The following is a 57,671-nucleotide window of genomic DNA, read 5'->3' as shown; positions in this document are numbered from 1 at the left end:
CGCCGAGGTCGGCGTGCCGGAAGTCGGCATAGGTCAGATCTGCGCCGGTGAAGTCGGCGCCGCGCAGCTTCGCGCCAGCGAAATGCGTCTGGTGCAGATCGCAGTCGGAAAAACGGGCGCCCGGCAACGCAGCGCCGGTAAAGAGCGCCTGTCGCAGACGTGCGCCGGAGAAGTCGACGCCTTCACCGACGGCATGGCAGAAGATCGTCGACGGCGCCACCGCCTTGGTGAATTTCGCGCCGTCGAGGGTGGCGCCCTGAAAGTTGCACTGTCGCAAGACGATGCCGCTGAAGTCCGCACCAGAAAGATCGGAGCCGGTGAACTGGCAGCCCTCGAGTTCGAGCCCGGCGAACGACTTGCCCTTCAGCGATGTCTTGAAGAACACGTTGCGCAGCATCCGGGCACCATGCCAGGTCAGATGCGTCAGGTCGCAGGCCTCCATGGTGGTGTAAGGCCAATGGGTGTCGTCCGCGCACACGTCCAGAAGGCTCGAACCGGTGATCACCGCGGAACCGAAATGCGCCCCACGCAGCCCCGCGTGATCCAGCTTGCAGCGCGACACCGTGGCCATCGACAGCGAAGCATCGGTGAGCTGGGCATGTGCCATGTCGCACTCGCTGAACACCGCACCATGCAGGTTGCATCCGCGCAGGTCCGCGTGGTCCAGCAGACACTGGTTGAAGACGGCCTTGCGCAGGTTCGCACCCGAAGCGATCACACCGCGCAGGTCGCATCGCTCGAACACGGTCTCGCGCAGATCGGCACCGCGAAGGTCGGCTTCGGCCAGACGCGTGTTCGAGAAGATGCCGCCGCCCAGCGTGAGGCCGGCATACCTGCCCTTGGCGAGATCGCGCCCTTCGACTGTCTCGCCCATGCACACTGCCAATGCCAGCAGCCTGGGCGTCATGCGGCCGCCTGCTGTTCTGGGCTCAGGCGCGGCCAGGTGCGCGCGCGCTGGAGCAGGGCGCCGTCAAAGCTGGTCGATCCGTCCAGCCGCACGCGGCTGAGATCGGCGCCGAACAGGTTGCTGCGGCGAAGGTCGGCGCCGCGCAGGTCGGCCGACTGGAAGATGGCGTCGCTGAAGTTCACGCCCGACAGCAAGGCGCGGGCACAGCTGGCCTTGCGCAGCAGGGCGCCCTTGGCGCTCGCGAGCCGCAGATCGACCTCGTCGAGCCGGGCTTCGCAGAGATTGGCGCCATCCAGCAATGCGCGCACCAGCTTTGCACCGCGCAGGTCGCCGGCCCCGATGTTGAAGTTGCGCAGGTCGGCCTGGCTCATGTCTGCCCCCGCAAGGCTCGATCCCTTGACGAAGACGGCCCCCGTGCAGTGCGCGCCCATCAGCCTGGCGCCCTCCAGGTTGCAGGTCACGAAGGTTGCGCTCGCCAGCGTGGCGCCTTGCATGTCGACGCCCGGGAGCTGCGACTCCAGGAAGCAGCATGCCGACAGGTCGGCCTCGGGCCACCGCATGCCGCTCAGGTCGAGCTTGTGAAAGACCTGGCCCGAGAGCTTCGCCGCACTCCAGTCGGCGTTTCCCCAAGTCGTCTCGAGCAGATTGGCCTTGGCGAAGTTGGCCCGCCGCATCTGGGTATCCGCGAAGGCGCAATGCATCAGCATCGTCTCGGAGAAATCGGATTCGTCGAACACGCCGCCCGCGAACCGGGCTCTGCCCAGATTGGCCCTAGCGAACTTCGTGCCTATCGCGATGACTCCCTCGAGATTGGCATGTGCCAGCACCGCCCTCGAGAAGTCGGCGCCCGAGAGATTGGAGCCCGCGAGGTTCGCGCTCTCGAGCCATGCGCCTTCGAAGTTCATGTCGCGCAGATCGAGCCCCGACAGGTCGGCGCCCGTCAGGTCGATCTCCGCGAAGAACAGGATGCCGAGAGAACGCGCGCGTCCGATTTCCGCACGCAGGCGCTGCGCCTCTTCCTGCGGCATCGCAAACGCCGGCGGCTGCGTGTGCGCGGACTGCAGATAGCCCACGCGGTGCGCCTCCTCGATGCGGCACAGCTTCGGATAGAAGGACCCGAGGTCGATCGCCTTGCTCGTTGCGTTGGCCCGCGCCTGCATCTCGGCCAGCTGGCGCTCGGCGTTGTACAGGGGCGGCCCGCGGTGCTGCAGCGCGGCCACGTCTACCTTCTTCTCGTCTGCCATGGCCAGTGCTTTCTCGATCGCGGTGACCGCCACCTCGACCGCCGCCCACTGCTGCGCCTTGGCTTCCTTCATCTGCTTGGCCAGGTAGGCCGGCAATGCGTCGCCGGTAGGCACGGTTTCGCGCGCCGGCATGCGGATGCCCAGCGCGTCGGGGTCCTGGCCCATGGCAATGGCCTTCTCACGCGCGATCTCCACGTCGAGCTCTGCCCTGTACCGCTGCGTCTCGGCCTGCAGGCCGTCGATGGCGAAAGGCTCCTTCGCGGCCTCCACATCGGGATCCGCGGTGTCGATGCCCTCGGGCAGAAGATCGCTGTCGATGATCGAGTAGACCGCGCCCATCTCCGGGTCCGCACGTTTCGCCCTGGCCTCCAGGTAGTGCGCATCGGATCGCGGCTCGCCCACGCGCTCGACCGCGCCCAGGAGGCTGACCACGTCGGAGCCGTCGTCGGTGCCGACCTCGGCCAGGCCCTGGAAGATCGCGATGCAGCGCTCCGCATGCGGAAAGAACCACACCGTCGTAAGGCGCAGCGGCACTTCGCGTACCTTGGGCTCGCCGGCGGCCATCGCGTAGCCGACGAAGACCCGCGCCTTCAGGCCCGGCAGGCGACCCTCGATCGACCGCTTCTGCGGATGCATGTTCTCGAACGAGAACGGCTCGTCACCGGCAAGCGGCGCATCCATCCACTGGTCGGGCGGCGCCAGGTTGAAGTAGCGCCAGTCGGCGTCCGGCGCGAACCCCGGCGCGTGCAGCTTCAGGTAGTCGGCATCGTAGGTTCCGCGATACTGCACGCGCTGCGGATGCATCACGTCCAGCGCGCCCATGCCCGCCGGCGTGATGGCCTGGTCGGGCCGCAGCAGGCGGTCATGCGGCAGTTCGATGTTGGGCAGCCAGGCCATGCCTTCGACTCTCTCCCGGCCGCGTCCGCCGGGGTTGAGAGGAAAGTCCGCTCCGCCATAGGCCCTGGACCAGTCGACAGGCATTTCCTCGAAGGGCCGGGCCTCGCTCGGGTTGGCGCCATCCCAGTAGCGGTCTCCCAGCACCAGGAGTGTCTTCTCTCGCGTGCCGAATCGCGCCCGCACGGCACAGCCGGCAGGTTGGCCCGGAGGCGGAAACGCCTTGCCATGCACCAGGAACTCCGGCGTGAGCTTGGCCACGCCTTCGTCGATCAGCGGCTGGGCCATTTCCTTGGCCAGGAAGGACCACATCGATTGCTCGGCCCAGACCGTACCGCGCTCCGCCTGGGCGAACGGCAGGTGCAGGCAGGCGCTGATGCTCAGGCCGAAGCGCTTGCGAAATTCGATGGGGCGCGTCGACAGGCCGAGCGCCTGGGGTTTGAGGATCTGCATGACCGTGTGCTGCTTTCGTGCCTACGAACCGCTGCCGGAGCCACCACCGGAGCCCGAACCGGTGGGCGGTGTCCAGGGCGTTCCCCTCTCGCGGTAGCTGCTGGTACTCGTTCCGTCCGCGTTGGTGGGGCTTCTCTCGCCCAGCGCTTCGGCACCGTGGTCGTCGGTGGCGGCGGCGGCCGCTCCCAGCGCGCCCATGGCCAGTGTCAACGGCAAGGTGATCGGAATGAACGCCCCGGCCGCACCTGTGTACGCCGCCGCCGCGCCCTGCGAGCGCCTGTCGCGCGTGATCCTCGCCAGCTGCGAGAGCCGGCCTGCCAGCCCCGGCAAGTCCGCCTGTTCCGCCTCGGCTGCAGCGTCCTCCAGCTTGCCGGCCGCCTGCTCATACTGCGTCAGCGTGTCGCCGATGCCCTTGATCCCGGTGCCTACGCCGGCTACCAGGCCTATGACGCCAGCCACCGCGGCGGCATAGGCGGGTCCGCCGGCGCCGCCCGGGCTGATGACCTTCAGCGGCGTCAGGTTCACGTCGGCGGTGGAGATGGCCTTGATCTCCGGTGCCGCGCAGTTGATGAGCTTGACGGCCAGCGCGTTCTCGATCGACACGCCGATGAAGTTGCTCATCGCCAACGACACCGCGTTCTCGATGCTCAGCCCCATGAAGGTGGAGCTCGTGATGCCCAGGTTCGCCTCGGAGTTGTTGCCGATGTAGCCGCTGGTATTGGGCCCGAGAACGGTGGTGTTGGAGCCCACGGACGTCTGGTCGATGCTCCCCACCGCCATCAACTCGATGCCGGTGTTGCTCATCAGCTTGATCTTGTTGGCCATCAGGGCCAGCGGGCCGGTGGGCACGGTGATGTACTTGGAGCTGGAGCCGGTAACCATCCAGTCGATGTGGCCGGCCTCGAAGCTCATCTTCGCGGCCTTGTAGGTCACGTTGCCGCTCACGTTGATCGTCTGGTCGCCGGTCACGGTGCGCGTCTCGCCGGCGCGCGAGATATCGCTGCGCGCGCCGACCACCTCGTGGGTGCCGGTGCCCGTCACCTTCAGCATGTCGTTGCTGTCGATGAAGGTGTCGCGGTTGCCCACCACCTGGTTGTTCTGGTTGCCCTTGACCGTGTTCTTCTGGTCCACCACCACCATGGTGGTCTCGTTGCGCGTCACCGTGCTCTTGCGGTCGCGGTCGACGTGCAGGGTCTGGTCGCGCTTGACGGTCACCGACTGATCCCTGTCCACCGTCGTCGAGTCGTCGCGCTCCACACTGCGGCTCATGTCCAGCTCGGCGTGGATGTTGATGTTCTCCTCCCCCTTCTTGTCCTCGAACATGATCTCGTTGTAGTTCGCGGGACCACCGCCTGGCGTGGAGCGGGTCTTGAAGCCGCTCTGCGTGGGCGACTTGTAGGGAATGGGCTGATCGTCGTTGTAGACGCGGCCCACGATGATCGGGCGGTCAGGGTCGCCGTTCAGGAAGTCGACGATCACCTCCTGGCCGATGCGTGGAATGAAATACCCGCCCCAGCCCTTGCCGCCCCAGGGCTGCGACACGCGCACCCAGCAGGTCGACTTCTCGTTGCTCTCGTCGTAGCGGTCCCAGTGGAAGTGCACCTTGACGCGGCCATGGTCGTCCACGTGCAGCTCGTCGCCCGCGGGGCCGACCACGATGGCCGTCTGCGGCCCGGGCATGGTCACGCGCGGCGTGAGGCGCGGCGGACGATAGGCGCGCTCCATCGGGATCGCGGTGATCAGGAAGGCGCTGGTGCCCGGCTGCGAGGTGCTGAGCATCGGCGTGCTGGCGATCAGGTCTTCCAGAACCTGCAGCGTGTCGGCGTTCACCGCATCGTCGCGCAGCACGCCGGCCAACGCCGTGCGCAGGTCCTGCGGAACGGCTGTGCCGGCGCCCACGCTTTCATAGCCGGGGTGGCTGGCCATGAAGGTGCAGGCCGCGATGACGTAGTCGCCGTCGCGCGTGCCGTCGGGATCGCCCTCGAACTTGAAGCTGCGCCCGGCCGTCACGTCGGGCCAGGTGGTCAGCGCCCAGTGGCGGTCGCGGCGGGCGTTGAGCTCGTCGCCGCGCAGCTTGGTGCGATTGTCTCCATCCTCTCCGGTGAAGTAGCCGCCGGGAAACTCGAACTCCTCGAAGTCGGCCAGCTCGTGGTCGTCCTTCGCATCGATGACGGCACCCAGCTTCTTCTTGATCGCCTTGAAGTCGCTGTCGCGCGAGGCCTGCTTGCCGGTGTCGAACTGGCGCGAACTCACCCAGCGCGAGATCTCGTTGTAGCGCGCCTCGCTCGCATCGCTGGCCGCATAGCGCAGCGTGCCTTCCACCGGCAGCTTGTCGTGCGCCAGGTCGCTGGCGTCCGACAGGTGCATGGTGCCGGGCGCATCGTGCGAATCGAACCAGTAGTAGATGCCTTCGTCCTCGAGCAGGCGCGAGAGAAACTGGTAGTCGTTCTCCTGATGCTGCACGCAGTAGCGCCGGGGCGTATGGGTGCCGATGACGTTGCCGGCCTTGGTCTTCTTGAAGCGCTTGATCGGGCTGTCTTCGAACACCGCATCGAGCACTTCGAGCACCTTCTTGTCCTGCAGGATGCGCGAGTTGGTGCGCTTGGTGAGCAGCCAGAACCAGGAGCGCAGCGTGATGCGGTATTCGAAGTGCCGGCCCACATGCCCCGCGCGCACGAAGCGCACCGCGTGGCCCTGGCAGTGGCGCTCGTGCATGCCGCCGTCCTTGTCCTGGAACTGGATGACCACGTCGAAGGCACGGCCGAGAATGTCCTTGGCATCGAGCGCCTTGTTCTTCGACAGCACCGTGAGCTCGTAGGCCGACGGGCGCGCCAGCGCCTCGTGGCCCACGATGCGCCAGAACATCAGGTCGTCCTTGGCGGGTGAATCTGTCTCTATGCGGAACTCGTGATCGGCCATTTTTTTACTCTTGATGCGCAGTTGCTCAGTCGAATGCGTAGGTGAAGTCGGCATCCTTCACATCCAGCGCGACGCGGCGGATCTCGCCGCCCGAGGCCAGCCGCTGCAGGTACTCGACAGAAATCGTTGGCAGCACCGTGTTGGTCAGGATCGCGTCGATCACGCGCCCGCCCGACTCCGGATCCTGGCAGCGCGCAACCACCTGGTCGACCACCGCGTCGCTGTACTCGAAGGGCACGCCGTGGTTGGTCTCCACGCGCTTCTTGATGCGGCCCAGCTGCAGCCGCACGATCTTCTTCATCATGTCCGGCGAGAGCGGGTAGTAGGGAATGGTGACGATGCGGCCCAGCAGCGCAGGTGGGAACACTTTCATGAGCGGCGCCTTCAGCGCATCGGCCAGTGCGTTCGAATCGGGCAGCAGCTCGGGGTCGCGGCACATGCTCATCACGAGCTCGCTGCCGGCGTTGGTGGTGAGCAGGATGATCGTGTTCTTGAAATCGATCATGCGGCCCTCGCCGTCTTCCATCCAGCCCTTGTCGAACACCTGGAAGAAGATCTCGTGCACGTCGGGGTGGGCTTTCTCGACCTCGTCGAGCAGCACCACGCTGTAGGGCCGGCGGCGCACGGCCTCGGTCAGGATGCCGCCTTCGCCGTAGCCCACGTAGCCTGGCGGCGCGCCCTTGAGCGTGGAGACGGTATGCGCCTCCTGGAATTCGCTCATGTTGATGGTGATGATGTTCTGCTCGCCGCCGTACAGGGCCTCGGCCAGTGCCAGTGCGGTCTCGGTCTTGCCCACGCCCGAGGTGCCGCACAGCATGAACACGCCGATCGGCTTTTGCGGGTTGTCCAGCCGCGCGCGAGACGTTTGAATGCGCCGCGCGATCATCTCCAGGCCGTGCTTCTGGCCGATGACGCGCTGGTTGAGCGTGTCGGCGAGCTTGAGCACCGCCTCGACTTCGTTCTTGACCATGCGGCCGACGGGAATGCCGGTCCAGTCGGCCACCACCGAGGCCACGGCCTGCTCGTCGACCGAAGGCAGGATCAGCGGCGATTCGCCCTGCACCGCATGGATCTTGGCCTGCAGCGCATGCAGCTCTTCGAGCAGCGCGGCCCGGTCTTCGCTCCCTCCCCCGCCGGGAGAGGGTTGGGGTGGGGGCACGTCGGCCTTCGCCTCACCCTCGGTGGACGCCGCATCCACCGGCTTGTTCCCCGCCCGCAGCTTCGCACGCAATTCGAGCAACCGATCGACCAGCCCCTTCTCTTCCTTCCAGCGGGCGTTGAGCGTTTCCAGCTGCCCATTCGATTCCAGCAGCAGCGCCGCCACCTGCACCGCGCGCTTGGTCACGTCGATGCCGATGGCTTCCTCGCGGCCGATGATCTCCTGCTCGACCGTGAGCCCCTCGATGCGGCGCATGCAGTCCTCCACCTCGGGCGGCGTGGCGTGCTGCGACACGGCCACGCGCGCGCACGCCGTGTCGAGCAGGCTCACGGCCTTGTCGGGCAATTGGCGCGCGGGAATGTAGCGGTGGCTCAGCTTCACGGCCGCCTCGATGGCCTCGTCGAGCAGCTGCACGCGGTGGTGCTTCTCGAGCACGCTGGCCACGCCGCGCAGCATCAGGATGGCCTTCACCTCGTCGGGCTCGGGCACCTGCACGACCTGGAAGCGCCTTGTCAGCGCCGGGTCTTTCTCGATGTACTTCTTGTACTCGGCCCAGGTGGTGGCGCCGATGGTGCGCAGGTTGCCGCGCGCCAGCGCCGGCTTCAGCAGGTTGGCCGCATCGCCGGTGCCGGCCGCGCCGCCCGCACCCACGAGCGTGTGGATCTCGTCGATGAAGAGAATGATGGGCGTCGGCGAGCTCTGCACCTCGTCGATCACCTGGCGCAGGCGCTGCTCGAACTCGCCCTTCATGCTGGCGCCGGCCTGCAGCAGGCCGATGTCGAGCGTGAGCAGCTTCACGTCCTTCAGCTGCGGCGGCACGTCGCCGCGTGCGAGCCGCTGCGCGAAACCTTCGACCACGGCCGTCTTGCCGACGCCGGCCTCGCCCGTCAGCAGCGGATTGTTCTGGCGGCGGCGCATCAGGATGTCGACGATCTGGCGGATCTCCTCGTCGCGCCCGGTGATCGGGTCCATCTCGCCCTTCCTGGCCTTCTCGGTGAGGTCGACCGCGAACTTCTTGAGCGCATCGCCCTTGCCCATGGCGGCGGGTGCCATGGCGCCCGAGTCTTCGCCCGGTGCGCCGCTGCCCATGCCGGTGCCGTCCTGCGCGCGCATCTGCGATTCGGGCGAGGCGTCGCAAATCTTCACGAAGTTGTCGGCCAGGTCCTCGACCTTGATCTTCTCGAACTGCCTGGACAGGCCGAACAGCGGATTGCGCAGGCTCTGCGTCTTCAGCATGCCCACCAGGATGTAGCCGGTGCGCACCTGCGCCTCGCCGAACTGCAGCGTGGCATAGGTCCAGGCGCGTTCGATGGCGTTCTCGATGTGCGGGGAGAAGTCGCTGATGGCGGTGGCGCCGCGTGGCAGGCGGTCGAGTGCGGCCGTCATGTCCTTGGCGATCACGGAGACGTCGAGGCCGTAGTGCTGGATCACGCGATGCAGGTCGGAGTCTTGCGCCTGCAGCAGCTGGGCGAACCAGTGCTCCAGTTCCACGTACGGATTGCCCCGCATCTTGCAGAACACCGTGGCGCCTTCGATGGCCTTGTAGGCCAGCGAGTTGAGCTTGCCGAAAAGGGCGGTGCGACTGATTTCACTCATGGAAGACTCCGTATCTGTTGAAGACGATTCATGCCGGAAAATTCGAAGTTCTGCGACCCGTGCCGGGCGTCAATGCGCAGAAAGCCTTGCGCTGGCCAGCCAACCCTGCACGTCCTGCCCCGCTTCGCGGCGCGGAACGATCGGCTCGATGCGCACGGCACCGAAACCGGCAGCCGCAAGACGGGCCTCGACATGCGCAGCCGCATGGCGGTAGCGGCCGCTGCCTTCGAGCCTGAAGTCGTCCTGGCCCCCGGGCATGGCCTCGACCGTGAACACCACCCCGCCTTCGGGACGCAGCGCGCGCGCGGCGGCCGCCAGCACCTCGCGCAGGTCGCCGAAGTAGCACAGCGTGTCAGCCGATATCACCAGGTCGAACCGGCCGGGCTGGGTATGCAGGTAGTGGGTGAGCTCGGCCTTGTGCAGCACGTCGTAGCCGCCGCGCTGCTGCGCGCGCTGCAGCATGCCGACCGACAGGTCGCAGCCGGCCAGGTGCGCGGCCCAAGGCCGCAGCAGCGGGGCGCAGAGTCCGGTGCCGCAGCCGGCATCGACCACGGCCAGACTCTCGGCCGGCGCGCCATGCATTTCCTGCACCGCGTGCGCCACCAGCTCGGGCGCGCGGTAGTGCAGCTTCTCCAGACTCGCGTCGAAGCTTCCGGCGTAGCTGTCGAACACGGTTTCCACATAGCCGTCGCTGGCGCGCGCGGGCGCATGTCCCTCGCAGGCGGCCAGCAGATGCGTGACCACGGGATTGCCTGGATCTTCTGCCAGCCACTCCCGGTACATGCCGACGGCCTGCTCGCTCTCGCCGAGCAGTTCCAGCGCGCGAATCACCTGCGAGCGGGCGCTCAGGTTGCGCGGCTGCAGCAACACCGCACGGCTGTTGGCGATGACGCTCTCATGGATGCGCCCCTGCTCCATCAGTGCGATCGACAGGTTGTACCAGGCCTCGCTGAATTCCGGCCGCAGTTCGATCGCCCGGCGGCTGACGCGCTCGGCGGCTTGCCAGTGGCCCTTGCGGCGTTCGAGCGACGCGATGTTGCTCAAGGCATCGGCGCCTTCGTCGCCTCCTTTCGCGAAGGAGACGCTGTTGCCGTAGGCGCGCATTGCGTCGTCGATGCGGCCGGTCTCGACCAGCAGGTTGCCCAGGTTGTTCCAGGCACCGCTCTGCGCGGGTTGCAGCGTGAGCGACCGTCCGATCAACGCGATGCTCTCGTTGCTGCGGCCTTGCGCATGGCGCAGCAGGCCCTGGTAGTGCAGCGCGTCGGGGTCGGCCGGCGCGACCTCCAGAATGCGGACGAGCAATTCACCCGCCGCGTCCAGCTTCTGCGCCTTGATCAGGGCCGCGGCTTGCGCCAGCGCGGCCGCGTGCGTCAACGTGTCCGGGTACGCGGGCGTCGTGGTCATGCGGCGGCTCCCACAGTGGCCTGGGCGGTACGGGCGGTCATCGAGCTGTTGCCGATGCGCACGTCCGCCGCGTCCTTCGCGCGCGTGCGCTGGCCGAGCCAGGAGACCCAGCCCAGGCGCGGCGCGTTGCCCTTCGCCTTGCCGAGGCGCGTAACGGGCACCTGCGTCGTCTCGAGCACCAGCTCGGCGTCCCATTCGAGTTCGTCCCCGAGCAACTGCTGCATCCAGCGCTGCAGCACCGGCCTCGCGTTGCCGATCGGCAGGAACATGCGGTACTGCGCGAGCGTGAGCGGGCCGATGTGCAGGCGCACGCGGTGCTGCCGGTCCCACGCACGCGTGCCGAGCATCGCGCCCATGCCCATCGAGCGCGAACTCTCGCCCTGCCCCAGCCGCGTGAGCTCGCCGGCGGGCAGGCTCATCCAGTGGCCGACCCAGCGCTCCAGCGCCACCGGCACGCCGAAGTAACTGCACAGCACCGACTCCACGCTCTCGGCGTTGTGCACGCGGCGCGCGAGCCAGCCCGAGAAATGAAGGCGGGCATCGTCGTGCACCTCGTCGCGCTCGATGCGCCCCGGCGTGCCGATGCCCACGAACGCGCCGACCTGCAGGCGGAAGCGGTCCTCGCCCGGCCGGTCGAGCGCCACTGCGGGCCGCGCCTGCGCCCACGCGCGATAGAAGTGCAGCGAGAAGCGGTGCAGAAAGCTGTCGAGAAAGGCCAGCCAGGTCGGGTCGCCATGGTTCAGGCTGCGCTCGCGGATGAAGTCGCTCAGGTGAACCGGCAGAGGACCGTTGGGCCCGACGTAGCTGAAGAAATGCTGGCGCAGGCGCGGCGGCGAGTGGGCGCTTGCCGGTTCGAAGCGGCTGAAGCTGGCCGGCGCGAACGACAGCGACGGCTCCTGCCCCACGCGCACCGGCTCCGCGCTCGGCAGCAATGCGCGGCCCCAGCGCGGCGTGGTCGCGGCCACCGATTCCAGCCGGCGCAGCACCGCGAAATAGTCGTAGGACCACGGCTCCGCCGACCACCCGCGCAGCGCGTTGTCGACACGCGTGTTGACTGACTCCCCCGGGCTCGCCGCTTCGCGGACTTCGCCTCCCCCCTCGCGAGCGAGGGGGCGAGCGCCTTCGGGCGGCCGGGCGGCGCTCACAGAATCTGCCGGGTCCCGCATAGCGGCCTCCATCGCATGGTCTCGCCCTTGCCCGCCACGCGCAGCACGGTCTCGACGAAATGGTTGACCTCCACGTGGCGCGCGAGAAAGCGCGCCATCACCGCGCCGAACAGGAACACGCTGTGGCCGTGGAATGCGTCCTTGTCGACCTCGAGCGTCACTTCGAGCCCGCGCCCGAAGGCGATCGGTCCCTTGAGCGGCAGGCGGCGCGCCACGGGCTTGGCTCTCACCGAGAGCAGCCCGCGCACCTGGCCCTGGCGCATCTCGTCGGCATGCGTGGCGTAGAGCATCAGCGTTTCGCGCAATGCGGCAGCGCCCTGCTCCGGCGTGCTGTCGGAGATCGACAGGTAGTTGAGCGCAAGGTGATCGACCACCCGCCAGCCCAGCCCCTGGCTCACCACCGGCGACACCGGCCGCGAAGGACCGCGAACCATGCGCACCCGCTGCACGGGGAAGGAGTCGACGCAATCGAAGTCGTTGTCGCGCCCCAGCGGCATCAGGAGCGGCAGGTCGCGGTTGGTGCACAGCGCGGCCACCGCGAGCTGCCGCAGCGTGGCGGCGTACGGCGCCTGCTGCGGATCGACGATCTGCATGTAGACCTCGGAGCCGATGTGGCTGCTGCGATGGCCCTCGGTGCGCTGGCGCACCGACAGCATCCGCGGCTCGCGGGTGGTCGTGAAGTAGGCCGGGTGGCTGTGCCGCGTGCCATGGAAGGCCGAATAGAAAGGGCGAAACACCTGTTCGGCCGCCGATGCATCGACGCCGGGCGCGCCGTGGCCGATGACCTCGGTAACGGTGTGCACCTCGAAATCCTGCGGCCGCGTGCGGTCGGGCACCAGGTGGAACTGGCTCACGCCTTCGGTCAGCGGCACACGGTCGAGCCGCTTGTTGAACAGATTGACCACCGGCACGCAGTGCAGCTGCACGTTGTCGGCGCTCACCAGTTTTTCGAGTGCCGCATCGCCGCGCGAGAACAGCAGCACGAGCTCGACCTCGGCGACCGGCATCGCCGCGAGCACCGATTGCAGCCCCGCGATACGCAGGAACTGGAAGCGCTGTGGAAACGCGAAGTACTCCTGCAGCAGGCGGAAGCCCGAGAAGCCGGTGGCCGTGACCGGCAGCAGCGCTTCATCGTCCTCGAAGCCGACGGGCTGGATCGCCGTGGCCGGCAGGCTCTGCGCCGCGCCCTGCAGCGCGCCGGTGGGCGACAGCGGCCGCACCATCACGCCGATGGGCTGGCCCAGCGCGCACTCCTGCAACTGCCATGCCACGTCTTCGGCGCCGCCGAGATGCAGCACCAGGTCGTCGAGCGCGATCTGGCTGAAGTTGAGCCCCGCCGTCGCATGCAGCGCAATGCGCAGGCCGCCGCGGATGGCACGGGACTGGGGGTGCGTTCCGAGCGGCAGGTCGGGCGCATAGGTGAAGTACTGGGCGCGCTGGATCTCGATCGGCCAGATGCGCAGCGCGCTCGAGGTGCGGAACTCGCAATGCGTGTTCTGCCCCACGGCCTGCCGCGCGCGCAGCCCGGCGCCGCGCGGCAGCCTGGGACCGGTCGCGAGGTTGGCGTCGTCGAGATCGGGCGAGAAGGAGACGACCGCCATCGCCGGCGTGGGCGCGAGGAAATTCGGATAGACGATGTCGAGCAGGTGGCCCGTGAAACGCGGGTATTCGGCATCGAGCTTGAGGTTGACGCGCGCCGACAGGAAGGCCGTGGCCTCGATCAGCCGCTCGACGTACGGATCGGCGACCTCCTGGCCTTCGATGCCCAGGCGGTGCGCGATCTTCGGAAAGGCGCGCGCGAACTCCGAGGAGCTCTCGCGGAAATAGCGCAGTTCCTGTTCATACAGGTTCAGCAGCCGAGGGTCCATGTCGGACTTACCTTGGGTTTTGCGCCATGTCCACGATCTCGATGCGTCCTTCTTCCAGGTCTACACGGCTTCGCATCAGGAACTCGAGCGGCACGGGCTGCGCCCACAGCATGCCGCGGATCTGCAGGCCGATGCTGTTGTGCGAGTCGAGTGCCGAGCCTTCCATGACGAGTTCAACTTCGAGAGTGCGGGACAAAATGCGCGGCTCGAACTGCAGGATTGCGTTCTTCAAAGCCTGTTCCATGCTGACACGCTGCACCGACGAGGTGAACTGGCCAGACAGCATAGGCAATCCGTAGTTGATGACCGAGCGTGCGGCGTTCGGGTATTGCTTGTCGTCCATGGCAAGCCCGAAGCCGGTGGCGTTGAAGAGCCAGCTCAGGTCGCGCAGCACGGCCGAGCGCAGCGCCTGCTTGGTGAGCGTGCGCCTCTCGTCGCTCTCGCGCTTTTCGCTGGGCGCGTCGTCGACCAGGCGGTCGAGCAGCGACGGCTGCAGGCGTTCCTGGGCGGTGAGTTCGGCCATGGCTATGCGCCCTGGCTTTCGAAGAGGATCTCGCGCACGTCCATGAGCGCGTACTCGCCGGCGTCGCTGCCGAGCACGCGCTGGCCGCAGCCGGCCCAGACCTCGGGCCGCAGTTCGCGCCACTCGGTCTTGCGCGCGAGAAGCAGCTCGCCGTCTTCGCTCTTCTCGGTGCCTTCGTAGCGGGTGGGAATGAGCGCCAGCGTTTCGCCGCCGTTCTCGAACTGCAGGTGCGCGGGCATCCAGACGCAGTCGCGCAGGTCCTCGGGCGGATCGATCTTGATGTGCGCGAGCCGGGCGTAGGGAATCCAGTAGTACTTGCCGTTGACGAAGGCTTCGAGCACGGGGCCCAGGCGCATGTCGGCATCGGCCAGCCATTCGAAGGGCGCGCCGTCGATGGTGCCGGCGATGGCGGGTGCACCGTCGAAGGCCCGCTGGCGAAGGTCCTCGGCCAGCTCGCTCTCGCCGCGGCCCTGGCGCAGCAGCGATTCGATGAGCAGCGCCAGCCATTCGTCGGGCTGGCCGAAGACCATGGGCGTGCGCGTGCCGGCAAACACCTCGGCGCGCAGGCCTTCGCAGCGCACGGCGTCGCCGTACACCTGCTTCATGGGAACGGCGAGCGCATCGAGCTCGGCCGCGACGGTGAGCTGGTTGAGCGCGCGTTCCCATTGACCCAGCACGCACAGCAGCTGCGCCATGAAGACGCGGTGCTTGCTGTCGGCGGGCTTGGCGCGGACCTCGTCGCTGAGGGCCTTGAGCGCGGCGACGGGGTCGGCGGACTTGAGGAGTTCGGCAGAGGTGGCCATGTCAGTTCCCCGCAAAGGTGCAGGTGCGAACGGCACCTCGCGCGCCCGTCTGCTGCTGCGGCGCCGAACGGATCTCCAGCTTCGTGTAGTCGAAGAAGATCAGGTCGCAGGGGCGCTTGGGCGTGCCGCCCGTGACGATGGCGTGGCAGTTCACGCGCGCACCTTCGAGCACGAATTCGAGGTGCGACTGCTGGTCCTTGGAACTGTCGCCGCCGGCCTTGAAGACCGAGATGGTCACCTTCAGGTCGCTGTCCTGGCTCTTCAGCAGGCTGGCGATGGAGGCCGTGGCCGCATCGCAGTCGCGGATCACTATGAAGGAGTAGTTGCGCAGCTTGCCCTTGCTGGAGCCGGGCGGAATGACGACGTCCGACTTGTACGAATAGCCGCCGATGTCCATGCGCTGCTTGCCGTCTTCGTACGTGCGCTTGGACTCCCCTTCGATCGGCGAGCCCTTGCTCTCGATCATCATCGCGAAGTCGTTGCCCGATTCGCCCGACAGGTAGTCGAGCAGGCGCAGGGCCTCGTCGGGGTCCAGTTTTCCATCGTATGTCCAGCTCATGTCGATCTCCTGAGAAAAATCCGGTTGTCTGTCGTTACCTGGCGGACGAAGCTTCGCCCGCCCAATGAACCATCGCGGCAAAGGTCTGCCGCTCGCTGTCTTGTTGCAGGGCGCCGCGCACCCGCACTTGCGCCACCGCATCGACCGCGCCCGCACCGAACAGGCGCGGCGCGCTGTAGGGCGCCGCCGGCGCCGCCAGCACCAGCAGCCGGCCGCCTTCGGCGTTGAACCAGGGCAATTCGAAGCGCTTGACGGCGGGCGCGTCGCGCGTGCCGCGCTTGAAGCGGTTGGTCTCGCCCGGGTCCTCGGGGTAGACCTGGCGCGTGCCGCCCTGCGGGTCGATGCCGACGACGACGAGGTCCACCGAGCGCCCGGTGGCGTTGCGCACGTTGAGCACGGCGCGCTCGCCGCTGCGCAGCGGCAGCAGCCTGGCGCCGGCCTGCTGGGCCGGGCCGCTGCGCACCAGGCGATCGCCGTTCCACACTTCGAACACTGCGTCGAAGCCGTCGAACTGCGCATCCCTGGCGATGGTGTAGAGCTGGTTGAGCCACTTGAGCCGGGCCAGCATTTCGAGATGCCGGCGGGGCGCTGCGGAATCGGCCGGCAAAGGCCTTGCGCCCGCACCGAGCGAGGGCGAGAGCACTTCGAGCCGGGTGCCGGTCCAGCGCACGTCGGCACCGTCCGTCTCGCCCACGGCGATGATGGAGGCGGGGTATTCGAGACTCAGCCCGGGCGGCAGGCCCTGCTCCGCGCGCACGCGCAGCGCGACCGGCGCCGGTTCGCCGAGCGGCGTGATGTTCCAGAGCGCGGCGCCGGACAGCTCGCGCAGCGCGGGCGGCACGGCCATGCGCGCCTTGTCGGTGTACGCCTGCGAGAGCTGGCCCTCGGCGCTGCGCACCGTGCCGTCTTCCATCGTGGCCAGCACGCGCAGCGGCTGCTGCGCCACCAGGCCGTCGAGCTGGCCGGCCTGCAGGACCAGCGTGTCGCCGGAGCGCTGCGCGCGCCAGACCGGCCGCGTCGAAACGGCCTGCGCGCGGTTGGCGAAGATCGGCGCATCGAGATTGCCCTCGGCCACCGGCGATGGCAGCTCGCGCGTGGGGAAGCGTTGCGCGAGTTCGTCGATCACCGGCGGGTAGATGGCCAGCACGCCGTCGAACAGGTCGCGCCAGGTGGCGGGCTTGCGCGCGAGCGCCTCGACCACGGCCCAGGTCAGCAGGCCCTGCGGGCGTGCATTGCGGCTCTTGCGCGGCAGGCGCAGCTCGGGCGTGATCTGATGGCTCTCGGAGGCGAAGAGCGCGACATAGCGCGCGCGCGGCACCGGCTCGGCCGCGGCAGGCCGCGCCATGGCGACGCGCGCGGCGGGACCGGGCGCACCGACCAGCTGGCCGGTGCGCAGGCCGCGCCAGCGCACCTCGTCGTCGGCCGGCCCTTCGGCAATGAGTGGGCTGTCGGCCGTGCTGCTGCGGGTCATCGAGTTCGCCGAGCAGGTGTCGAAGACGGAGGCGACGAACACGTTGCGTGCCAGGAAGGCCTGGATCCAGGCATCGAAATCGGCATCGCGCAGGTCGCCCGTGAGCACGTTGTCGCTGCCGAGCGTGCCGCGCACATCGCGTGCGAGGAAGTTTTCCGAAAGGCCGTCGGGCTCCTGGTAGCGCTTGCTGCTGTCGCGCAGGCGGGTGCCGTGGCCGGAAAAGTAGAGGAACACGAAATCGCCGCTTCTCGATTGCGCGAGCAACCGGCCGAGCGCATCGTGGATGGCCTGCGATTCGGGCAGCACCGAGCCGCTCACGCCGTCGGCGAGCACGGTGATGTCGGCGGCTGCGAAGCCCTGCTTCTGCAGTGCGTCGCGCATCAGCATCACGTCGTTGCGAGGCGCCTGCAGCCACAGGGCCTGCGGCTGGTTGACGAGTTCGGAGACGCCAACGAGCAGGGCACGCTGGGCGGCGAAGGCGGCGTTGCCGAAGACCAGCAGCACCAGCCACAGCAGCAGCCGCAAACAACGCGATCGCATGGCTCCTTCTCCTTCCGGGGGAAGGCTGGGATGGGGGCAGGCAGAGCGCCCGGTGGATACGCCGCCTGCCCCCACCCCTGCCCTCCCCCTGCGGGGGAGGGAGAAAGACAGGCGCGCCGCGCACGTCATGGGCGCTCCGAAGCCGGTCCGGCCGACTCGACCAGTGGCGATGCCGCGAGCACCGCGAGGCCGCCGACCGGATCGGCCGCGCGCAGCCGCCAGACGCCGTTCGCCCCCGGCCCGCCGACCACCTCGGCCGGCATCGAGCGCAGCAGGCGGTCGGCCTCGTCGATGCGCACGTCGTCCTTCCAGCGCACGACCAGGTTGGCCTGCGCTGCAACGGGCGCCGCGGGCACGGTGCGAAAGCGCACATCGTCTTCTTCCGCGCCGCGGCCGCCGAGCAGGCCGACGTTCTGCACCACCGCGAACAGCGCCAGCACCGCGAACGCGGGACGCATCCATCCGCCGGAACCGAACCAGCGCCGGATGCTGCCCCACCAGCCGCCCTCGGGCCGCTCCTGCGGCCGGGCGCGCGGGGATGCGGGTGCGGCGGCTGGCGTTGCGCCGGGGGCCTGCACCCGCGCCGAGCCCAGCTGCAGGCCGGCGGCGCGGTACAGCGCCTGATAGTCGGCGCGCGGATCCTGCGCACCGAGCGGCGTGCCGGACAGCACCGAGAACACGCCGCCCACGGTGCGCAGCGCGATGCGTCCCGGCTCGGGCGCGATGGGCAGCACCTTCTGCGCGGCCCACTCGTCGTGCACCGCGCGGATCGCGGCCAGCCGGGTGGCCGAAATCTCGCCGAGCACGCGGGCGCACAGCTGCGGGCTGGGTTCGAGGGTGAGCACGTTCCAGGCCTGGATCAGGCCGAACGCCGGCTCGAAGGGTTCGTCGTCGGGCTCGAGCAGCACGTCGAAAGGCCCGGCCCAGTCGGCCTCGCCGGCGGCCATCCAGCCCTGCCACAGATCGCCGTGGATGCAGCGGTCGAGCAGCACGCCGAGCAACCGGCCTTCGTGCACCACGCTCACGAGGCGGCCCGGCGCCCAGCGCGCCGTGAAGGCGCGCTGGGCAACAGCCTCTCGGCGCCGGGCCAATTCGGTCAGCGGAAGCAGCAGATCGGGCACCGCGCGCGGCTGCGCCGCATGAGGTGCCGCGCCCGGCATCGCCATGACGGCCACGCCGGCTTCCTGGCCGGGCACGCCGGGCGCCGCAGGTGCGGCGCCCGCGGCCTGGAACGCGCTTCGGATCACGCTGAGGGGAGGCCAGAGTTCGGTATTCATGGCGGTCTGTTCCTGAATGGCTATGTCTTCAGGCATAAGACGCTTCAGCACCGAGGATTTTGAAAACCTGCAGGATCGCCGCCATGTTCTCGGGCTCGATCGCAATGCCCAGCGTCTGCTGGATCCAGCCGCCCAGGCGGGTCTTGGCGTAGTCGGCGGTGAGGCCCTCGCGCTTGTGCACCAGGCCCAGCCGGCCTGCGCGGTAGTGGTAGGAGGCGATGGCGTGGCGCGAGGCAATGCCCGAGAGGCCGCCCTCGGCCTCCCTGCCGAAGCCCTCGCACAGCAGGATGCGCTCGGGCTCGGGCAGCTCGGCGATGAAGGCGCGCGCGGCCAGCTGCACCGCGCCGGCGCTCAGCCCGTGCTCCGCGAGGCAGCCCTCGAGGTCTTCGCCGGCGCCCAGCGCATCTTCGATCTGCGCTTCGCTGACCTGGTCGCCGATCGAAAGCTTGCGCCGGAACGCGCTCGCGCGCGTGCAGTCGATCAGGTAACGGCGGAAGTACGCGCACAGCGCAAAGGCGCTGGAGGGCGCGCTGTGGCCCGCGCGCTCGTCGGCCTCGTCGGGATCGGCATCGAGCCGCAGCACCTTCACGTAGATGAACTGCGCCACCAGCTCCTGCCGGCCTTCGCCCAGCACCTGGAGCTCGGGCGGGTTGCAGGCCACGAGCGCATCGCCCACGATGCGGTACATGGTGCCCATGTCGCCGGGGGACAGCGTCTGCCGGCGCCGCCAGAGGCGGACGAGCTCGACGCTTTCCGCGGACGAAAGCGTTTCTTGCATGGGTCAGCGGCCGCCGCCGGGCCGCCCCAAGGCGGGCCGCGCCTCCCCCTCGGGGGGTGAAGTTACAGGAGCGCAGCGAGTGAAAAGCCGGGGGGCAGACATGACTAGTCGTCCACGCACACGCCTTCGGTCGGCACCAGGCATTGCGGCAGGCCGGCGCCCACCGGGCCGCCGCGCGTGCGGATGGCCGAGGACACCGCCGCCGTGGCCACGGCCAGGCCGCGCGGCAGCAGGATCCAGAGCTGGCCGCGCTCCTTCATGCGGCGCGCGTTGGTCGCGGCCTGCTGGCCGTTGCCGAAGAAATAGTCGGCCCGCACCGCGCCGCGGATTGCGCCGCCGGTGTCCTGCGCGATGGTCAGCCGCTGCATCGGCGCACCGGTGCCGGGCGCGCGGGTCGACACGAACACCGGGTAGCCCAGCGGCGTGCTGCGCGGGTCCACCGCGATCGAGCGGCCCGCCGACAGCGGCACGCCGAACGCGCCCACCGGCCCGCCCGAGGGCGAAGGCGACTCCTTGAAGAACACGTAGCTCGGGTCCTTGATGCCGGAACCGATGACCGGCCCGGCCGTGCGCCGCCCCGGCACCAGCACCGCGCCGCTGGCCGTGGGCCGCGCGAGCGTGAAGCCGCGGGTGCGGATGGTGCCGGTCGAGGAGTTGCCGGCATCGTCGTCTTCGTCGTCGCCATCGTCGAGTTCCAGTTCGATGGACGAGCCGCGCACCTTGACCGGACTGCGGGGCTTGCCATTGGCCGCCCGTGCCAGCGTGGGGCGGAAGGGCTGGCCGTTCTGCTCGGCGTAGGCCACGCGGATGATGTCGCCGCTGGCCAGCTTGATGCGGCCCGAACCCTGGATCTGCATTTCGTAGAGCGCGGTGGCGCTGCTCACGAAAGCCAGCACCTTGGCATTGGGCGCACCCTTGGTTTCGATTTCTTCGCGTGTGTAGTAGGGCAGCAGCTGCTTGCCTTCGATGCGCAGGCGGACCTTGCGGTCGAGCGTGTCGCGCGTGAGGGCCGAGAGATCGAGCGCGTAGAGTCCCGGCGCGCCCATGTCGCGCGTACTGAGGCCGGTCTGCACCACCACGTTGCGGCCTTCGACCCGCGCCGCCACCGTGCCGTTGCCGGCCGGCAGCTTGCGCGCATCGGCAAACAACATGTCCTCGGGCTGGCCGTAGACCGGATAGATGAACGGCGCCGCGTACTGCCGGCTGCCCGGGATCTCGGGTTCGAAATAGCCGGTGACCACGCCATCGGGCTTGCGGTCGTCGTCGCGGATCTGGTAGGCCGAGAACTCCTGCTCGAAGAAGGCGCGGATGGCGGTGTTGTTCCTGCTGTCGATCCTGAGGGCCCGCGCGCACACCTCCTTCCACTCGGCGCCGCGGCCGGTCAGCACCTTGCAGCTGCCAAGGAAGGCCGGCCAGCTCTCGGAGAAATCGTCGCGCGCCCATCCGGGCACGGCATCGAAGCTGACCGAGGTGTAGGTGGCCAGCTGGGTCGAGAAGGTGCGCGCCTGGCCGGCCGTGCTCGAGCCGGCGGTGGATGGACGCGGCGGCGTCGTGGCGGCTGCCGCTGCACTGGCCGCCGTGCCGGCAGTGGCGCTGCTACCCGCTTCGGCGCCGGCGGTGGCTGCCGGTGGCGTGTTGGCGCAGCCCGCTGCAAGCACGGCCGCTGCGGCAGCAGCAGCCCAGCGCAGGGCGGAAATGAAAATCGGCGACGGTGTGTACATGAAAGCCTCCTTGTCCGGAAAGACGGCCCATCGGGCCAACGCTCTGCAGACGATTACTTCTCGACGATTTTGAAATTCGCGACGCCGTAGACGTCGTTGCATGGGGTGTTGGGCGCGCAGACCGGTTTGCCCAGCAAAGGCGACGGACCTGTGCCGCGGCTGGCTTCGAGCGCCGCCAGCACGGGCAGCGGAAATTGCGGGAACACACCGTCGTTCTGGACCCCCGAGGCGCTGAAGTCGCGCTCGTGCTGGCTCACGAGCACCGCGAACTGGTTGGTGCCGGCCGGTCCGCCCGCATCCATCGGCCACGAGGCGCGCGGCAGCGAGAGCGGGCTGCCGGCGGTGATCTTGTTGTACTTGTCGAGCAGGTTCGGGAACAGCAGGAACATCTCGCCGCCGCTGGACAGCAGGAACACGTAGACGAAACCCTCGCGCTTGCTGCGGACCTCGAAGGCGAGCTTGTCCTTGCCGACCGACACCTCGGCCTTCTTGGGCGCGGCCGTCACGTCGAAGCCCGGCGCCGCGCCCGCCGCCAGCGACTGCAGCGATTCGAGCGGCGTGCGGGGCGCCGGCGGGGGAGGAGGTGGTGGCGGCGGTGACGCCTGGACCACGCGCGGTTCGGGCGGCGGCGGCGGTGCGACGGCGACCTGCTTGCCGCCGTTGTCGCCTTCCGCGCCCGCGGTGCGGCCCTGGTACCACCACCAGCCGCCACCGGCAGCGGCGGCCAGCACGGCCACCGAGGCCATCGCGGCCACGGTCTTGCCGTTCTTTCTGCCAGCACCCGTGCCCGGAGCGGGTGCTGGCGCGGGTGATGCCTTGCCCCGGCCGATCATCGTCGGCAAGTCGGCGTTGCTGCTGTTGTTCCGCGCGCCGGATGTCGGCGGCGTGGTGCGCGGCGTCGGCGCGATGCTGTGGCCCACCTCCAGGTCGAGCGCGGCGCGGAACTCGGCCATCGACTGCGGCCGCGACTCGGGCCGCACGCCCAGGCCCGCGTCGATCGCCTGCAAGAGCCGCAGGCTGTAGCGCTGGCGCAGGATCTCGTTGCCCGCGAGCGGCACGTAGCTGTCGGACAGGAGCCGCGCCACCGAAGGCGGCGGCGCGCGTCCGCACACGGCCACGTGCATCACCGCCGCGAGCGCGTAGACGTCGGTCCACGCGCCCTGCGACATGTCGGGCATCTCGGCGTACTGCTCGATGGGCGCGTAGCCCGGCTTCAGGATGACGGTGATCGCCTGCGTCTTGTCGGTGATCACGCGGCGCGCGGCGCCGAAGTCGAGCACCACCGGCCGGCCAGAGCCTTCGAGCAGGATGATGTTGTCGGGTGCGATGTCGCGGTGGTAGCAGTTGGCGCTGTGCATCACCGCCAGCGCCTGCGTCACGCCGTCCATGATGCGGATCAGCCAGGCCTCGTCCACGCCTGCGGGAATGGAGACCAGCGCCTGGCGCAGCGTGTCGCCGCGGTAGAACGGCATCACCATGTAGGTGGTGCCGCGCTCCTGCCAGAAACGGTAGACCTTCAACAGCGAGGGATGGTCGAACTGCGCGAGCAGGCGGGCTTCGTTGATGAAGCTGCGCATGCCGAGGTCGAAGGTTTCGCGGTGGCGCTCGGACAGCGGGACCACCGTGCCGTCGTGCTGCCGGGTCGACAGCGAAGTCGGCAGGTATTCCTTGATCGCTACCACACGTTCCAGCGTGTGGTCCCAGGCTTCATAGACGACGCCGAAGCCGCCCTGGCCGACGACCCGGGTGATTTCGAATTCTGCGAGGCGGCTGCCTACGGGGAGGAGGCCGGCCTCGCTGGTTTCCGTGGCGGGGCTGGTGACCGGGACGTTGGAGAGGCTTGTCGAGCCGGATGTGATGACGGTGGCGGAGGTGTCGTCGAGTTGCTGCGCAGGCCTCGACATGACGCGGGTGCGGTCGTCTTCTGGGGGCATGCTGGTGTTTGGAGCTTCGGTCATTGACTGGCTCCTTTGTCTGTTCTTGTTTGTTTTCCGGGGCCGGGTCTCGCCCGCCGGGGCGAGACCCGGCCCCGAAACACGAAAGGAAGCAGGAAATTCATCCCCCGCCCCCCAAAAACAAAGCTTCAAACTGCGCGTCCAAAGGCAGCCCCACCACAGCCATCCGAGCCCCTTCACCAGCGCCCGGATCGCCAAGCCACAGAGACTCCCCCGCCCCCGGCAAGGCAAGCGACTCCACAGCCCCCTCGCGCACCCCGAGGTCACCGGTGGCAGCAAAGAGCCTCTGCAGTACCGCATCGAACCGCAGCGCATCCAGGTCCCCCTCGAGCCCTTCCAGCGCTGCCTGCGTCCCCTGCGCCCACCACCGCAGCGCACCCTGCAGTGCATCGCCTTGCAGCGTGTCGCCCGCGGACGCATCGAGCTCCACCGCCAGCGTGAACGGAAAGTACCGCCCCACCCCATCGACCGACGGCATCAACACGCCGATCCATGCGCCTTCGCCAACCACCTGCGGCCCGAGCGCAAAGCACCAGACCGGCGCTTCGAGGTAGTGCGCTGTCCAGTCCGCATGCCGATCGCGCAGCCGCGCCAATCCGCGCTGCAGCCACGGGTCCCACACGGAACGAAACGACTCGGGCAGGCGCCGGTGCGCGAAGTCGCCCATGCCCGGCAGCTTGCCGAACCATCCGGGCAACGCAGCCGAAGAAGAAAAAGCAGCCACGTCGCTCACAACCCCTCCGGACAGGAGAACTCGCGCAGTTCCTTCAGGCGGATCGGATGCTGCACGCTGTTCGTCGTCACCTCGAAGCGCGTCTTGCGGGCGCCGATCTGGAAAGTGATGAAGAACTTCTCGGGCGCATCGCCGGCTTCGAGCTGGCCGTCGTCGAGCGCGCGGAACAGCGCCCATGGCCCGTCGACCGCGGCACCCGAACTGCCGGTGGTCGAAGGCGGGCTGACCTGGATGCGCACCTGGTTGCTCCCCTTCGGCCCCGGCCACTGCACGGCCATGGGCACCACCGGGCCGTGCGCGTATTTCACGAGCTGTCCGTCCACGTCGAGGATGAATTGCGTGATGCCCGCATCCATCTCCACCGGCTTGAAGTCGAGCCGCATCGACGGGCCGCGGCCGCCGCCGCGGAAGAAGATGTCCTTGATGCGCGCGGCCCGCTCGAACTGCGCCAGCGCCTGCGTGGTGACGGCGCCGCGTTCGGCCACCGGCTTGTAGCGCCACGGCTTCGTGCTGGTGTCGACCAGCGCGGCCAGCCGCTTCTGGAAGAACTCGTCCATCAGGCCGCCGGCGCCGAACATCTGGCCGAAGTCCTCGGGCAGCACGTCGCGCTTGCTGCTGCCCACAAACGGATAGCGGCCCGCGATGGCGCGGTTGCAGAAATCGGTCACGGGACGCAGGTCCTGGCTCAGGTTGCCGCGCTCGGCCACCTGGGCCTGCGCCGCGCCCGACTGGCTCAGGTTCTCGACCATCGTGCGCACCGGCTCGGGCAGGCGGCCCGCGTCGGACTTGAGCTTGCCGGCCACGTCGCCGGGCGGCGGCGAGGTGCGGCCCTTCACGGCCGTGTCGACGGCGTTGAGGTACACGTACACCTCGTTGAAAAGCTTGAGCGCATCGTCGATCGGCGCGGGCTGGTTCGGCCCGGCAGCAGTGACGAGGCGGCGCAGCGGTTCGAAGCGGTCGTCCACGATGCTCTCGATGCGCTTGCCGCTGGCCACGGGCTTGTTCGGGTCGCCGCCGAACAGGTCTTCCAGGCCCTTGCGGGTGTTGGCGACCGTGGCGGTGGCCTTGCTCACCACGTCCTTGGGCTGGTCGGCGGGAATGAGCGTGGTTTCCTTCACCACCGCGCGCAGGAAGTTCGCAAGCGGCGAACCCACGCCCGAGAGAATGCGCGCGGCCTCGATGTTCTTCTCGAGCCCGCTGGCGCGGATCAGCCGCACGTCGGCCAGCAGGGCCTCCCAGACCTTGACGTACTCCGCCAGGTAGAGCCGGCGCACGCGATCGGTCAGCGCGCCGAGCGCCGCCACGTCGCGCATGCGGTCGGTGGCGCTGCGGTCCTGCCCGAGCACCCACGGGTCTTCCTGCGCGAGCAGGCCGGTGAGCACCGTGACCTCGTTCTGGAAGCGCTTGTGGTAGCCGTCGTAGGTGAACATGCCCGGCACACCTTCGGTCAGCGGCTTGCCGCTGATGCGCTCGAACACCAGCGGCGCCGAAGGGCCCGCGGCCGTGGCGATGCTGAAGCCCGGAATGTCCTTGGTGGCGCGCTGGCGCTTCAGGCGGCTGAACACGCGCTGCTCCAGCGGATAGCTCGCGAGCACGGCGCGCACGCTGCGCACCAGGTTCTCGTCCATCTTGAGCGGCGAACGCGGCGGGCCTTGCGCGATGAGCACGTCGAGCTGGTCTTCGAGCGCCTGGCGCTGGTCTTCGGGAATGCCGCGGTCCAGGCTGCGCGCCCAGTCGAGCGTGATCCAGGCCTTGAGCGCCTCGGCATCGAAGTGCTCGGGCTGGTAGAGCATGAGGTAGCTCTTGAGCGCCTCGTAGGTGTACTCGAGGTTGTCCTTCTGCGCGGTGCGCAGCTGGTCCTCGATGCGCTTGGCGATCTGCGGCAGGAAGGCGTCGTTGAGCGCGCGCTGGTGCGTGAGCATGGCGGCAGCGTCGAGCTTGTCGCCCTGGTAGAGGCCGAGCGTCATCGACAGCGGCTCGTCGCCCTGGCGGTTGTCGGGCGTCTTCCAGATGTCGCGCAGGCCCTGCAGCACGGGCGCCACCTCCACCAGGTTCTGCACCCGCGAAGGCAGGGCCGCAAGGGTCTGGCGCGCGGGCTCGACGCGCGCCTCGACCGACTTCAGGTAATTGACGTTCTGCAGCGTGCTGTAGCCCCAGCCCGCGAGCAGCGCGAGCGTGACCAGCGTCATGGCCGCCACGCCCGCCATGCGCAGCGCGTGGCGCCGCCGTTCGAGCTTCACGTTCGCGCCGGCCAGCCGCTGCTCGGGGAACACCACCTCGCGCAGCAGCGCGGTGAGAAAGTAGCTGCGGCCGCTCGACTTCTGCGGCGCGAGCATCGCGCGCTCGATGCCGAAGCTGCGTGCCAGGCTGCCCATCACGCGGTCGATCGGGCTGCCTTCCTGCGTGCCGCTGGTGAAGTACACGCCGCGCACCCACGGCGGCTGCGCGAAGCGCGAGCCGGTGAAGACCTGGTCGAGCAGGTCGGACAGCATCGAGCCGATGGAGCCGAACTGCGCCGGAAAACCGAAGATCGCCGCGCGCCGCGTGCCGTCGGTCTCGCGCTGCATGCGTGCGATGAGGCCGTCGTTGACGCGGTTGTGCAGCAGCGCGAACTCGCGGTGGAAGGCGGTGGACAGCCCCTTCTCGTCGGCCTGCACGTTCTCGTCGGCCGCCAGCGTGAAGCCGAAGACCTGCGCGCGCTGCTCCTTGCCGAGGTCGTCGAAGTAGTCGGTGAAGCCATAGAGCAGATCGCTCTTGGTGACGAGCACGTACACCGGCAGCCGCGTGGTGAGCTTCGCATCGAGCTCGAGCAGCCGCGCGCGGATGGATGCGGCCAGCTGCGTGCGCTGCTCGGGGCCCTGGCTCAGCAGGTCGGCCACGCTCACGGTCAGGAACACGCCGTTGAGCGGCCGGCGCGGGCGCGCCTTCTTGAGCAGGCCGAGGAAGCCCTCCCATGCGCTCTTGTCTTCCGACTGGTGGCTGTCCTGCGTGGTGTAGCGGCCGGCGGTGTCGATGAGCACGGCCTCGTCGGTGAACCACCAGTCGCAGTTGCGCGTGCCGCCCACGCCGCGGATCGCGCCGGGGCCGAACTTCTCGGCCAGCGGGAACGACAGGCCCGAGTTGACCAGCGCCGTGGTCTTGCCCGCGCCCGGCGCGCCGATGAACACGTACCAAGGCAGGTCGTACAGATAGCTGCCACCGGAAATGGAAAGCCAGTCGCGCCAGCCGGGCTTCTTGCCCGCGGCATGCAGGCGCATCTGCTTCAGCGTGGCCACGGCTTCGCTGAAGCGCGTGTCGAGGATCTTCTGTTCGCCGTTGACCGGGGCGTCGGTCTTGACGGTGGGGGCCTTCATGAGGCCGTCGGTCAGGTGCTGGCTCGCACGGCGCGCGCGCCACCTGCGGTAGATCGCGCGCAGCACCACGATGAGCACGATGGCGCCGATCAGCAGCGCGCGTGCAAGCTCGCTTTCGAGCGGCACCCACGCACCGATCTTCACCAGCGGGCCGATCCACCAGACCAGCAGCGCGACGATGACCAGCGCCAGCAGGGTCAGCAGCAGCGGGCTGAACAGGAAGCCGAAGAATTTCTTGATCATTTCGTCACTCCCGCGGCAGCGACCCGGTCCGGCTCGGACAGCAGCACGATGTCGACGCGCCGGTTGCGCGCGCGGTTGGCCGGCGTGTCGTTGGCGGCCACGGGCTCGGCGTCGGCCTTGCCGTCGGAGCGCATGCGTGCCGGATCGACCAGCGTGGTGAGCGCGCCCTTCACCGCATCGGCACGCGCGGCCGACAGGTGCCAGTTGGAGGGATAGCGCAGCGAGCGGATCGGCTGGTTGTCGGAGTGGCCGGTGATCAGCACCTCGCCCTTCACTTCGGCCAGCGCCTGGCCGATGCGGCGCAGCACCGGCAGCGATGCGGCCATCGGCTCGGCGCTGCCGGAGCCGAAGAAGGAGTCGCCGCGCAGCCGCACCACGCTGCGGTCGGCCTCGTCGGTCACGGTGACGAGGCCCTGCTTGATCTCGGGCTCGAGGAAGCGCGCGAGCCGCGGCGACTTGGCCGGCGCGGCGGGCGGCGCGATCTGGATGTTGGGCACGCGCAGGCCCGACACTGCGGCATAGGTGGTGTCGGAGCGGTAGTTGAGCGTGAGCCGCAGGCCGAACCAGGCCAGCGCGAGCAGCAGGGCGAAGCCGGCCGCGAACACCCACAGCGGCAGCGATTCGCGCAGCCGCACCGTGCCCGCGCCCTGCCCGCGCCAATGCGGCGAGAGCTCGGCTTCGAGCGGCGGACGGTCCTTGGCGATCAGGTCGGCCAGGCGCTGGCGCACCGAATCGAGCTGCGCGCGGCCGTTGTCGACCACGCGGTAGCGGCCTTCGAAGCCGAGCGCGAGCACGCTGTAGATCAGCTCCAGCAGCTGGCGGTGCGTGGGCACGTCCTGCGCGAGCTTGGCGAGCAACTGGAACACCTTCTCGCCGCCCCAGGTCTCGTTGTGGAACTGCACCAGCAGGCTCTGCTTGTTCCAGCCGGCCTGCACGCCCCAGGGCGTGTTGGCCACGGCCTCGTCCAGCGCGGTGCACAGCACATAGCGCGCGGCCAGCACCGATTCGTTGCTGACGCCGGCACGGCGCGCGGCGGCGTCGAACTGGTTCACCGCGTCGGCGGTGGAGGCGCGCAGGGCCGGCACGTTGGGCGGCTGCGCAAGGTTGCGCAGCTTTCCGATCAGCACCAGCAGCTTGCCCGCGGCCGAGACCAGCGGATTGAGCAGCCCGATCTCGCCGACGTCGACGGCGGGTGTCGGATCAACGCCGCCGAAGAAAGGCGCCGGTGCCGCAGCAGGCGGCGGCGTGCCGGCCGGCGTGCGCGGCTTCGGCTTGATGACCGTGCGCTCCGACTCGAAGGCGGCGAAGGGATCGGGTGTTGTCATGATGGTGTTCCGTTTCCGTCAGCCCGATGCGGCTAGGAACGAATGGCCCAGAACGCGAGGTCGAGGCCGGGAAAGTCGCCCGCGATGTGCATCGCGATGCCGCCCGACTGCTCCAGCTGGCGCCACAGGTCGCTGTTGCGCGTTTCGAGCTCGAAGTAGTTGGCGCCGGTGTGGAAGGGAATCTGGCGCGGCGCCACCGGCATGGGCGTGAGCGTGACGCCCGGCAGCGCCAGGTTGACCAGGTCGCGGATGCGCTCGACCGGGCCGATCTTGACCTGCGTGGGAAAGCGCGCGCGCAGCGCCTCGCTCGGCATGTTGGCGTTCACCGCGAGCACGAAGGTCGCCTTGCGCTGCAGCTCCACGTCGGTCACCATGGCCACGCGCACGCCGTGCTTGCGGTCGTGCAGGTCGATGCGGATGGCCGACTGCTCCAGCACCATCGAGAGGCTGCGCCGCAGGTCGTCCATCAGCGGACGGAAGCTCAGCGCCAGGTCGTCGTGGATGTAGGGGCCGAAGCGCGCCACGCGGCGCGAATCGCGAAAGCTCGCGAGGTCGCCGGCCAGCCCGAGCGCAAGCTCGAAGAAGCGCTGCGGGTGCAGCATGGCGCTTCGGGCCAGGTGCGCAAAGACCGCCTCGTTGCGGTTGACGGTCTGCAGCAGCATGAAGTCCGCGATCTCGGCCACGCCGCCGGTGCCGCCCTGCGTCATGCGCCCGGCCAGCGCCTCGCCGCGCTGGCGCAGGAGGCCCAGCAACTCGTCGAGCCAGGAACGGATCACGCCGTGGCCCGCCACGTCCAGCAGCGGCGGCAGCATCGCGCGCTCGAGCTGCACCTGGTTGTCGACGCGGCGCTCGACCACGCGGGCCACGCCCAGCGTGGTCCAGGCGTCGGTCGCTTCGCTGGCACGCATCAGGCGCGTGTGGAGCTGGCCCAGCTGCAGCACGGCCGTGCGCTCGCCGGCGGTGTTGGAGTCCGGCACCTCGGACTCGAGCACCCGGTGGCGCACCAGCTCTTCATAGTCTTCGGCGTCGGCCTCGCGGGCGCCGGCGCGGCGCAGCGGCAGCGCCAGCATCACGGCCTCGTCGCGCATGGCGGGCGGAATGTCGATGGGCTCGGGCAGCGGATCGACCGCCGGCATGTCGAACACCGTGCCGTCGCCGAAGATGCCCACCGCACGCACCAGGGCGAGCTTGCCCAGCGTGAGCGCGGCCTGATCGATCTCGATCTCCGCAAACCCCCAGGCATAGGGCGTGGTGGAACGCAACAGCACATGCCTCGCATGGTCGGCATGACGCTCGCTTTGCTGCAGGTGCTGGGGCTGCAGCAGCATCCCCTCGCTCCAGACCACTTTTGTTCGCCAACTCATCCGCACTCCGTCAACGGCAAGGGCTGCCTGAAAGAAACACGAAGTTTCCGGCGCGTGGCACGGCGGGCAAATCCGCCTAACGGCCTAGATGCGGGGTTTTGGAGCTACGGCGAAGGGAGTAGACGCGCCCTGCCGACGCCCGCTCAGCGTGTGGCAGCGCTGGCGGCCGGGCGCAAGGCCTCGACCTGTTCCCGGTAGTTCTTCTCGAGGCGCTGCAGGCGCTTCTCGCGCGCCGCGTCGTTGACCCAGGCGGCGGCCATGGCGTTCTGCTTGCCGAGCTGGTATTCGAGCATGGCCTCGGGCAGCAGCGCGCTGTCGTCGGCAGTGGCATAGCCGTAGGCCGCGCGCAAGGTCTTCAGCACCTCGCGCTCGGCATCGGCGCGCGGTCCCTTGCCCTGGCCGTAGCCCACCAGGAAGGCCTGCAGCCGGGCCTGGAACTCGGACGGATAGCTGCGCCGCACCACCATCTGCGCACCGGGCGGCGGCTCGGACTCCCAGACGATGTGCAGCCGCGCGGCTTCCACCGGGAACTGCTCCCTGAAGCGCTCGAAGTCGGTGGTGTTGTTGGTGGCCACGTCGGCATCGCCGTTGGCCACGGCGAGCGCGGTGGCCTGGTGGGTGCCGACGATCTCGCCGCGAAAGCGCGTTTCCATCGCAATCTTGCGCGGCAGGAAAAGCTGGCTCTGGGGAATGAGGAAGCCGGTCACGGAGCGGCTGTCGCCGCGCGCCAGCCGCCAGCGCTCGGGCTCGGCGAGCACGGCCTCCAGCGTGCTGGGCAGGCCGGCCTTGCGCGTCAGCAGCACGGCGCGATGCGTGGGCATGCCGGGCCGGCGCGCGATCTGCGCCACCACCTTCATGCGCCGCTGCATCACGGCATCGAGCGCCATCTTGGCCGAGAGAAAGGCCATGTCGATCTCGTCGCGCTGGATGGCGCGGTCGAGCTCCTCGTACGACGCCACCGAGTAAGCGCTCACGGGCAAGCCCATGGCCTGGCTCATGTCGGCCAGCAGCGGCGTCCACAAGGCGCGCGATTCGACGGCACCGCCCAGCGGCAGCACGCCGAAGCGGATCGACTTGACCGGTGGCGAGGCGCCTCTGTCGGCCGTGCCGGCACTGCCCTGCGCCAGGCAGGCCGCGGCAACGGCGGCGAGCGCAAGCGCCGCGGCAACCGAACGCAGGAGACGCGACATGGACAAGGCCCGCGTCAGGGAGACAGGTCGCGCAGCACGGCGGTCTGTTCCGCGTACCCGCTTTCGATGCGCGAGAGCCGCGCCTGCCGCGCCGCATCGTTGACCCACTGCGCGCTCATGGCATTCTGCTTGGCCAGCTGATAGGCCAGCTTGGCGGCGGGCTGCAGCGAGCTGTTGTCCGCGGCCACGAACCCGGCCAGGTCATGCAGCGACTTGAGCACCACGCGCTCCGCATCGCCCTTGGAGCCCTTCGCGCGCCCGTAGCCGACCAGGAAGGCCTGCACGCGGCTTCGCAGCTCGGGCGAATATTCGCGCCGCACCACGATCTGCGCATGCGGAATGAGCTCCGACTCCCACAACACCTGCAGCCGCTGGGCCTCGGCCGGAAAACGCAGCTTGAAGCGCTCGAAATCGGCCGTGTTGTTGGTGGCCACGTCGGCTTCGTTGTTGGCCACGGCCAGCGCGGTGGTCTGGTGGGTGCCGACGATCTCGCTCAGGAAGCGCGTCTCCATCGCGATGTGGTTGGGCAGGAACAGCTGCAGCTGCGGCACGATGAAGCCCGACACCGACTGCCGCTCGCCGCGCGCGAGGCGCCAGCGTTCCGGCTCCGCGAGCAGGCTCTTCATGCTGTTGAACGGGGGCGCCTTGCGCGCCAGCATCAGGGCACGGTAGCCGGGCAGCCCGTCGTGCCGCACCACCTGGGCCACGACCTTCATGCGCCGCTGGGTGACGGCGTCGAGCGCCATCTTGCCGGACAGGAACGCCATGTCGACTTCGTCGCGCCGGATGGCCTGCTCGAGCGCTTCGTACGAGTTGACCGACAGCACGCTCACGGGCCTGTCAATGGCGCGGCTCAGCTCGGCCAGCAAGGGGTCCCAGTCGCTGCGCGACTCGAAGGCGCCGCCCAGCGGCAGGATGCCGAAGCGCACCGGCGCATCCGGCTGCGGCGCGGGCTGGGCAACGGCCGCCAGCGGCAGGCCCGCGAGCAGCGCAAGGATGGCGGCTGCGGCGCCGCGGCGCGCCATGCTTACCATGGCGGCGGCGCGCCCGAACTTGGGACAGCGGGAAGCGCCGGAAGCCTTCCGGACGCGGCATGGGGAGGCCTGCATTTTTGGAACACGAAGACATGGGGCCGCTGCGAATCAGCGGGTCTAACATCGACAACGCGACGCAATTAGATACCAAATAGAAGTTATTTTTGTGATGTTTTCCCATCTTTCACTCGCATGGCCGTCCCCCTAAGCTCAGCCTTCATGCGCCAAATTCCCCCATGAACTGGAACTTCCATGTCCTCCGGGGGCTTGCGCGCCTCACCTTCGCCCAGCAGCTGATCCTGCTTGCGCTGGTGCCGGCCACCGCGGCAACGCTGGCCGCCATTGCCGTGCTGACGCGCCAGCACCTGGACAACCTGACCGAGCTGATGCGCGCCAACGCGCAGACGGTGGCGCTGCAGGTGGCCACGGCGGCGCAGACGCCGCTGGTGCGCATGGACCGCCGCATGCTGCAGCGCACCGCCCAGTCGGGTACCTACCAGCCGCACGTGCAGCAGGTGCAGATCTGGTCGGAGGACGGCGAGATCGTGGCCAACTCCGAGACCGTCGACCGCGCCCGCGGCGAAGGCCTGCAGGTGGTGGTGCCGATCATCAGCGACGATGGCAGGCACAACGGCAAGGTGATGGTGGAGATGAGCCTGGGCGCGGTGCAGGACGCACGGCGCTCGGTGTGGCTCAACGTGGTGCTGGTGCTGGCGATCAGCCTGGTGGGCGTGGGGCTCGCGGGCTGGTGGGCGGCGCGGCGCATCAGCGAGCCGATCCGCGCGCTCGGCAAGGCCGTGGACCGGCTGGGTGCGGGCGAGGCCGCGAGCGTGTCCATCGAGGGCACCTCCGAGATCCGGCACCTGCAGCACGGCTTCAACCAGGCGGCGCGGGCGCTGGCCGAGAGCCATCGCCTGCTGCAAAGCCGCATCAGCGAGGCCACCGCCGAACTCGCGCGCAAGAACCAGCAGCTCGAAGTGGCAAGCCAGGCCAAGACCCGACTCCTGGCCGCGGCCAGCCACGACCTGCGCCAACCGCTGCATGCGCTCACGCTCTTTTCCGACGGGCTGGCCAACGGGGAAACCGACCCGCTGCGCCTGCAGCGCATCGGCCACATCCGCGAGTGCGTCGACTCGCTCGACCGGCTGTTCTCGGAGCTGCTCAATCTCTCGCAACTCGATGCCGGCGTGCTGCAGCCGCAGTGGGCCGACTTTCCGCTGGACCGGCTGTTCGACGAGATCAGCCGCAACTTCCGCCCGGTGGCCGAGCAGCAGGGCCTGCGCCTGGTCGCGCGCAAGACCGAGCTCTGGGTGCGCTGCGACTACGTGATGCTCTCGCGCATCCTCAACAACCTGGTGTCGAACTCGCTGCGCCACACCCTCGAGGGCGGCGTGCTGATCGGCGCGCGGCGCCGCGGCAAGGGAGTTCGCATCGACGTGATGGACACCGGCGTGGGCATCGCGCTGCAGCACCAGGCGCGCGTGTTCGAGGAGTTCTACCAGGTGGAGACCACCAGCCGCCAGGCCCCGCGCGGCGCACGCGGCATGGGCCTCGGGCTTGCCACGGTGCAGCGCCTGGCGGAGCTGCTCAACACGCGCGTCGATCTCACCTCCAAGCCGCACAAGGGCACCTGCGTGCGCGTGCTCGTGCGCTCGGCACCGGCCGCACTGCCGGTGCCGGCCGCCGCGCCCGCCGCTGGCGGCGCCGAAGACGAGGCGAGCCTGGAGAACCTGCGCATCCTGGTGATCGACGACGAGCGCACCATCCTCGAAGGCCTGTCGGTGGTGCTCACCAACTGGGGCGCCGAAGTCCTGGCCGCGCAGACACGCGCCGAAGCGCTGGCGCTGGCCGACGCCTGGGAGCAGCCGCCCGACGTGGTGGTGAGCGACCTGCTCCTGCAGGGCGGCGACAACGGGCTCGACGTGATCGCCGCGCTCGAACGCCATCCGCGCGGCATCGGGGCGGGCACGGCGCGCCTGCTGGTCACGGGCGAGACCAAGCCGGACCGCCTGCGCGAAGTGGCGAGCGCCGGCATCGCGGTGCTCTACAAGCCCGTGTCGCCGCGCGTGCTGCGCCAGGCGATCCAGGCACAGCGCGCCGCGGCGCTGTCGAACGTCGACGCCTGAGGAGGGTAGTCCGTCGGACATAGGCCAAGCGGCTGCCGCGCTGTGATCTTCATCACAGCCGCGCGGCGGTGCGGGCACCGACATAAGCCCTCCGCCTTATCGCGCGAAGCAGGAGGCTTCCGTACATTGGGTGCTGCACTTGCTGCAGTCGCAGCCCATGTTTGTTGCCGTGAACCTTCTCATCTCGCTCCTCCGGAAACGGCGACGCCAAGGCGCCTGCGCCGCGCTGGCTCTTCTTTGCATGGCGCAGCTCGCCGCCGACGCCTCGGCGGCCGAGCTCACCGTGCTGGTGGGCGACGAGCTCTCGGCGCATGCCGAGTTCGTGCAGCATCTTCGTGCGAGCCAGGAGCCCGGCAGCCGATTCGAGCTGGTGCGGCTTTCGGCGGGCGGCGCCGAAGCCACGCAGCCGGTGGAAACCGCCAGCTCTGAACCCGAGCGCAGCGCCAATGCCGGCGTGCGCACGCGCAGCCTGCGCACCGCGCCCGCGAACGCCGCGCTCACCCTCGCGGTCGGCGCGCCTGCCGCACGCGCGGCGCTGGAGCGCCCGGGCCAGCAGCCGCTGGTGCTCGCGATGCTGAGCCGGCTCGACTACGAGAGCCTTCGTGCCAGCAGCCCGGCGCTCAAGCGCGGCGACCGGCGCGTGGGCGTGCTGCTGCGCGACCCGGCCATGGCGGACCAGCTCGCGCTCATCGGTGCGGTGCTGCCGCAGAAGCAACGCATCGGCGTGGTCGCCACGCTCGAATCCGAGCCCCTGGTGCGCGAACTGCAGCGCGCCGCGCAGAACGGCAATCCGCCCTGGGACATCCAGGTGGAGTACGCGCCCGATGCCAGGTCGCTGGCTGGCGCGCTGCGTTCGGTGGTGCCGCGCAGCGATGCCCTGCTGGTGCTGCCCGACCTGATCGGCGACAGCCAGGCCGCCACGCTCTCGGTGCTGCACGCCGGTGCGGGCGCGGGCCTGCCGGTGTTCGGCGCCAGCGAAGGGCTGGTGCGCTCGGGCGGGCTGGCCGCGGCGGTCTCCACGCCGGCGCAGCTGGCCCAGCAGGCACGCCTGCTCGGGCAGAAACTCGCGAGCGGCGCCGGCAGCAACGGCAATCCGCTCGTGGAGTCGGCCGCGCCCGCCACCGTGCGGGTCAACGTCACCGTGGCACGCGGACTCGGCCTGCGCCTGCCCGAGGAGCGGGAACTGACCGAGCGGCTCACGGTCACCCGATGAGCGCGAAGCTGCCATCCGAAGGCAGGCGCGCCGATGCATCGCCGCCGCTTCAGCCGACCGCGCCTGCGCCCACGCCCACGCTGCTGGTGCGCGGCAACCTGCAGCGCGACCTGTTCCGGCTCGGCGTGGTGCCGTGCGCCGCGGTGGCGCTCGCGCTCACGGGCTGGTTCACCCACAGCCGGCTGCAGACGCTCGAGGCCGCCTTCGACGCCGAAGGCCAGGCCGTGGCGCGCCAGGTGGCGGCCATGTCCGACCTGAGCCTCTATGCCGGCGACCTGCCGGCGCTGCAGAACGTGGCCAATGCCGCGCTGCGCGGCGGCCAGGTGATGCGCGTGGAAATCAGCAACAGCGCCGGCGTCTACGTGACGGCCGGACCCAAGGCCTCGTCGCTCGCGCAGCTGCGCATGTTCACCTCGCCGGTCACGCTGCGCGAGGCGTCGCGCGCCAGCGCCTTCGCGCCGGCGGGCTCCACCGCCGCTGGCGAAACCCCCATCGGCCTGGTGCAGACCTTTCGCGACACCACGGCCTATGCGCGCGAGCGCAGCCGGTCGCTGATCGCGAGCATCGGCATCGCGCTGGTGGCCCTGCTCGCGGCCTGGGCCTCGGTGCGCCACATGGCGCGCACGGTGGCGCGGCCGCTGCGGCGCGTGTCGCGCACCGTGGCCGCGCTCCAGGCCGGGCACTTCGAAGCGCGCTGCGACGTGGCCGAAGGCGACAGCCGCGCGTCCACCGGCAATTCCGGCAAGGGCCGCGCGCACGAACTCACGGTGCTTGCGCACGACATCGACCGCCTGGCCGAGCGCCTGCAGCGCAACCGGCAGATCAGCGAGGAGCGCGTGCGCGAGGCCACCGCGGTGGCGCTGCAGCGCATGGCCGAGGCCGAGCAGGCGGCGCTCTCGCGCGCCCGCTTCCTGGCCGCGGCCAGCCACGACCTGCGCCAGCCGCTGCATGCCATGGGGCTCTTCATCGACGGCCTGCTGCCGGGCGCCAGCCCCGCACAGCGCCCCGCCGTGCTGCGGCTGCAGGAGAGCACCGAGTTCATGGGCGTGCTGCTCGACGACCTGCTGGAAATCTCGCGCCTCGATGCCCAGGTGCTGACGCCGGCGATCACCAAGGTGCCGCTGTCCGCACTGTTCGACCAGCTGGATGCGCAACATGCCGCCACCGCCGCCGAAACCCACGTGCGCCTGCGCTGGAGCGACCGCGGGCTGGCGGTGCGCAGCGATGCGGCGCTGCTGCAGCGCATCGTCGGCAACCTGGTGGCCAACGCGCTGCGCCACGCACCGGCCGGCGGCACCGTGCTGGTGGCCGCGCGCCGCGCCCGCGAAAAGAACGGCGACAGCGTGCGCATCGAGGTGCGCGACAACGGCATCGGCATCGCGCCCATCCACCAGGGCCGGATCTTCGAGGAGTTCTACCAGGTGGCCAACACCGAGCGCGACCGCCGCCGCGGCTTCGGGCTGGGCCTGGCGATCTGCGCGCGCATCGCGACGCTGCTCGGCACCCGCATCACGGTTCGCTCGGCGCTGCAGGCCGGCAGCACCTTTGCGCTCACCCTGCCCGCCGCCCACCCGGCCGAAGCCACCGCGCCCGAGCCCGCGCCCATGGCGCTGACGCCGCTGGCCGGCCTGCACTGCATGGTGGTCGACGACGACCCCGCCATCCTCGACGGCAGCCGCGCGCTGCTGGAGCAGTGGGGCTGCCAGGTCGAATGCGTGGCCACCGGCGCCGAGGCCATCGCGCGGCTGGGCACGGGCGACCTGCATTTCGACGCGGTGCTGTGCGACCTGCAGCTGGCCGGCGACGGCGACGGCATGGACGTGATCGACGCCGCCAGGCGCCTGCAGCCCGATGCGCTCGCGGTGCTGGTCTCGGGCGCGACCGGGCCCGAGGTGCTGCAGCGGCTGCGCCACGGCGGGGTGATGCTGTTGACCAAGCCGGTCGCGCCGGCCAAGCTGCGCGCACTGCTCACCACGCGGCGCCATGCGCACGCGGCCTGAGTGCCACGCCACCCCCTGCTACCCCATCGACCACGCCATGCTCGACACCGCCGCCCTCAAGGGCATCCGCCCCTTCGTCGCCACGCCGAGCTACAGCGGTTCCATGACCAGCCTCTACGTGCGCAGCCTGCTGGGCCTGGTCAATGCGGCCTGGGCGCACGGTTTCGCCATGCAGACGCGCTTCCTCGACGGCGACAGCCTGCTCACGCGCGCGCGCAACCGGCTGGTGGCCGAGTTCATGGCCGATGCGCAATGGACGCACCTGTTCTGGATCGACGCCGACGTCGGCTTCACGCCCGATGCGGCGCTGCGCCTGCTGCTGTCCGGGCATGACGTGGTGGCCGGCGTCTACCCGCACAAGCACGACGGCTGGCCGGTCCAGGGCCTGGCCCGGCCGCTGCCGGCGGGCGCCACGCAGGCCGATTTCGACGCCCTGCATGCGCGCTATCCGCTGAACCTGCGCCACACGCCGACACAGGCCGACGCGGACGGTTTCGTCGAGGTGCTGGACGCGCCCACCGGCTTCATGCTCATCACCCGCGGCGTGTTCGAACGCATGGCCGCGGCCATGCCCGAGCTGCGCTACACCCCCGAGGCCGGCGACCACGCCAATGCGCACCTGCCGCACTGGCGCTTCTTCGACACCCAGTTCGAGCCCGCCACCGGCCGCTACCTGAGCGAGGACTTCGCCTTCTGCCGGCGCTGGCAGCAGCTGGGCGGCCAGGTGTTCGTCGACCTGCAGTCGCGCCTGTCGCACCAGGGCCTGAAGACCTGGCACGGCGACCTGCCGCGGGCGCTGGGCGCCGCAGGCGGCCCCGCGATCGGCCCGCGCTGAGCCGTCCCTCAGAAATCCGCGCAGCCGTTCTTGCGCTCGGTGGCCACGCAGCTGGTGAGGTTGGGCCGCGACCGCACGCGCGACCATTCGCGCGCCAGCAGGTCGTCGCCCTGCTGCGAACGTTCGCCCTCCAGGGGCCCGGTGGCAAAGCAGATCGGCGGCGCACCGATGTTGCGGTCGAAGGTGTAGGTGTTGGTGTTGGGCAGCTCGCGCACCAGGTCCGCGCTCGGGAAGTCCGGCCGGCGCAGGCTCGCCGTCACGGTCAGCGTCCCGGGCACCACGTCCACCGCATAGCCGGCCGCCGAGGTGAAGCTGCCGGTGATCGCATAGCGCCCGGCGGGGCTGAAGACACCGGCCGAGCTTGAGGGCGTGCCCAGGAAACCGGCCGTCCCGTCGCCCAGGATCAGCCCGCTGATGGTGAAGCCGAAGGGCGGGTTGGCCGTACCGAAGGGCCGGCTGGCGTCGCCGATGACCACCGTGGCCCGCGGCTGCTGGGCGTAGATGAAGTGGTTGTCGCCCGGCGTGATGCTCACGGTGCACAGCCCCAGGTAGGCGCAGTGGAACAGGTTGGGCGTGGCGCCCGAGCCGGCGATGCCGCCGCGCGACTCGCCCACCCAGGTGTCGGCCCAGATGCGCCAGGGCGCGCCGCCCACGCTGCCGCCGCCCGCATTCTGGAAGCGCGACGCGGCCACCAGGTCGGTGCCCGAGGTGCTGGTGACGGCGGTGTCCAGCGTGAGGTCGCCCGAGAGCGTGCGCACGAACACCGTGTCGGCCGCCATCGACGTGGCCGACACCACCTGCGGCAGGTTGGTCCCGGCGTCGAAGCCGGTGACCGACAGCGCGCCGATGCGCACGCCGTCCACGTCCTGGTAGCGGAAGGCGCCGGCGGCGCCGCCGCCCAGCGTGTTCTCGCTCACGTTGTTGGCCGCCTGGTCCAGCAGCACGCTGCCGCGGCTGGAGCGCGCCAGCAGGTGCTGGGCGGTGATCGGTGCTTTCACCGTCTGCGTGATGTCGCCGGCCGAGAGCAGGCCCAGGCGGTCCGCCGTGACGGCGCCGTTCAGCACGATGCCGCCGGCGCCGGCACCCACGCCTTCGTTCTGCAGCGTGAGGGCGCCGCCGGTCGCCAGCGCGCCGGCCACGGTGATGGTGCCTGCGTGCGTGTTGCTGCCCACCACCACGCTCGGCGCATTCAAGCGCGACATCAGCGCATCGGACAGCGTGAACCCGCCCCCTGCCGCACCGCCCACGGTGATACCGGCGGCCGTGGCGTCGAAGGCATTGAGCGCCGCGTCCATGCCACCCGGCCGCAGGTTGATGGTGCCGGCGGCGCTCACCGGCACATCGATCGCCAAGGCCGGCGCGCTGCCGTCGTTGCTGGCGCGCAGCACCAGGTTGCCGCTGCTTTGCACCTGCGGCGCCGCGCCGGGGCCGCCGGTGGACAAGAGGCCGGGCTGGATCGACACGCCGGGCGTGCCCTGGAGCGAGCTGCCGGTCAGCTCGATGCTGCCGCCGCCGGTGGTGGCCAGGCGCGCGCCGTTCTCCAGCCGCACGCCGCTGTCGGTGCCGTCGACCACCGCGCTGGCAAACAGGCCTTGCAGCGCGATGTTGCCGCTGCCGGTGGTGATGCTGCTGCCGTCGGTCACCAGCACGCCGTGCGTCGCGTTGAATGCGCTCGAGCCGCGGTCGAAGTCCTGCACGCCCCGCACCAGCACGTTGCCGCTGGTGGTCGAGATGGCGGTGGAGACCGGGAAGCCCACGGCCCGCAGGAAGAGCGAATCCAGCTGCACGGCGCTGCCGCTCTGGCCAGTGCCGCCGGTCCCGGTGATGGCCACGTCGCCGGTGGCGCTGTCGATGCGCACGCCGTTGAGGCTCACGCCGCCGCCGGCGATGCTCACGTCGCCGCCGGCGCCCGCATCGGACTGGCCGACGCGCGTGTCGATCTGGGTCCCCTGAAGCAAGACAAAACCCGACGGTGCACCGGTCTGCCCGTTCAGGATCGACACCGCCCCGCCGTTGGTGATGATCTGGTTGTCGAACCGGCTGGTCACCGAATCGTAGATGCCGCCGACGCCGTGCGCGTGGATGGACACCGCGCCGCCGCCCGTGTCGATGGTGCCGTCCACGTCGATGTTGATGTCGCTGAACGCAGGGCTGCCGCCGACGAAGCCGGCGTCCAGCGTCACGCTGCCGCCGTGCGTTTGCACGTTGCCGCTGAGCGCGACGAACTGGGTGGTGCTCGGCCCGTCCGTCAGCAGGCGCAGGTTGCCGCCGCCGGTGTCGATGCTGGCGGAATTGAAGACCACTTCGGCATAGCCCGTGCCCGTGGCGTGCGCCAGCACGCTGCCCCCGTTGGTGGAGATGACGGCCTGATCGGCCCCCGTATTGCCGAAGTAATGGACGTAGCCGTCGAGCGCCCCGGCCGAGCCGGCATTGAAGATCACGTCCATCGGCCCCGTGGTCGAACGGATGATCGGCGCCAGGTACGAGCTGGAAAACACGCGGTCGCCGATCGAGTGCGCCGCGTTCAGCTCGAACACCAGCGGCGCGCTGCCCACCGTGCGCTCGATCAGCATGCCGCTGCCGAAACGGATGTCGCCCGCATCCGTGCCCGCGCTGCCCGTGGTGATGGTCACGCTGGTGCCGGTGTTCAGCGCGCCGTTGATGTCGCCGTCCTGGATGGTCGAGGTGGCCACCGGCTCGAAGGGATTGGTGGGCAGGCTGCCGCCGCCGGCCGCGCCGTGGACGATGGTGACGTCATAGGGATCGACGATCCACCGCCCCGCCAGGCCGGCCGGCGCCGAGGCGTCGACGCGGATGCCGCTCACGTCGAACGAGCCGCCCGATGTTTCGATCGTGCCGCCGTTGCCGCCGGCGCTGCCGCCCCGGGCCTGCAAGTCGCCGAAGGCGCGCATCGAACGCTCGCCCACGAGGGTGATGCTGCCGCCGTTGCCGCTGCCCAGGGCGTTGGCCAGCAGCGTGAGGTTCGGGCCGATGGAGACCACGCCCGAATTCTCGTTGCCGGCACCGGGCGCGGTCGTGCCGCGAATCTCGATGCTTCCGCCGCCGCCCGCGCCGCTGGCGTCCGCCAGGCCGCTGGCGTCCGCGGTCGATTGCGCGAGGATGTTGCGCCCCGTCACGCCGATGCTGCCGCCTGCGCCGGTGGCGCTGGCGGCGTCGAGCAGCGTGCCCTCGAAGGCGCCGGCTGTCAGGCCCACATCGCCCGTGCCGGCCGCGACCCGGATGCTGCCGCCCGCGGCATGCAGCCCGTCGGTCTGCTGGGACGACGTGAGCTGCACGCCGAAGGGCGTGACCGTCGCGTCCATGGGCGCGAAAGTCAGCGCCGCGCCCGTGCCGTCGTAGCCGAAGCCCGCACTGCCCGCGGTGCCGCTGATCTCGATGCTGCGGCCCGCGCCGGCCTCGACCCGCGTGCCGTCGATCACCACGCCATTCGAGGCGCCCACCGTGTAGCTGGTGCTCAGTTCGACGGCTTGCGTGCGCAGGCCGGCGGCCATGCCCGACAGGTCGCCGCCCTGGCCCGTGATGCGCACGTCGCCGCCGGTGGTCAATTTCGCGCCGGTGATCTGCACGCCGGCACCGCCCGCGGGCTCGCCGACCGGGCCGCCGCTGGTCCAGTCGCGCACCGTCCCGGTCAGGGCGATGTCGCCGCTCGCGGAAGACAGGGCGACCGAATAGTCGTCGCCGTTCAGCCGCACGCCCGAGCCTCCCGCGGCGCCGCGGCCGGCCAGCGTGATGCCGCCCGCCTGCGTGCTCAGCGTGCTGTCGCCGTCGATGCGCACGCCGTCGGTGGCGCTCAGGAAGCCGCTGCCCACCTCGGCGGTGCCGCCTTCGCCGCGCAGCGAAATGTTTCCGGCGCCGAGCGTGCTCAAGGTGCTGCCGCCCAGCCAGACGCCGCTGCGAATATCGCCGGCGCCGTCGGCGTCCGGGCCCTTGACCTGCCCGCCGATCGCTCGCCCGTTGTCGCTGTCGCCCTGCCCGAAGAAACGGATGTTCCCGCCGTTGGCATCGATGCGCGCGCGGTCCAGCCGGATGGCCGCCGCAATGCCGTTGGCCTGGCCGACCTCGGCGGCGGCCAGGCCCTGCGCGTCGGCATTGAACTCGACGTTCAGCGCGCCGCTGGTGGAAGCGATCGTTGCACCTGCACCCTCGGCCGCCCAGCGCATGTCGATGTTGCCCACCGAATTCACGCGCAGCGTGGCCGTGCCGCCGCCGTCCTTGATCACCTGGGCGCCGGGCTGGAACACGACGGCGTCGTTGATCTGCGCCGCGGCGGCGGACGAGCGCGTGGTCAGCGTCACGTCGGTGCCCTGGCTCAGCGCCTTGCCGATCACGCTGGCCGCGATGTTGCCGGCGTCGGCGTCGGCGTCGGCGTCGGCGTCGGCCACGATCGAGAGATTGCGGCCCGCCTCGGCCGTCCAGCTGCCGTTGGCGCCGCCTTCATTGCCGCCGGCGGCTATCTGCGTGCCCGCCAGCACGTTCAGGTTGCCGGCCGTGGTGCGGATGCTGCCGCCGGCCACGCCGGCCGCATTGCCGCGCGCATCCAGCGTGCCGCTCACTTCGAGGCCCGCGCCGCTGTCGACCTTCGCGCCGATGGCCTCCAGCACGATCTCGCCGCCGCGCTCGACCAGCGAACGCGCGCGCACCGTGCCGCTCTGGTTGACCACCTGCTGCACCAGCCCGGAGGCGCCCACCAGCACCACGCGCCCGCCATCGGCCGTGATGGAGCCGGTGTTCATCACCAGCGCCTTGGTGGTGGGATCCGTCGCCTGCACAGCGGCCACCGACGTGTTCATGAGCCCGCCTTCGACCGGCACCGTGAACTTCGTCAGCCCGTCGCCTTCGAAGTCCAGCGTCACACGGGCGCCCGACGCCAGGCCCGCCGAGCCGCGCGCCACGTTGATCTGGCCCTCGTTGCGCACCAGCGCGCCGATCAGCCCGAGCGTGCCGCCTTCGCCCACGCTGATGACCGCGCCAGGCTCGACCGTCACGCGGGCAATGCTGTTGGCATCGTTGATGCCGCCGCCGAACACCAGCTGGCCGCCCTTGCCCACCACGCTGGCGTCCTTGGCGATCTGGCTGTCGCTGATGTCCAGCGTGGAGGCCACCAGCCCGCCGACGTTCACCTGGGCGGTGCTGCCGAAGAGCACGCCCGAGGGGTTGACCACGAACACATGCCCGTTGGCCGACAGCGTGCCGTTGATGACCGACTGCTCGATCACGCCGCCGCTGCCCACCACCCGGTTGAGCATCACGCTCGCGGCGCCCATCTGCTGGTTGATGTTGAGCGTCTTGCCGCTGGCCAGCGAAAACGCATTCCAGTTGACGATGGCGTTCATCGTGCTCTGGGTGAGCCCCTGCACGGTCGCCGTGCCGCCGGAAGCGACGCTCACATTGCCGAATACCACGTTGCCGCTCTGCGGAAAGCCCGTGGGCAGATTGAGCTGCGCCCAGGCCGGCACCATGCCCATGCAGGCCAGCGACAGCACGAGCGGCCGGACGCGCCAGTGCCGCGGCAGGGCTTTCGCGGAAAGATCATGGTTTCTCATGCTGCCCTCAGAAGGTCTTTAGCGCCTGCACGTACAGCCGCGGGTTATGCCCGCCGCCGTCGGTGCGCGCGGGGTCGGTGCCGGCACGCCAGGCCAGCGTGGCGTTGATGGTGAAGTTGCCGGGCCGCGTCCAGCTCAGGCCGATGCCCGCGCCGCGCAGGCTGCGCGAATTGGGGCTGGCGTCGAAGATCGTCGGGTTCTTGGTCGGGCGCCCGCGCGCCGCGTCGTAGAACACGAAGGGCGTGAGCTCGGCGTTGACCGACCAGCGCCATTCCACGGTGCCGATCAGGCCCTGGTCCACCAGCACTTCGCCCGAGGGGTAGGCGCGCACGGTACGCGCACCGCCCAGCGAGAGTTTTTCCGAGGCGTCGAGGTTCTTGCTGGCCCACTGGCCGCCCAGCGCCAGGTACAGCGAGTGCTGGGGCAGCACCGCCTGCAGGCGCGAGAACTGGAAGGTGGCCTTGGTGAAGCCGCCTTCGGTGCGGTGGCCGCCCAGGCCCTGATCGGTCTGCAGGCTGTCGGCATCGCGGATCGAGAGCTTGCCGTGATAAAGAGTGCCGGTGCTGGCCCAGTAGCCGCCGCCCAGCCAGTCATCGCGGCGCTCCCAGGTCCAGCCCAGGCCGAAGCCGCGCACCCGCTTGCGCGCCGAGAAGTCGAACGCCGTGTACTCGTCGGTGAGCTTCTTGCTGTCGGCCGACAGGCGCAGGAAGAGGTTGTGCTGGCGCTGGCGGATGAGCGGGTAGCTCAGCGAGACGTCGAACACGTCGGCCTTGCCCTGGGCGCCCAGTTCCGCAAACTCGCCGCCCAGCTCGTAGTTGACGCGTGCCAGCCCCACGCCGGCGCGCAGCCCGCTGCTGCCGATGGGCGCCTCGTAGGCGATGCGGCCGAACTGCAGCGCATTGCCGTTGGAGACCATGGCGCGCGCGTCCAGGTTGTCGCCGATGCCGAAGGGGCTCGCCCATCGCGCCGTGCCGCCGAGGCGGTAGCGGCCCGATTCCTTGGTGCCGTGGTTGTCGGCCTCGGCCGCGAAGGCCCAGCGCGGCGCCGCCGTCACTTCCACCGACAGGTCGGTGGTGCCCGGTTGGGTGCCTTCCTGCAGCGCGGACGAAACCTTGATGCCGGGCTGGTCCGACAGCAGCAGCATCGAGCGTTCGTAGGCTGGCGCATTCACGGCCTCGCCGGGCTGCAATGGTACAAGGAAGCCGCGCACGCGCGCCTCGCTGTTGGGCGCGTCGGGCGCCACCAGCACCTCGACCTTGCCGAGCCGGCCTTCGATGACGCTGATCTCGACGATGCCGTCGCGCACGGTCTGCACGGGCACCACGGCCTGCGCCAGGAAGTAGCCGCGCTCCTTGTAGCGCGCGGTGATGGCCTGGGCCAGGCTTTCGAGATCGCCGAGCGTGACGTCGCGCCCGATGTAGGGCGCGGTGATGCCCTGCAGTTCCTCGTTGCTCAGGGCCTTGACGCCGTTGAGCCGCAGGTCGTTGAGCCGGAACTTGGCGGCGGGCGGCTGCGGCGGCGCGGGCAGGCTTTGCGGCGCCACGGTGCCGGTGGCCTGCGCGAGCGGGCGGTCGCAGCTGCCGCAAGGGTCCTTGGTTGGCAGCAGCGCATTGGCATCGGGTTCTGCTGCATGGGTGCGCTGGGCGGCAACCAGCAGCGTTGCGCTCACCAGGGCGGTGACGGCGACGGCGAGGGCGATCGGGGTGGAGCGTTGAATGGTGCGTATCTGCATCTCAGTGCTCCACCGCGTGTTGCTGTTGTTGTGGGCGCTGCTGTTCAGGGCGCGTGCACAGGACACCGGGTACTCCCCTCCGCGAATGTCCCCCGCCTTCGGCGCCTCCTTGATTTCGCCGCGGGGAGCACCCGATGCCCTGCGCACGATGAGCGCGGTCGTTGTGCTGGCCGATCAACGACCGCTGCGCATAACGATCACGTCGATGGGGTGCCTTGCGCAGCGAAGTAAAGGAGGAGGCCGAAGGCCGGGGGACATTCGCTTCGCCGCGTACCCCGTCGGCGGGAGCGCGCCCTGAACAGCACACTTCAAACACAACGCGACGAATCGACATGGCAGTTCTTCTTTTCATGTCATCAGCTCCCCACCGTGAGACGCCAGTTGCCGATCAGGTTGAACGGCGCCCAGAAGAAGGGGTGGGACATCTTGGGATCCTTCAGCACGGCCAGCTGCCCGGCCTGCATCGCCTTCTGGATGTCGCGGCCCTTGGCCAGCTCGCCGTAGAGCGTGCCCATGAGCACCGCGGTCGCATCGTCCGACACCGGCCACAGCGATGCGATCAGGCTCGAGCTGCCGGCGGAGAGAAAGGAGCGCGTGAAGCCCAGCACCTCGTCGCCCTGCGCGATGCGCCCGAGCCCCGACTCGCAGGCCGAGAGCGTGACCAGCGCAGTGCCATCCATCGGCAGGCCGAGGATCTCGTGCGCCTCCAGGAAATTCTGCTTGCCGCCCTCGTTGGCCAGCAGGATGCGCGAGTACAGCGGATCGACCGCGTCGGCCTCGGCATGCGCCGCCACGTGCATCAGCGGCGAGCGCGCGGCCACGTCGCGGAACTGCGTCTTGGTGGCCGCGGCACCCATGTACACGGTGTTGCGGGGGAACAGCTGCGCCAACTGCTTCACCTCGACCTCGGCGCCGGGCAGGTCGTACTTGTCCTCGATGCGCGGATTGCCGAAGGCGGTGAGCGATGCGCTCACGCGCGGCGTGCGCTGCGCGAGCTGCACGGCAATGCTGATGGAGGGCGCCACCGCCACCGGATGGGTCTCGATCACGTAGCGCCCATTGAGCCGCAGCGCCTGGAACGGCAGGTAGTGCAGCGGCCCGTGGGGCACCACGATCAGCCGCTGCCCCGGCGCCAGGGCCAGCGGCCCGAGCAGCGCCGCGCCCAGCTTGTCGGCATTGGTGATGGCCGCGCGGCGCCCGCGCACGATGGAGTTGCGGAACACCTCGACCAGTTCGGTGAGCTCTTCGCGGCGCACCGCCACGGTCGTGGCCTCGATGCCGGCCGGGCCGACGACCCACACCAGCAGCCGGTCGGGCAGCGAGTGGAACTGCACCACGCGCTCGTCGGGTGCGAGCGTGCTCTGCAGCGTGGCAAGGTCCACCGTGTTCGCGGCCCGCTCGTTGATCTTCGCGCGGCCGCGCACCGCATCGAGCAGCGCGCGCGAGCGGCTGCGCTCGCTCACTTCGAAGGCCTGGCGCGCATCGCCCGCATCGCTGTAGATCGACACGCCGCGCTCGAACACCGACTGCAGGTCCGAGAACAGGCCCATCTTGAATTCTTCGCTGCGGAACCTGGCGCGCACCTGGTCGATGCCGCCCAGCGCGCGCGCCATGGCCTCGGCCGCAGCCTGCTTCTGGCCGAGCGCGAGCTCGCTGCGCGCCACGCCGTCCCAGGCCCAGAGGCGGTAGTACTCGGTGTCGGTGCCGACCTGCCGCGCAGTGAGCGCGCGGTAGAGGTCGCGCGCCTCGGCCGGCTTGTTCTCGGCCAGCAGCAGCCGCGCGCGGGTGCGGTCGAGCTGCGCGGTCAGCGGCGCGTCCTTCGGCGGCGCCATGCTCCCAAGCATCTCGCGCGCCCTTGCGGCGTCGCCCGATTCGATCAGCGCATTGACGAGCGAGGCCTGCACCAGCGGCGCATAGCGCGGCGAACTGTTGGCCAGCGCCTCGTCATAGCTGATCACGGCGCCCGCGTAGTCGCCGCGGCGCGTGCGCACGTCGCCGATCACCTTCTGCACCGGGCCGACCACCAGCCTGGGGTCGCGCGCCGGATGCTTGAGTGCCTCGCGGGCAAATTCCTCGGCCTTCTCGAGCTGCCCCGAATAGCTGTAGACGATGGCCAGGTCGCGGTTGGCCATGGCCAGCAGGTTCGGATCGCGCGTGGCATTGGCCAGGTGCAGCGCCTTGCTGGCGGCGCGCACGCTCTGGCGGAATTCGCCGGCCTCGGCCAGCGCCACCGCCTGGCTGCAGTACTGGTAGCCGGACAGCTTGACCGCGTCCTGCCCGTAGAGCACCGCGCCCTCGCTGGTCAACGCCAGCAAGGTGTCGGTGTCGGCAAGCCGGGCCTGCTCCGCCCTGCCGGCCGCGGCTTCGGCATTCGACGCCTGTTGCTGCTGCGCCGATGCCAGGGGGCCGTGCCCCAGCAGAAGAATGCCCGCCAGACCCAGCGCACCCGCGACCCCTGCACGACGTGCCGAGCGCTCCCATCCCGTTCTCGAAAACCACGTCATTGGACCCCCGCGCGCGGCCCGTGTGCCCGCGGTTGCGGGGGTCGACGCCGCGGAAGTGCGCGCCGTTCAGGCCTCGTGGGGAAAGTCTAGGATCGGGCCCCTGCCGCGCCTATTCGCAAGAAGGCCTAGCGCGAATGGACTACGGCCACAGGCCCTGCATCACGCAGGAATCGCATCGATGTTGACGCGGTCCCAGTGGCGGTGCCTGGCAATCGCGGCGATGAAGGCCTGCGCGATCTGCGTCGCCTCGCTGGTGTCGCCGAGGTTGGTGACCGGCGTGGCCGCAACGATGACGCCGGCGGGTGCGTCCCCCTGCTGCGCGTTCGCGCTGATGCCGAGCGTGGAGAGCAGCTGCACGCCATCGCCCACGGTGCAGATGGCCTTGCAATGCTTGTACGCCTCGAGCACGAAGTGCACCGCATCGCCCATGCCCGCAAGCGCCGCAACGCCCTGGGCGCCACCGGGGATCAGCACGGCATCGAACACGACCGATGGCCCGTTGGCGAAGGTCATGTCGACGTCGATCTGCCGCTTCGATGCGCTGGCGATGGTGCCCAGGCGGGCGCCGACCACCTTGCATTTGCCGCCGGCCTGCTCGAGCGCATCGCGGATCGGCTTGAGCGAGGCGGAGTCGATGCCATCGGCCGCGAGGATCGCGATCCTGCGCGTGCGGATCGAGCCGTCGCCGGTGTCGGCCATGCTGAGCGCGGGCGACTCCTCGATGGGCAGGGTCATGCGGTGCTCGCGGTATCCTGCGCGGCCCGCGGCCGCCTTGGCGTCCGGCGCGCCGATGCCCAGCGGCTCGGCCACGCGGCGCGCGAGCTTCTCGTCGACGTGCGCCAGGTTGTCGACCATGCGCTGGCGGATGGCCGGTACATCGACCTTGGAGAGCTCGAAGCGGAAGGCCGCAATGATGTGCTCCTTCTCGGCCGCGCTCTGGCTGTTGAAGAACAGCCGCGCCTGCGTGAAGTGATCGTCGAACGACGGGCTGCGCCGGCGCACCTTGGGCGACTCGAGCTCGTCGGGATGCGACTGGAAGCCGGCGCTGCCGCCGTCGACCCTGAACTCCTTGCCGTCGCCCAGCGAGTTGGGCTCATAGGCCACCTGGCCGCGCGCAATGGCCTGGCGGTGCATGCCGTCGCGCTGGAAGTTGTGGAACGGGCACACGCTCTTGTTGATGGGCAGCTCGTGGAAGTTCGCGCCGCCGAGCCGCGAGATCTGCGTATCGGTATAGGAGAACAGGCGCCCCTGCAGCAGCGGGTCGTTGCTGAAGTCGATGCCCGGCACCACGTGTCCCGGATGGAACGCCACCTGCTCGGTTTCGGCGAAGAAGTTCTCGGGGTTGCGGTTGAGCACGAGCCGGCCGATGCGCTGCACGGGCACCATCTCTTCGGGGATCAGCTTGGTGGGATCGAGCAGGTCGAAGCCGAGCGAACTCGCCTTGTCCGGCGGCACCAGCTGCACGCCGAGTTCCCACTCGGGAAAGTCGCCCTGGTCGATGGCTTCCCACAGGTCGCGGCGATGGAAGTCGGGGTCCTTGCCCGCGACCTTCTGCGCCTCGTCCCACGCCAGGCCGTGGATGCCGAGCTTGGGCTTCCAGTGGAACTTCACGAAGTGGCTCTCACCGCGGATGTTCACGAAGCGGAAGGTGTGCACGCCGAAGCCTTCCATCATGCGCAGGCTGCGCGGAACGGCGCGGTCCGACATCGCCCACATCAGCATGTGGGTGCTCTCGGGCATGAGCGAGACGAAATCCCAGAAGGTATCGTGCGCGCTGGCAGCCTGCGGCATCTCGTGGTGCGGCTCGGGCTTCACGGCATGGATGAGGTCGGGGAACTTCATCGCGTCCTGGATGAAGAACACCGGGATGTTGTTGCCCACGAGGTCGTAGTTGCCCTCTCGCGTGTAGAACTTGACGGCAAAGCCGCGCACGTCGCGCACCGTGTCGGCCGAGCCGCGCGAGCCGGCCACGGTGGAGAAACGCACGAAAACGGGCGTCTTCGCGTCCGGGTCCTGCAGGAAATCGGCGCAGGTGAACTGCGACATCGACTTGTAGACCTGGAAATAGCCATGCGCCGCCGAGCCGCGTGCATGCACCGCGCGCTCGGGAATGCGCTCGTGGTCGAAGTGCGTGATCTTCTCGCGCAGGATGAAATCTTCGAGCAGCGTGGGCCCGCGCACCCCGGCCTTGAGCGAATTGTGGTTGTCGGGAATCTGAAGACCCTGGTTGGTCGTCAGATTGGGCGCATGATCGGTTGCGAAGCCATCGAGTTGCTGCTGCTTGGCGTTGCTGCCGTCCATGGCCTTCGAGCGGCGTCCGGCGGCGGCCTTGTTCTGAGGCGTCATCGAGGGTCTTTCATGGGAGGGTCAGCTTCGTTGTCGATAAAAAGGTCCAGCACGTTCACCAGCGCAATCAGGCAGATGAAACCCGCCACGGCGGCCACCACCCAGAACAGGATTTCATCCCCCCAAGCACCGGTGAGTGAATCGAACAGCGACGACAGATCCATGATTCGCTCCAGCAGATCAGATTGAACAACTCGATGCTTGCGCTGCGGCCTCCATGAAGCCACGAAAGCGGGTTCGCGGGGGCAGTTGCGAGCGAATCCAAAGGTTATGTTTTTCTCACACTGTTACCCGTAGTGGCGCCTCGCCCGCGCTTGTGGGAGAGGCGGCGTCTACGCGGTAGGAGCACACCGACAGCGCCTGGCTGCCGCCTACGCGGCCTGGCGTGTCGGCCCGCATCCGCGCCTCGTGCGCAGCCGTAGCATCGGACACGGGCGGCACGAAGCCTGCTTGGGCATTTGTGGACCGACGCCATTTACACAGGGAAGAAAGAAAGAACATGCAGATCAAGATCGGTTTCGACATCGAACTCGCCGTCACGGCGCCCACCGCACTGGTCTACATGCTGCATGTCCACCCTTCGCGCGCAGCGGACCTGCAGGACGGCGAGCACGTCACCCTCACGCCGCCGCTGCATACCGACTACTACATGGACGGCTTCGACAACCATTGCGCGCGCGTGCGGATTCCCGCGGGCGTGCAGAGCGTGCGGCTGCGCAACCACGCGGTGGTGTTCGACCCGGGCTGGGCCGATCCGGTGGACTACGGCGCGGTCGAGCACGCGGCGGCGGACCTGCCGGTGTCCACGCTGCCCTTCCTGCTGCCGAGCCGCTACTGCGAGGTCGACAGCGAACTGCTCGCGTTCGCCTGGAGCAATTTCGCCAACGTGGCACCGGGCTGGCACCGCGTGCAGTCCATCTGCGATTTCGTGCACGAGCACCTGCGCTTCGACTACCAGAGCGCGCGCGCCACGCGCACGGCGCTGGAGGGATTCCGCGAACGCACGGGCGTCTGCCGGGACTTCGCCCACCTGGCCATCACGCTGTGCCGCTGCATGAACATTCCCGCGCGCTACGCCACCGGCTATCTCGGCGACATCGGCATTCCGCCCGTGCCCTCTCCGATGGACTTCAGCGCCTGGTTCGAGGTGTACCTGGGAGAGCGCTGGTACACCTTCGACGCGCGCCACAACGTGCCGCGCATCGGCCGCATCGTGATTGCGCGCGGGCGCGACGCGGCCGACGTGCCGATCACCATGGTGTTCGGCGCCAACTCGCTGAAGCGCTTCGAAGTCACGACCGAGGAAGTGCCGCAGTAGGGCCGGGGCCTCACGCAGGCAGATAGCCGAGCATCTCCATGGCGGCGCGAAGACCCGTGCGGCTGCGCTCCATCGCGTCCCAGGGCGTGTTGCCGATGGCAAGGCGCCCGGCGATGTTGGCCACCGTCCAGTGGGCGGCGCTGTCCAGGTCGGGCAGCTCTTCCCACGCCAGCGGCACCGACACGCCCATGCCCGGCCGGGCGCGCGCCGACCACGCGCTGACCGTGGTGGCGCCGAAGCCGTTGCGAAGATAGTCCGCAAAGATCCTGCCCACGCGGTTGCGCGGCCCGCTCTTGGCCACGAAGCGCGCCGGAACGGTGCGCGCCAGGTGCTCGACGATGGCCCGCGAGAAGCCGCGCACCTCGTCCCAGCCGAACTGGCGCCGAAGCGGCACCACCACGTGCAGTCCCTTGCCGCCGCTGGTCTTCAGGAACGAAGGCAGGCCGAGCTCGTCGAGCAGCACGTGCACCAGCAGCGCGGCCTCCTTCATCAGCTGCCAGTCGATGCCCTCGCCGGGGTCGAGGTCGAAGGTCATGCGGTCGGGCTTGCCGATGGCGCGCGAGGTGGCGTTCCAGGTGTGCAGCTCGATGGTGTTGAACTGCGCCGCACCGAGCAGCGCCTCGGCGGTGTCGATCTGCAGCAGCGGATCGTGCCCCGGGTCGAGCGCTGGATCGAGCAGCTTGATGCCTGCGATCTCGCTGTGCTGCGCATGCTTCTGGAAGAACAGCTCGCCGCCCACGCCGTCAGGCGCGCGCACCAGCGCCACGGGCCGCCCCGCGAGATGCGACAGGATCAGCGGCGCAACCGAAGCGTAGTAGGCCGCGAGTTCGCCCTTGGTGATGCCGCTGGCGGCGTCGATCACGCGCTCCGCGTGGGTGATGCGCAGTGCCTTCTTCCGCGTGCTCATTCGATCGCTCATGCCGCGCGGCGCCGGGCGGTGGCGGCCTTGGCCGCGGTGCGCTTGCGTGCGGTGCTGCTGCTGCTTTTTGCGGCGCTCTTGCCATGGGCCCTGGGCTTGGCCTTGGACTTGGTTCTTGCGGGCGCCTCTTCCTGCGCCTCCTCTGGGTCTTCATCGGCCTTGCCGGCCGCGGCCGCCTTGCCGCCGACACCGCCCTTGCGCAGGCTGCGCTGCAGCAGCTCGGTGAGGTCGATGATCTTCGCGCCGCGGCTTTCGACGGCCTGGCCCTCTTCGGGCTCGGGCTGCGTCACGGTCTCGGTCTGGCCTGCGGCCACCTTGCGGTCGACGAGCCGCAGGATCTCGTCCTTGAACTCGTCCTTGTAGTCGTCCGGGTCCCAGTCGGCGCTCATGTCCTCGACCAGCTGCTCGGCCATCTTGATCTCGCGCTCGTTCAGGCCCGCTTTCTTCGCATCCTCGGAAGGCAGCGGGAGCTCGGTCCAGGGCCGGATGTCGGCGCCCCAGCGCAGCAGGTTCAGCACCAGCCCCGGGCCCACGGGCACGAGCGCGGCGAGATGCTGCTTGGTCTGGATCACCACGCGCGCCACGCCGATGCGCCGGCTGCGCTGCAGCGTCTCGCGCAGCAGCGCATACACCTTGGCGCCGCGGTTGATGGGCGCCACGTAGTAGGGGCGCTCGAGATAGACGAACGGAATGCCGTTGGCGGGCACGAAGCTCTCGATCTCGATGGTCTGCGTGGTCTTGGGATACGCGTCGGCAATTTCCTTGTCGCTCAGCACCACGTATTCGCCGTCTTCGTACGCGATGCCCTTGACGATGTTCTCGCGCGCAATTTCCTTGCCGGTCTTCTTGTTGATGCGCTTGTAGCCCACCGGGTCCATCGTGCGCTTGTCGAGCCAGTCGAAGTCGATGCCGTGGTCGGTGGTGGCCGAGTAGAGCGCCACCGGGATGTGGACGAGGCCGAAGCTGATCGCGCCCTTCCACAGGACGCGCGGCGCGGGGGCTTTTTTTCGAGACTGCCATGGACACACTCCTTCAGCCTCGAAACTCTGCGCCCCGCGCCGGTGTGCGATGTAGGAACGCGGCGGCGCCTGCCGTAGGCTCAGGCGGCGCTGGCGACCGGGGGCCCGAGCACGCGTTCGCTCGGATGCGCGAAGTAGAACCATTCGGCGCCGGGCAGCGCCAGCGCGTTGGGAAAGACGATGAACCCGTCGCCCGGCGCGCTCACCAGCGTGCCGTCGTGGCGCATGCCGATCGGTTCGCCGCGCTGCACCGCATCGAAGGTGGCCCAGTCGCGCACGAAGCTGTCGTCCTCGTGCTGCCGGTCCGTCACGCTCGCCAGGCGCAGCAGTTGGGGCGGGCTGGGCGGCTCCGCCACCAACCCCTGGGGCAACGCCGCCATGCCGAGCAGCGCGAGCGCGCGCCGGATGGCGCGCCACGCCACCTCGGGCGCCTTCGGGTCCCGGTGCTGGCCGCATTCGAGCGTGACGCCGTAGCCGCCGCAATTGCGGATGTATTCGTTGGTGCCGCGGCCGAAGTCGATCGCATCGTCGCCGACCGCGATGCCGGCGGAACGCTGCGCGAGCCCGGCGGCGTAGATGTCGAGCCAGCCCTCCACCACGATGGGCGTGCCCAGGTGCAGCGCAAGCAGCCCCTCCTCGCTGGCGCGCGCGAAGGGCTCCAGCGTACCGGTGTTGTCCCGCGGGCCGATCATCGCGAAGGCCTCGCCCTCGCTCTGGAAGGAATGCAGGTCGAGCAGCACGTCGTGCCGCTCGATCAGCGGGCACAGCACGTTGGTGACCCGGTCTTCGTAGTCCGCGGGCTCCGCGCTGGGCCTGAACAGGCGGTTGAGGTTGCGCTCGCCCTCGCGCTGCAGGCGCCGCCGCGCCATCGGATTGGCGACCGGCACCAGGGTGAGCTGCCCGCGCCGCAGCCGGAAGGTGCCGCCATCGAGTTCGGCCAGCACGCGCTCGATGCCCGCGGTGCCGCAGGTCTCGTCGCCATGCACCCCGCCCAGCACGAGCAGCCGCGGGCCGGGCTCCAGCGCGGCGAAGGTGTGGATGCGCAGGCTGTCGGTCACGGTGGCGGCAAATGGATCGGAGGACATCCCGGCGATTATTGCGGAGGCCTTCCCCTGCACGCAAAGCCGCTACTCGTTTCATAGCAGCGCATCGAGCGCGGCCCGGCGTGCCGTGCCTACAGGGCATGCCGGGCCTGTCCTACCGGCCGCGGCCGGCGCGCCATGCAGGCTCACCCCACAGAAAGACACCGTGAAGGAACAGCGCCATGAGCAGCACCAAGCGCCGTACCAAGGCTCCGGTCGATCCGAGCGATCCGCTGCGGGACGCCGGCGGCGGCAACACCAAGATCGAACAGGGCGGCGATTCGGCGCCGCGCCTGCCGCACGAGCACGACCAGTCTTCCGACAGCCAGGAAGCGCAGGACGGACAGCCGTCCGAGGTGGGCCGCAAGAGCTACGAGGACATCGAGCGCGGCAGCGTGGACACCGACCGCGGACCGGTGGCGGACCGCGTCTACAACGACAAGGTCAAGCCCTGACCCGGGATTTCTATTATTTGCCGCCCACGCCTGCGAGCTGCTCGCGCATGGACGAGATCACCGCCGCGTAGTCCTTGGCGTTGAAGATCGCGCTGCCCGCCACGAAGGTGTCGGCGCCGGCGGAAGCGACGCGCGCGATGTTGTCGGCCTTGATGCCGCCGTCCACTTCCAGGCGGATGTCACGCCCGCTCTGCTCGATGCGCTTGCGCGCGAGCTCGATCTTGCGCAGTGCCGAATCGATGAAGCTCTGCCCGCCGAAGCCGGGGTTCACGGACATGATCAGGATCAGGTCGATGTCGTCGATGGCCCAGTCGAGCGCTTCCAGGCCCAGCCCCGGATTGAACACCAGCCCCGCCTTGCAGCCCGCGCCCTTGATGGCCTGGATGCTGCGGTTCACGTGCGGCGAGGCATCGGGGTGGAAGCTGATGTAGTCGGCGCCCGCTTCCGCGAAAGACGCGGCCAGCGCGTCGACCGGCTGGATCATCAGGTGCACGTCGATCGGCACCGGCTCGCCGTCGGCCGTCCTGGCGTAGGGCTTGAGGGCCTTGCAGATCATCGGGCCGAAGGTCAGGTTGGGCACGTAATGGTTGTCCATCACGTCGAAATGGATCCAGTCGGCGCCGGCGGCGATGACCTTGGCCAGCTCGTCGCCCAGATGGGCGAAATCGGCCGAAAGAATGGAGGGGGCGATGCGGAACGGCGTGTTCATGCGCCGATTGTCGCAGCCGGCGGAAAACCCGGAAAGCAGTGCAAGGGAAGGCTCCAGTTACCATCGCGCGCATGTCACACAGCCCCATCCGTGTCCAGGTCGAGCCGCGCTATCTCGCGGACCAGTCCTCGCCCAAGGACAAGATCTACACCTTTGCCTATACCGTCACCGTGACCAACGAGGGCGAGACGAGCGCCCAGCTCATCGCCCGCCACTGGCTCATCAACGACGCCTCGGGCCATGCGCAGGAGGTCAGGGGCCTGGGCGTGATCGGCCAGCAGCCACTGCTGGCGCCCGGCGAATCGTTCCGCTACACCAGCGGCTGCCGCCTGCAGGCGCCCAGCGGCACCATGCATGGCAGCTACTTCATGGTGACCGAGGACGGCGAGCGCTTCGACGTGCCGATTCCGATGTTCGTGCTGGAGGCGGACATCGGCGGAGCACCCGTTTCACGGGTATTGCACTAGCACTCCCCCAGTGAACTGGGTACGCCCCCAGGCTTCGCGCACTTCGTGTCGCTTCTCCTTCCCCCTCGCCGGGGGCAACACCGGAGGCCCGGCAAAGCCGGTTCCGCGGTGTTTCTGGTATCTGATTTCTTTACTTTTTTATGGCTGCTGCATCGCTTGACCTGCAGGGGCTGCTGGCCCGGCTTGATCCGACGGCGGATGTGGCGCAGCGCCACATCTGGCTGATCGACGTCTTCGACTGGCTGCGCGGCGACCGTGCATCGCCGCAGGCCGCGGTGGGGCGCGTGTCGCTGCTGCTCGGCGCGATCGAGGCTCGGCCCGAGCTGCGCGAGCGCCTGCGCGCGTGGTGGCGCGCCTTCACGCAGGCGGTCGATCTGACCGCGCTGCTGGCGGACTACGGCTTTGCGCCGCGCACCGCCTTCGTGAGCGAGCTCACCGAACGGCTGCGCCGCAAGATCCTGCCCGGCACGCCTGAGACCACCGACGCCTCGGATCTCTTTCGCATGGTGCTGCCCGGCGTGTTCGACGCGGGCTGGATCGCGCTGCTGGACGACACACAGCTCGCACGCATCGGCGCCCTGCTGGCCGACGCCGCGCTCGACGACGACGGCGCCCCGCGCTGGCGCCACACCGTGATGGACGCCGTCACCTACTGCAGCAGCCAGGTGGTGGCGGCCGGCTTCTCGCCCGAATTGCGGCTCAGGATGAGCGCCGCCAGTGAACGCCGCGCCTTCCATGCGCTGATGTCCGACCTCGACGAGCTGCGCGAGCAGATGTTCCGCACCCCTCGGGACGACGACGCGCTGCAGGCCGCGTTCGTGGCCTTCCGCGACCGGCTCGACGCCTGCCGCGCCAGCGCCTCCTCGGTCTACACGCACCTGGAGGACAACGGCATCTCGGTCG

At 69.5% G+C, this 57,671-nt stretch carries 38 protein-coding genes (2 of these 38 only partly in view); 8 read left to right on the top strand and 30 right to left on the bottom strand.

What is annotated here, in order from left to right; genetic code table 11:
- The 21 genes from VAPA_RS03035 to phnD (VAPA_RS02935) all read right to left on the bottom strand — a co-directional run.
- Window positions 1–907, bottom strand: the 5' portion of a protein-coding gene (locus tag VAPA_RS03035; RefSeq protein ID WP_021005301.1) for a pentapeptide repeat-containing protein. The gene continues 146 nt to the left of window position 1, outside the view; only the first 907 of its 1,053 coding nucleotides appear in the window; the start codon lies at window positions 905–907; the stop codon falls past the left edge of the window.
- Window positions 904–3,498: a DUF2169 family type VI secretion system accessory protein gene (locus VAPA_RS03030; protein ID WP_021005300.1), complete on the bottom strand. Its 2,595-nt coding sequence runs from the start codon at window positions 3,496–3,498 to the stop codon at window positions 904–906. The genes VAPA_RS03035 and VAPA_RS03030 overlap by 4 nt, the downstream gene beginning before the upstream one ends.
- A 21-nt stretch (window positions 3,499–3,519) precedes the next feature.
- Window positions 3,520–6,417 carry a type VI secretion system Vgr family protein gene (locus VAPA_RS03025; RefSeq protein WP_021005299.1) on the bottom strand — a complete coding sequence of 966 codons (2,898 nt, stop codon included), beginning with the start codon at window positions 6,415–6,417 and terminating at the stop codon, window positions 3,520–3,522.
- 25 nt (window positions 6,418–6,442) lie between these two features.
- On the bottom strand, window positions 6,443–9,172 hold the full coding sequence (tssH, locus tag VAPA_RS03020) for a type VI secretion system ATPase TssH (RefSeq protein WP_021005298.1): 2,730 nt from the start codon (window positions 9,170–9,172) through the stop codon (window positions 6,443–6,445).
- A 69-nt stretch (window positions 9,173–9,241) separates the two neighbouring features.
- A complete protein-coding gene (locus VAPA_RS03015; RefSeq protein ID WP_021005297.1) occupies window positions 9,242–10,576 on the bottom strand; it encodes a methyltransferase domain-containing protein in 1,335 nt (444 codons plus the stop codon).
- Complete coding sequence (gene tssG, locus VAPA_RS03010; protein WP_021005296.1) at window positions 10,573–11,721, bottom strand: type VI secretion system baseplate subunit TssG; 1,149 nt, start codon at window positions 11,719–11,721, stop codon at window positions 10,573–10,575. The genes VAPA_RS03015 and tssG overlap by 4 nt, the downstream gene beginning before the upstream one ends.
- Window positions 11,718–13,610 (bottom strand): type VI secretion system baseplate subunit TssF, encoded by a 1,893-nt coding sequence (tssF, locus tag VAPA_RS03005; protein WP_021005295.1) that lies wholly within the window; start codon window positions 13,608–13,610, stop codon window positions 11,718–11,720. The genes tssG and tssF overlap by 4 nt, the downstream gene beginning before the upstream one ends.
- Window positions 13,611–13,617: 7 nt before the next feature.
- On the bottom strand, window positions 13,618–14,133 hold the full coding sequence (tssE, locus tag VAPA_RS03000) for a type VI secretion system baseplate subunit TssE (RefSeq protein WP_021005294.1): 516 nt from the start codon (window positions 14,131–14,133) through the stop codon (window positions 13,618–13,620).
- 2 nt (window positions 14,134–14,135) lie between these two features.
- Window positions 14,136–14,936: a type VI secretion system accessory protein TagJ gene (locus tag VAPA_RS02995; RefSeq protein WP_021005293.1), complete on the bottom strand. Its 801-nt coding sequence runs from the start codon at window positions 14,934–14,936 to the stop codon at window positions 14,136–14,138.
- A gap of 1 nt (window position 14,937) precedes the next feature.
- On the bottom strand, window positions 14,938–15,495 hold the full coding sequence (locus VAPA_RS02990; RefSeq protein WP_021005292.1) for a type VI secretion system tube protein Hcp: 558 nt from the start codon (window positions 15,493–15,495) through the stop codon (window positions 14,938–14,940).
- A gap of 34 nt (window positions 15,496–15,529) precedes the next feature.
- A complete protein-coding gene (locus tag VAPA_RS02985) occupies window positions 15,530–17,506 on the bottom strand; it encodes a caspase family protein (RefSeq protein ID WP_021005291.1) in 1,977 nt (658 codons plus the stop codon).
- 125 nt (window positions 17,507–17,631) lie between these two features.
- Window positions 17,632–18,783, bottom strand: coding sequence for a hypothetical protein (locus VAPA_RS02980; protein ID WP_021005290.1), 1,152 nt, complete (start codon window positions 18,781–18,783; stop codon window positions 17,632–17,634).
- A 28-nt stretch (window positions 18,784–18,811) separates the two neighbouring features.
- Window positions 18,812–19,561, bottom strand: a complete 750-nt coding sequence (locus VAPA_RS02975; protein WP_021005289.1) for a hypothetical protein — start codon at window positions 19,559–19,561, stop codon at window positions 18,812–18,814.
- 104 nt (window positions 19,562–19,665) lie between these two features.
- Complete coding sequence (mltA, locus tag VAPA_RS02970; protein ID WP_021005288.1) at window positions 19,666–21,282, bottom strand: murein transglycosylase A; 1,617 nt, start codon at window positions 21,280–21,282, stop codon at window positions 19,666–19,668.
- Window positions 21,283–21,335: 53 nt separating this feature from the next.
- On the bottom strand, window positions 21,336–23,240 hold the full coding sequence (locus VAPA_RS02965) for a serine/threonine-protein kinase (protein ID WP_021005287.1): 1,905 nt from the start codon (window positions 23,238–23,240) through the stop codon (window positions 21,336–21,338).
- A 97-nt stretch (window positions 23,241–23,337) separates the two neighbouring features.
- A complete protein-coding gene (tagF, locus tag VAPA_RS02960) occupies window positions 23,338–23,970 on the bottom strand; it encodes a type VI secretion system-associated protein TagF (protein ID WP_051255295.1) in 633 nt (210 codons plus the stop codon).
- A complete protein-coding gene (tssM, locus tag VAPA_RS02955) occupies window positions 23,967–27,566 on the bottom strand; it encodes a type VI secretion system membrane subunit TssM (protein ID WP_021005285.1) in 3,600 nt (1,199 codons plus the stop codon). The genes tagF and tssM overlap by 4 nt, the downstream gene beginning before the upstream one ends.
- Window positions 27,563–28,891, bottom strand: a complete 1,329-nt coding sequence (locus VAPA_RS02950; protein ID WP_021005284.1) for a DotU family type VI secretion system protein — start codon at window positions 28,889–28,891, stop codon at window positions 27,563–27,565. Before VAPA_RS02950 ends, tssM begins: the two co-directional genes overlap by 4 nt.
- Window positions 28,892–28,923: 32 nt before the next feature.
- The gene (gene tssK, locus VAPA_RS02945) at window positions 28,924–30,255 is read right to left on the bottom strand and encodes a type VI secretion system baseplate subunit TssK (protein WP_021005283.1); all 1,332 of its coding nucleotides are present in this window, start codon (window positions 30,253–30,255) and stop codon (window positions 28,924–28,926) included.
- Between the two features lie 143 nt (window positions 30,256–30,398).
- Window positions 30,399–31,445, bottom strand: coding sequence for a phosphate/phosphite/phosphonate ABC transporter substrate-binding protein (gene phnD, locus VAPA_RS02940; protein ID WP_021005282.1), 1,047 nt, complete (start codon window positions 31,443–31,445; stop codon window positions 30,399–30,401).
- A gap of 14 nt (window positions 31,446–31,459) precedes the next feature.
- Window positions 31,460–32,470: a phosphate/phosphite/phosphonate ABC transporter substrate-binding protein gene (gene phnD / locus VAPA_RS02935; RefSeq protein WP_041945987.1), complete on the bottom strand. Its 1,011-nt coding sequence runs from the start codon at window positions 32,468–32,470 to the stop codon at window positions 31,460–31,462.
- 245 nt (window positions 32,471–32,715) lie between these two features.
- On the opposite strand from phnD (VAPA_RS02935), the gene VAPA_RS02930 reads away from it, so the two are divergent.
- The 4 genes from VAPA_RS02930 (at window position 32,716) to VAPA_RS02915 (ending at window position 38,653) form a co-directional block, all read left to right on the top strand.
- Complete coding sequence (locus VAPA_RS02930) at window positions 32,716–34,605, top strand: ATP-binding response regulator (RefSeq protein WP_021005280.1); 1,890 nt, start codon at window positions 32,716–32,718, stop codon at window positions 34,603–34,605.
- 241 nt (window positions 34,606–34,846) lie between these two features.
- A complete protein-coding gene (locus tag VAPA_RS02925; RefSeq protein WP_021005279.1) occupies window positions 34,847–35,818 on the top strand; it encodes an ABC transporter substrate binding protein in 972 nt (323 codons plus the stop codon).
- Window positions 35,815–37,818, top strand: coding sequence for a hybrid sensor histidine kinase/response regulator (locus VAPA_RS02920; RefSeq protein WP_021005278.1), 2,004 nt, complete (start codon window positions 35,815–35,817; stop codon window positions 37,816–37,818). The genes VAPA_RS02925 and VAPA_RS02920 overlap by 4 nt, the downstream gene beginning before the upstream one ends.
- A 37-nt stretch (window positions 37,819–37,855) precedes the next feature.
- Window positions 37,856–38,653 carry a hypothetical protein gene (locus VAPA_RS02915; RefSeq protein ID WP_021005277.1) on the top strand — a complete coding sequence of 266 codons (798 nt, stop codon included), beginning with the start codon at window positions 37,856–37,858 and terminating at the stop codon, window positions 38,651–38,653.
- Between the two features lie 8 nt (window positions 38,654–38,661).
- Here VAPA_RS02915 and VAPA_RS02910 read toward each other — a convergent pair whose 3' ends face one another.
- The 5 genes from VAPA_RS02910 to VAPA_RS34795 all read right to left on the bottom strand — a co-directional run bounded on the left by VAPA_RS02910 (window position 38,662) and on the right by VAPA_RS34795 (window position 50,963).
- On the bottom strand, window positions 38,662–44,217 hold the full coding sequence (locus VAPA_RS02910; RefSeq protein WP_021005276.1) for a two-partner secretion domain-containing protein: 5,556 nt from the start codon (window positions 44,215–44,217) through the stop codon (window positions 38,662–38,664).
- A 7-nt stretch (window positions 44,218–44,224) separates the two neighbouring features.
- Window positions 44,225–45,949 carry a ShlB/FhaC/HecB family hemolysin secretion/activation protein gene (locus VAPA_RS02905; RefSeq protein WP_021005275.1) on the bottom strand — a complete coding sequence of 575 codons (1,725 nt, stop codon included), beginning with the start codon at window positions 45,947–45,949 and terminating at the stop codon, window positions 44,225–44,227.
- A gap of 356 nt (window positions 45,950–46,305) precedes the next feature.
- A complete protein-coding gene (locus VAPA_RS02900) occupies window positions 46,306–48,453 on the bottom strand; it encodes a CHAT domain-containing protein (RefSeq protein ID WP_021005274.1) in 2,148 nt (715 codons plus the stop codon).
- A gap of 159 nt (window positions 48,454–48,612) precedes the next feature.
- Window positions 48,613–50,799 carry a catalase gene (locus VAPA_RS02895; RefSeq protein ID WP_021005273.1) on the bottom strand — a complete coding sequence of 729 codons (2,187 nt, stop codon included), beginning with the start codon at window positions 50,797–50,799 and terminating at the stop codon, window positions 48,613–48,615.
- The gene (locus VAPA_RS34795) at window positions 50,796–50,963 is read right to left on the bottom strand and encodes a hypothetical protein (RefSeq protein ID WP_021005272.1); all 168 of its coding nucleotides are present in this window, start codon (window positions 50,961–50,963) and stop codon (window positions 50,796–50,798) included. Before VAPA_RS34795 ends, VAPA_RS02895 begins: the two co-directional genes overlap by 4 nt.
- 335 nt (window positions 50,964–51,298) lie before the next feature.
- Between VAPA_RS34795 and VAPA_RS02890 the strand changes: the two genes are divergently transcribed.
- A complete protein-coding gene (locus VAPA_RS02890; protein ID WP_021005271.1) occupies window positions 51,299–52,117 on the top strand; it encodes a transglutaminase-like domain-containing protein in 819 nt (272 codons plus the stop codon).
- 10 nt (window positions 52,118–52,127) lie between these two features.
- On the opposite strand, the gene ligD is transcribed toward VAPA_RS02890, so the two are convergent.
- The 3 genes from ligD to VAPA_RS02875 form a co-directional block, all read right to left on the bottom strand.
- On the bottom strand, window positions 52,128–53,024 hold the full coding sequence (gene ligD / locus VAPA_RS02885) for a non-homologous end-joining DNA ligase (RefSeq protein ID WP_021005270.1): 897 nt from the start codon (window positions 53,022–53,024) through the stop codon (window positions 52,128–52,130).
- 8 nt (window positions 53,025–53,032) lie between these two features.
- Window positions 53,033–54,064 (bottom strand): non-homologous end joining protein Ku, encoded by a 1,032-nt coding sequence (gene ku, locus VAPA_RS02880; protein ID WP_021005269.1) that lies wholly within the window; start codon window positions 54,062–54,064, stop codon window positions 53,033–53,035.
- Between the two features lie 71 nt (window positions 54,065–54,135).
- The gene (locus VAPA_RS02875; protein ID WP_051255294.1) at window positions 54,136–55,140 is read right to left on the bottom strand and encodes a M14 family metallopeptidase; all 1,005 of its coding nucleotides are present in this window, start codon (window positions 55,138–55,140) and stop codon (window positions 54,136–54,138) included.
- Between the two features lie 179 nt (window positions 55,141–55,319).
- Between VAPA_RS02875 and VAPA_RS02870 the strand changes: the two genes are divergently transcribed.
- Window positions 55,320–55,592, top strand: coding sequence for a hypothetical protein (locus tag VAPA_RS02870; RefSeq protein ID WP_021005267.1), 273 nt, complete (start codon window positions 55,320–55,322; stop codon window positions 55,590–55,592).
- A gap of 13 nt (window positions 55,593–55,605) precedes the next feature.
- Here VAPA_RS02870 and rpe read toward each other — a convergent pair whose 3' ends face one another.
- Window positions 55,606–56,301: a ribulose-phosphate 3-epimerase gene (rpe, locus tag VAPA_RS02865; protein WP_021005266.1), complete on the bottom strand. Its 696-nt coding sequence runs from the start codon at window positions 56,299–56,301 to the stop codon at window positions 55,606–55,608.
- Window positions 56,302–56,372: 71 nt separating this feature from the next.
- Here rpe and apaG point away from each other — a divergent pair, with 71 nt between their 5' ends.
- Both apaG and VAPA_RS02855 read left to right on the top strand, forming a co-directional pair.
- The gene (gene apaG / locus VAPA_RS02860; RefSeq protein WP_021005265.1) at window positions 56,373–56,768 is read left to right on the top strand and encodes a Co2+/Mg2+ efflux protein ApaG; all 396 of its coding nucleotides are present in this window, start codon (window positions 56,373–56,375) and stop codon (window positions 56,766–56,768) included.
- Between the two features lie 140 nt (window positions 56,769–56,908).
- A protein-coding gene (locus tag VAPA_RS02855; RefSeq protein ID WP_021005264.1) for a site-specific recombinase crosses the window boundary here: on the top strand, window positions 56,909–57,671 show its start. Its footprint extends 1,208 nt past the window's final position; only the first 763 of its 1,971 coding nucleotides appear in the window; the start codon lies at window positions 56,909–56,911; the stop codon falls past the right edge of the window.

Source organism: Variovorax paradoxus B4 (assembly GCF_000463015.1).
In the GTDB taxonomy this organism is placed as follows: domain Bacteria; phylum Pseudomonadota; class Gammaproteobacteria; order Burkholderiales; family Burkholderiaceae_C; genus Variovorax; species Variovorax paradoxus_E.
The sequence above is the reverse complement of the archived record's forward strand: the minus strand, read 5'-3'. Positions and strand labels throughout refer to the sequence as shown.

Coding starts and splice junctions, on each gene's coding strand:
- VAPA_RS03030 (WP_021005300.1), bottom strand. CDS start 3,498: ATGCAGATCCTCAAACCCCAGGCGCTCGGCCTGTCGACGCGCCCCATC.
- VAPA_RS03025 (WP_021005299.1), bottom strand. CDS start 6,417: ATGGCCGATCACGAGTTCCGCATAGAGACAGATTCACCCGCCAAGGAC.
- tssH (WP_021005298.1), bottom strand. CDS start 9,172: ATGAGTGAAATCAGTCGCACCGCCCTTTTCGGCAAGCTCAACTCGCTG.
- VAPA_RS03015 (WP_021005297.1), bottom strand. CDS start 10,576: ATGACCACGACGCCCGCGTACCCGGACACGTTGACGCACGCGGCCGCG.
- tssF (WP_021005295.1), bottom strand. CDS start 13,610: ATGGACCCTCGGCTGCTGAACCTGTATGAACAGGAACTGCGCTATTTC.
- tssE (WP_021005294.1), bottom strand. CDS start 14,133: ATGGCCGAACTCACCGCCCAGGAACGCCTGCAGCCGTCGCTGCTCGAC.
- VAPA_RS02995 (WP_021005293.1), bottom strand. CDS start 14,936: ATGGCCACCTCTGCCGAACTCCTCAAGTCCGCCGACCCCGTCGCCGCG.
- VAPA_RS02990 (WP_021005292.1), bottom strand. CDS start 15,495: ATGAGCTGGACATACGATGGAAAACTGGACCCCGACGAGGCCCTGCGC.
- VAPA_RS02985 (WP_021005291.1), bottom strand. CDS start 17,506: ATGCGATCGCGTTGTTTGCGGCTGCTGCTGTGGCTGGTGCTGCTGGTC.
- VAPA_RS02980 (WP_021005290.1), bottom strand. CDS start 18,783: ATGAATACCGAACTCTGGCCTCCCCTCAGCGTGATCCGAAGCGCGTTC.
- VAPA_RS02975 (WP_021005289.1), bottom strand. CDS start 19,561: ATGCAAGAAACGCTTTCGTCCGCGGAAAGCGTCGAGCTCGTCCGCCTC.
- mltA (WP_021005288.1), bottom strand. CDS start 21,282: ATGTACACACCGTCGCCGATTTTCATTTCCGCCCTGCGCTGGGCTGCT.
- VAPA_RS02965 (WP_021005287.1), bottom strand. CDS start 23,240: ATGACCGAAGCTCCAAACACCAGCATGCCCCCAGAAGACGACCGCACC.
- tssM (WP_021005285.1), bottom strand. CDS start 27,566: ATGATCAAGAAATTCTTCGGCTTCCTGTTCAGCCCGCTGCTGCTGACC.
- VAPA_RS02950 (WP_021005284.1), bottom strand. CDS start 28,891: ATGACAACACCCGATCCCTTCGCCGCCTTCGAGTCGGAGCGCACGGTC.
- tssK (WP_021005283.1), bottom strand. CDS start 30,255: ATGAGTTGGCGAACAAAAGTGGTCTGGAGCGAGGGGATGCTGCTGCAG.
- phnD (WP_021005282.1), bottom strand. CDS start 31,445: ATGTCGCGTCTCCTGCGTTCGGTTGCCGCGGCGCTTGCGCTCGCCGCC.
- phnD (WP_041945987.1), bottom strand. CDS start 32,470: ATGGCGCGCCGCGGCGCCGCAGCCGCCATCCTTGCGCTGCTCGCGGGC.
- VAPA_RS02930 (WP_021005280.1), top strand. CDS start 32,716: ATGAACTGGAACTTCCATGTCCTCCGGGGGCTTGCGCGCCTCACCTTC.
- VAPA_RS02925 (WP_021005279.1), top strand. CDS start 34,847: ATGGCGCAGCTCGCCGCCGACGCCTCGGCGGCCGAGCTCACCGTGCTG.
- VAPA_RS02920 (WP_021005278.1), top strand. CDS start 35,815: ATGAGCGCGAAGCTGCCATCCGAAGGCAGGCGCGCCGATGCATCGCCG.
- VAPA_RS02915 (WP_021005277.1), top strand. CDS start 37,856: ATGCTCGACACCGCCGCCCTCAAGGGCATCCGCCCCTTCGTCGCCACG.
- VAPA_RS02910 (WP_021005276.1), bottom strand. CDS start 44,217: ATGAGAAACCATGATCTTTCCGCGAAAGCCCTGCCGCGGCACTGGCGC.
- VAPA_RS02905 (WP_021005275.1), bottom strand. CDS start 45,949: ATGCAGATACGCACCATTCAACGCTCCACCCCGATCGCCCTCGCCGTC.
- VAPA_RS02900 (WP_021005274.1), bottom strand. CDS start 48,453: ATGACGTGGTTTTCGAGAACGGGATGGGAGCGCTCGGCACGTCGTGCA.
- VAPA_RS02895 (WP_021005273.1), bottom strand. CDS start 50,799: ATGACGCCTCAGAACAAGGCCGCCGCCGGACGCCGCTCGAAGGCCATG.
- VAPA_RS34795 (WP_021005272.1), bottom strand. CDS start 50,963: ATGGATCTGTCGTCGCTGTTCGATTCACTCACCGGTGCTTGGGGGGAT.
- VAPA_RS02890 (WP_021005271.1), top strand. CDS start 51,299: ATGCAGATCAAGATCGGTTTCGACATCGAACTCGCCGTCACGGCGCCC.
- ligD (WP_021005270.1), bottom strand. CDS start 53,024: ATGAGCACGCGGAAGAAGGCACTGCGCATCACCCACGCGGAGCGCGTG.
- VAPA_RS02875 (WP_051255294.1), bottom strand. CDS start 55,140: ATGTCCTCCGATCCATTTGCCGCCACCGTGACCGACAGCCTGCGCATC.
- VAPA_RS02870 (WP_021005267.1), top strand. CDS start 55,320: ATGAGCAGCACCAAGCGCCGTACCAAGGCTCCGGTCGATCCGAGCGAT.
- rpe (WP_021005266.1), bottom strand. CDS start 56,301: ATGAACACGCCGTTCCGCATCGCCCCCTCCATTCTTTCGGCCGATTTC.
- apaG (WP_021005265.1), top strand. CDS start 56,373: ATGTCACACAGCCCCATCCGTGTCCAGGTCGAGCCGCGCTATCTCGCG.